The sequence below is a fragment of the Burkholderia sp. Bp8992 genome (assembly GCF_003853705.1).
In the GTDB taxonomy this organism is placed as follows: domain Bacteria; phylum Pseudomonadota; class Gammaproteobacteria; order Burkholderiales; family Burkholderiaceae; genus Burkholderia.
In genome coordinates this window covers 223,187-278,381 of the sequence record NZ_QTQI01000004.1, presented here as the reverse complement: position 1 = coordinate 278,381, position 55,195 = coordinate 223,187, and the positions used below count along the sequence as shown (strand labels likewise).

Annotated in this window: 54 protein-coding genes, 1 tRNA gene and 1 riboswitch (2 of these 56 cut by a window edge); of the genes, 27 read left to right on the top strand and 28 right to left on the bottom strand. The window is 67.8% G+C overall.

The genetic code is table 11. The features are described 5' to 3' along the window. The 3 genes in view from DIE03_RS08530 to DIE03_RS08520 are tightly spaced (each overlapping or abutting the next) and all read left to right on the top strand, a layout consistent with a single transcriptional unit that may run on beyond the window. Window positions 1–399: the 3' end of a hypothetical protein gene (locus DIE03_RS08530; protein WP_124449299.1), read on the top strand. It extends 759 nt beyond the left edge of the window; only the last 399 of its 1,158 coding nucleotides appear in the window; its start codon lies beyond the left edge, outside the window; it ends in the stop codon at window positions 397–399. Continuing rightward, window positions 396–1,013, top strand: coding sequence for a phosphatase PAP2 family protein (locus DIE03_RS08525; RefSeq protein ID WP_124449513.1), 618 nt, complete (start codon window positions 396–398; stop codon window positions 1,011–1,013). The genes DIE03_RS08530 and DIE03_RS08525 overlap by 4 nt, the downstream gene beginning before the upstream one ends. After that, the gene (locus tag DIE03_RS08520) at window positions 1,010–1,957 is read left to right on the top strand and encodes a fatty acid desaturase family protein (RefSeq protein ID WP_260434829.1); all 948 of its coding nucleotides are present in this window, start codon (window positions 1,010–1,012) and stop codon (window positions 1,955–1,957) included. The genes DIE03_RS08525 and DIE03_RS08520 overlap by 4 nt, the downstream gene beginning before the upstream one ends. 131 nt (window positions 1,958–2,088) lie before the next feature. On the opposite strand, the gene DIE03_RS08515 is transcribed toward DIE03_RS08520, so the two are convergent. From DIE03_RS08515 to DIE03_RS08475, 9 genes are all read right to left on the bottom strand, one after another. Beyond that, window positions 2,089–2,165, bottom strand: a tRNA-Lys gene (locus DIE03_RS08515). 108 nt (window positions 2,166–2,273) lie between these two features. Beyond that, window positions 2,274–3,023 (bottom strand): tol-pal system protein YbgF, encoded by a 750-nt coding sequence (gene ybgF, locus DIE03_RS08510; RefSeq protein ID WP_124449297.1) that lies wholly within the window; start codon window positions 3,021–3,023, stop codon window positions 2,274–2,276. Between the two features lie 19 nt (window positions 3,024–3,042). Continuing rightward, a complete protein-coding gene (gene pal, locus DIE03_RS08505; RefSeq protein WP_011351072.1) occupies window positions 3,043–3,555 on the bottom strand; it encodes a peptidoglycan-associated lipoprotein Pal in 513 nt (170 codons plus the stop codon). Window positions 3,556–3,572: 17 nt separating this feature from the next. Further along, window positions 3,573–4,868, bottom strand: a complete 1,296-nt coding sequence (gene tolB, locus DIE03_RS08500; RefSeq protein WP_124449295.1) for a Tol-Pal system beta propeller repeat protein TolB — start codon at window positions 4,866–4,868, stop codon at window positions 3,573–3,575. Window positions 4,869–4,977: 109 nt separating this feature from the next. Beyond that, window positions 4,978–6,027 (bottom strand): cell envelope integrity protein TolA, encoded by a 1,050-nt coding sequence (tolA, locus tag DIE03_RS08495; RefSeq protein ID WP_124449293.1) that lies wholly within the window; start codon window positions 6,025–6,027, stop codon window positions 4,978–4,980. Then, entirely contained in the window at window positions 6,024–6,473 is a 450-nt protein-coding gene (tolR, locus tag DIE03_RS08490) for a protein TolR (RefSeq protein ID WP_124449291.1), read from the bottom strand. Before tolR ends, tolA begins: the two co-directional genes overlap by 4 nt. A 10-nt stretch (window positions 6,474–6,483) precedes the next feature. Continuing rightward, complete coding sequence (tolQ, locus tag DIE03_RS08485) at window positions 6,484–7,161, bottom strand: protein TolQ (protein WP_021157170.1); 678 nt, start codon at window positions 7,159–7,161, stop codon at window positions 6,484–6,486. A gap of 130 nt (window positions 7,162–7,291) precedes the next feature. Then, window positions 7,292–7,777, bottom strand: a complete 486-nt coding sequence (ybgC, locus tag DIE03_RS08480) for a tol-pal system-associated acyl-CoA thioesterase (RefSeq protein ID WP_124449289.1) — start codon at window positions 7,775–7,777, stop codon at window positions 7,292–7,294. Between the two features lie 108 nt (window positions 7,778–7,885). Beyond that, window positions 7,886–8,632: an SDR family NAD(P)-dependent oxidoreductase gene (locus DIE03_RS08475; protein ID WP_124449511.1), complete on the bottom strand. Its 747-nt coding sequence runs from the start codon at window positions 8,630–8,632 to the stop codon at window positions 7,886–7,888. A gap of 180 nt (window positions 8,633–8,812) precedes the next feature. Further along, window positions 8,813–8,914, top strand: a riboswitch (ZMP/ZTP riboswitch). Window positions 8,915–9,051: 137 nt separating this feature from the next. Between DIE03_RS08475 and glyA the strand changes: the two genes are divergently transcribed. From glyA to DIE03_RS08435, 7 genes are all read left to right on the top strand, one after another. Then, window positions 9,052–10,299, top strand: coding sequence for a serine hydroxymethyltransferase (gene glyA / locus DIE03_RS08465; protein WP_124449287.1), 1,248 nt, complete (start codon window positions 9,052–9,054; stop codon window positions 10,297–10,299). Window positions 10,300–10,305: 6 nt separating this feature from the next. Further along, window positions 10,306–10,785, top strand: coding sequence for a transcriptional regulator NrdR (nrdR, locus tag DIE03_RS08460; protein ID WP_006476792.1), 480 nt, complete (start codon window positions 10,306–10,308; stop codon window positions 10,783–10,785). A 153-nt stretch (window positions 10,786–10,938) separates the two neighbouring features. Continuing rightward, window positions 10,939–11,502, top strand: a complete 564-nt coding sequence (locus DIE03_RS08455; protein ID WP_124449285.1) for a GspH/FimT family pseudopilin — start codon at window positions 10,939–10,941, stop codon at window positions 11,500–11,502. 5 nt (window positions 11,503–11,507) lie between these two features. Continuing rightward, complete coding sequence (locus tag DIE03_RS08450; RefSeq protein WP_124449283.1) at window positions 11,508–11,909, top strand: hypothetical protein; 402 nt, start codon at window positions 11,508–11,510, stop codon at window positions 11,907–11,909. Further along, window positions 11,893–12,732, top strand: coding sequence for a PilW family protein (locus tag DIE03_RS08445; RefSeq protein ID WP_124449281.1), 840 nt, complete (start codon window positions 11,893–11,895; stop codon window positions 12,730–12,732). Before DIE03_RS08450 ends, DIE03_RS08445 begins: the two co-directional genes overlap by 17 nt. Before the next feature lie 140 nt (window positions 12,733–12,872). Continuing rightward, window positions 12,873–13,397 carry a pilus assembly protein gene (locus DIE03_RS08440; protein WP_260434828.1) on the top strand — a complete coding sequence of 175 codons (525 nt, stop codon included), beginning with the start codon at window positions 12,873–12,875 and terminating at the stop codon, window positions 13,395–13,397. Then, window positions 13,394–13,840 carry a type IV pilin protein gene (locus DIE03_RS08435; protein ID WP_124449279.1) on the top strand — a complete coding sequence of 149 codons (447 nt, stop codon included), beginning with the start codon at window positions 13,394–13,396 and terminating at the stop codon, window positions 13,838–13,840. Before DIE03_RS08440 ends, DIE03_RS08435 begins: the two co-directional genes overlap by 4 nt. 64 nt (window positions 13,841–13,904) lie before the next feature. Here DIE03_RS08435 and DIE03_RS08430 read toward each other — a convergent pair whose 3' ends face one another. The 3 genes from DIE03_RS08430 to DIE03_RS08420 all read right to left on the bottom strand — a co-directional run bounded on the left by DIE03_RS08430 (window position 13,905) and on the right by DIE03_RS08420 (window position 15,205). Further along, on the bottom strand, window positions 13,905–14,348 hold the full coding sequence (locus DIE03_RS08430) for a DUF3318 domain-containing protein (RefSeq protein ID WP_124449277.1): 444 nt from the start codon (window positions 14,346–14,348) through the stop codon (window positions 13,905–13,907). Window positions 14,349–14,391: 43 nt separating this feature from the next. After that, a complete protein-coding gene (locus DIE03_RS08425; RefSeq protein WP_124449275.1) occupies window positions 14,392–14,781 on the bottom strand; it encodes a phage holin family protein in 390 nt (129 codons plus the stop codon). A 121-nt stretch (window positions 14,782–14,902) separates the two neighbouring features. Further along, entirely contained in the window at window positions 14,903–15,205 is a 303-nt protein-coding gene (locus tag DIE03_RS08420; RefSeq protein ID WP_006494044.1) for a YqjD family protein, read from the bottom strand. 317 nt (window positions 15,206–15,522) lie between these two features. Here DIE03_RS08420 and DIE03_RS08415 point away from each other — a divergent pair, with 317 nt between their 5' ends. Next, window positions 15,523–16,161: a peroxiredoxin gene (locus DIE03_RS08415; protein WP_034187217.1), complete on the top strand. Its 639-nt coding sequence runs from the start codon at window positions 15,523–15,525 to the stop codon at window positions 16,159–16,161. Between the two features lie 123 nt (window positions 16,162–16,284). On the opposite strand, the gene DIE03_RS08410 is transcribed toward DIE03_RS08415, so the two are convergent. Beyond that, on the bottom strand, window positions 16,285–17,472 hold the full coding sequence (locus DIE03_RS08410) for an acyl-CoA dehydrogenase (protein ID WP_124449273.1): 1,188 nt from the start codon (window positions 17,470–17,472) through the stop codon (window positions 16,285–16,287). A gap of 115 nt (window positions 17,473–17,587) precedes the next feature. On the opposite strand from DIE03_RS08410, the gene DIE03_RS08405 reads away from it, so the two are divergent. After that, window positions 17,588–18,379 carry an IclR family transcriptional regulator gene (locus tag DIE03_RS08405; RefSeq protein WP_124449271.1) on the top strand — a complete coding sequence of 264 codons (792 nt, stop codon included), beginning with the start codon at window positions 17,588–17,590 and terminating at the stop codon, window positions 18,377–18,379. 214 nt (window positions 18,380–18,593) lie between these two features. On the opposite strand, the gene DIE03_RS08400 is transcribed toward DIE03_RS08405, so the two are convergent. Then, window positions 18,594–19,397, bottom strand: coding sequence for an EAL domain-containing protein (locus tag DIE03_RS08400; protein WP_124449269.1), 804 nt, complete (start codon window positions 19,395–19,397; stop codon window positions 18,594–18,596). Window positions 19,398–19,750: 353 nt separating this feature from the next. Here DIE03_RS08400 and DIE03_RS08390 point away from each other — a divergent pair, with 353 nt between their 5' ends. Genes DIE03_RS08390 through fahA form a run of 5 tightly spaced genes read left to right on the top strand, consistent with a single transcriptional unit; the run spans window position 19,751 to window position 25,680 of the window. Then, a complete protein-coding gene (locus tag DIE03_RS08390) occupies window positions 19,751–21,412 on the top strand; it encodes an FAD-dependent oxidoreductase (protein ID WP_124449267.1) in 1,662 nt (553 codons plus the stop codon). Window positions 21,413–21,440: 28 nt separating this feature from the next. After that, window positions 21,441–21,671: a DUF2783 domain-containing protein gene (locus DIE03_RS08385; protein WP_124449265.1), complete on the top strand. Its 231-nt coding sequence runs from the start codon at window positions 21,441–21,443 to the stop codon at window positions 21,669–21,671. After that, on the top strand, window positions 21,668–23,029 hold the full coding sequence (locus tag DIE03_RS08380) for an MFS transporter (protein ID WP_124449263.1): 1,362 nt from the start codon (window positions 21,668–21,670) through the stop codon (window positions 23,027–23,029). Before DIE03_RS08385 ends, DIE03_RS08380 begins: the two co-directional genes overlap by 4 nt. A gap of 15 nt (window positions 23,030–23,044) precedes the next feature. Then, complete coding sequence (hmgA, locus tag DIE03_RS08375; RefSeq protein WP_124449261.1) at window positions 23,045–24,379, top strand: homogentisate 1,2-dioxygenase; 1,335 nt, start codon at window positions 23,045–23,047, stop codon at window positions 24,377–24,379. Further along, on the top strand, window positions 24,376–25,680 hold the full coding sequence (fahA, locus tag DIE03_RS08370; protein WP_124449259.1) for a fumarylacetoacetase: 1,305 nt from the start codon (window positions 24,376–24,378) through the stop codon (window positions 25,678–25,680). The genes hmgA and fahA overlap by 4 nt, the downstream gene beginning before the upstream one ends. Window positions 25,681–25,758: 78 nt before the next feature. Here fahA and DIE03_RS08365 read toward each other — a convergent pair whose 3' ends face one another. From DIE03_RS08365 to DIE03_RS08345, 5 genes are all read right to left on the bottom strand, one after another. Further along, complete coding sequence (locus DIE03_RS08365; protein WP_124449257.1) at window positions 25,759–26,919, bottom strand: MFS transporter; 1,161 nt, start codon at window positions 26,917–26,919, stop codon at window positions 25,759–25,761. 104 nt (window positions 26,920–27,023) lie between these two features. Beyond that, on the bottom strand, window positions 27,024–28,193 hold the full coding sequence (locus DIE03_RS08360) for an MFS transporter (RefSeq protein WP_124449255.1): 1,170 nt from the start codon (window positions 28,191–28,193) through the stop codon (window positions 27,024–27,026). Window positions 28,194–28,434: 241 nt separating this feature from the next. Beyond that, window positions 28,435–29,184 (bottom strand): 5,6-dimethylbenzimidazole synthase, encoded by a 750-nt coding sequence (bluB, locus tag DIE03_RS08355; protein ID WP_260434827.1) that lies wholly within the window; start codon window positions 29,182–29,184, stop codon window positions 28,435–28,437. A 172-nt stretch (window positions 29,185–29,356) separates the two neighbouring features. After that, window positions 29,357–30,355, bottom strand: a complete 999-nt coding sequence (locus DIE03_RS08350; protein ID WP_124449253.1) for a 2-hydroxyacid dehydrogenase — start codon at window positions 30,353–30,355, stop codon at window positions 29,357–29,359. Between the two features lie 30 nt (window positions 30,356–30,385). Beyond that, window positions 30,386–31,369 (bottom strand): LysR family transcriptional regulator, encoded by a 984-nt coding sequence (locus tag DIE03_RS08345; RefSeq protein ID WP_124449251.1) that lies wholly within the window; start codon window positions 31,367–31,369, stop codon window positions 30,386–30,388. On the opposite strand from DIE03_RS08345, the gene DIE03_RS08340 reads away from it, so the two are divergent. Beyond that, window positions 31,368–31,580, top strand: coding sequence for a hypothetical protein (locus tag DIE03_RS08340; RefSeq protein WP_124449249.1), 213 nt, complete (start codon window positions 31,368–31,370; stop codon window positions 31,578–31,580). The two genes, DIE03_RS08345 and DIE03_RS08340, sit on opposite strands and share 2 nt — an antisense overlap. Before the next feature lie 545 nt (window positions 31,581–32,125). Further along, the gene (locus DIE03_RS08335; protein WP_059235871.1) at window positions 32,126–33,337 is read left to right on the top strand and encodes an alanine--glyoxylate aminotransferase family protein; all 1,212 of its coding nucleotides are present in this window, start codon (window positions 32,126–32,128) and stop codon (window positions 33,335–33,337) included. Window positions 33,338–33,364: 27 nt separating this feature from the next. Here DIE03_RS08335 and DIE03_RS08330 read toward each other — a convergent pair whose 3' ends face one another. Further along, window positions 33,365–34,300: a helix-turn-helix domain-containing protein gene (locus tag DIE03_RS08330; RefSeq protein ID WP_124449247.1), complete on the bottom strand. Its 936-nt coding sequence runs from the start codon at window positions 34,298–34,300 to the stop codon at window positions 33,365–33,367. Between the two features lie 134 nt (window positions 34,301–34,434). On the opposite strand from DIE03_RS08330, the gene DIE03_RS08325 reads away from it, so the two are divergent. Continuing rightward, on the top strand, window positions 34,435–35,328 hold the full coding sequence (locus tag DIE03_RS08325; RefSeq protein WP_124449245.1) for a DMT family transporter: 894 nt from the start codon (window positions 34,435–34,437) through the stop codon (window positions 35,326–35,328). Window positions 35,329–35,443: 115 nt separating this feature from the next. Here DIE03_RS08325 and DIE03_RS08320 read toward each other — a convergent pair whose 3' ends face one another. After that, entirely contained in the window at window positions 35,444–36,658 is a 1,215-nt protein-coding gene (locus tag DIE03_RS08320; RefSeq protein WP_124449243.1) for an MFS transporter, read from the bottom strand. Window positions 36,659–36,997: 339 nt separating this feature from the next. Between DIE03_RS08320 and xdhA the strand changes: the two genes are divergently transcribed. The 4 genes from xdhA (at window position 36,998) to DIE03_RS08300 (ending at window position 42,090) form a co-directional block, all read left to right on the top strand. After that, a complete protein-coding gene (gene xdhA, locus DIE03_RS08315) occupies window positions 36,998–38,560 on the top strand; it encodes a xanthine dehydrogenase small subunit (protein ID WP_124449241.1) in 1,563 nt (520 codons plus the stop codon). Between the two features lie 18 nt (window positions 38,561–38,578). Next, window positions 38,579–40,942 carry a xanthine dehydrogenase molybdopterin binding subunit gene (xdhB, locus tag DIE03_RS08310; RefSeq protein WP_124449239.1) on the top strand — a complete coding sequence of 788 codons (2,364 nt, stop codon included), beginning with the start codon at window positions 38,579–38,581 and terminating at the stop codon, window positions 40,940–40,942. A gap of 1 nt (window position 40,943) precedes the next feature. Beyond that, on the top strand, window positions 40,944–41,612 hold the full coding sequence (gene xdhC, locus DIE03_RS08305) for a xanthine dehydrogenase accessory protein XdhC (protein ID WP_124449236.1): 669 nt from the start codon (window positions 40,944–40,946) through the stop codon (window positions 41,610–41,612). Between the two features lie 76 nt (window positions 41,613–41,688). Next, window positions 41,689–42,090: a nuclear transport factor 2 family protein gene (locus tag DIE03_RS08300; RefSeq protein WP_124449234.1), complete on the top strand. Its 402-nt coding sequence runs from the start codon at window positions 41,689–41,691 to the stop codon at window positions 42,088–42,090. Between the two features lie 27 nt (window positions 42,091–42,117). Here the strand turns inward: DIE03_RS08300 and DIE03_RS08295 are convergent, their stop codons facing one another. The 3 genes from DIE03_RS08295 to DIE03_RS08285 form a co-directional block, all read right to left on the bottom strand. Next, a complete protein-coding gene (locus tag DIE03_RS08295; protein ID WP_124449232.1) occupies window positions 42,118–43,065 on the bottom strand; it encodes a LysR family transcriptional regulator in 948 nt (315 codons plus the stop codon). A gap of 68 nt (window positions 43,066–43,133) precedes the next feature. After that, entirely contained in the window at window positions 43,134–43,772 is a 639-nt protein-coding gene (locus tag DIE03_RS08290; protein WP_124449230.1) for a 2-hydroxychromene-2-carboxylate isomerase, read from the bottom strand. 94 nt (window positions 43,773–43,866) lie between these two features. Then, entirely contained in the window at window positions 43,867–45,309 is a 1,443-nt protein-coding gene (locus DIE03_RS08285) for a TAXI family TRAP transporter solute-binding subunit (RefSeq protein ID WP_124449228.1), read from the bottom strand. Window positions 45,310–45,747: 438 nt separating this feature from the next. Here DIE03_RS08285 and DIE03_RS08280 point away from each other — a divergent pair, with 438 nt between their 5' ends. The 3 genes from DIE03_RS08280 (at window position 45,748) to DIE03_RS08265 (ending at window position 50,789) form a co-directional block, all read left to right on the top strand. After that, complete coding sequence (locus tag DIE03_RS08280) at window positions 45,748–46,113, top strand: BON domain-containing protein (protein WP_089424630.1); 366 nt, start codon at window positions 45,748–45,750, stop codon at window positions 46,111–46,113. Between the two features lie 138 nt (window positions 46,114–46,251). Beyond that, window positions 46,252–48,342 (top strand): D-(-)-3-hydroxybutyrate oligomer hydrolase, encoded by a 2,091-nt coding sequence (locus DIE03_RS08275; RefSeq protein ID WP_124449226.1) that lies wholly within the window; start codon window positions 46,252–46,254, stop codon window positions 48,340–48,342. A 611-nt stretch (window positions 48,343–48,953) separates the two neighbouring features. Next, on the top strand, window positions 48,954–50,789 hold the full coding sequence (locus tag DIE03_RS08265; RefSeq protein WP_124449222.1) for a S10 family peptidase: 1,836 nt from the start codon (window positions 48,954–48,956) through the stop codon (window positions 50,787–50,789). Between the two features lie 294 nt (window positions 50,790–51,083). On the opposite strand, the gene DIE03_RS08260 is transcribed toward DIE03_RS08265, so the two are convergent. The 4 genes from DIE03_RS08260 to DIE03_RS08245 form a co-directional block, all read right to left on the bottom strand. Then, window positions 51,084–51,872: a sulfite exporter TauE/SafE family protein gene (locus DIE03_RS08260; RefSeq protein ID WP_124449220.1), complete on the bottom strand. Its 789-nt coding sequence runs from the start codon at window positions 51,870–51,872 to the stop codon at window positions 51,084–51,086. Between the two features lie 291 nt (window positions 51,873–52,163). Then, entirely contained in the window at window positions 52,164–53,603 is a 1,440-nt protein-coding gene (locus DIE03_RS08255) for a DHA2 family efflux MFS transporter permease subunit (protein ID WP_124449218.1), read from the bottom strand. Between the two features lie 142 nt (window positions 53,604–53,745). After that, a complete protein-coding gene (locus DIE03_RS08250; RefSeq protein ID WP_124449216.1) occupies window positions 53,746–54,477 on the bottom strand; it encodes a DsbA family oxidoreductase in 732 nt (243 codons plus the stop codon). Between the two features lie 174 nt (window positions 54,478–54,651). Further along, window positions 54,652–55,195: the 3' portion of a transcriptional regulator gene (locus tag DIE03_RS08245; protein WP_124449214.1), read on the bottom strand. 251 nt of this gene lie beyond the right edge of the window; only the last 544 of its 795 coding nucleotides appear in the window; its start codon lies off the right edge, out of view — the gene reads right to left on this strand; it ends in the stop codon at window positions 54,652–54,654.

Genomic DNA, 55,195 nt, shown 5'->3' with positions numbered 1-55,195 from the left:
GGTGTCGATGCCGACTGGGTGACGCGCGCCGCGCATGCGCCGCTGATCGTATCGGCGCCCGGCATGGCCGCGCTGTCGATCGCGCGCGTCTATCGCCGCCCGATCCTGCTCGTGCTGACCGATCAGCCCGAGCAGGCGAGCAACGCTGCGCGCGCGGCGCAGCTGCAACTCGTGCACCGCGTCGTCACGTGGCGTGGCGATGCTGCGGCATTCCGGCAGGCGATCAGGCAGGCCGTTGCCGACCTGATGCGCAATCCGGGCACGCCGGCAGGAACGCGCGCCGGACGCGAGCAGGCGCGTGCGCGCGTGGACGCATGGACGTCGCGTATCCTCGCACTGCGGTCGCATGCGTGGCCGGCCGACGCGGAAACCCGATGCGAGGCGCCGGCACCGCGATGAAGACGTTGACGCTTCATGACGATCGCCGGCTCGATGTCCGGCAGATGCTGGCCGCGGCGTTCGGCATGGCTGCCGGCCTCGCGATCTTCTTCGTGCTCGAGCGCGGCGTTACGCCGCGCTACGTGCTGGCCACGGCGATCGATGCGCGGATTCCGTTCCTCGCATGGTCGTGGTTCGTCTATGTCGCGTTCTTTCCGTTCGTGATCGTGCTGGCCGCCTATGCACGGCCGCCCGCGTTTGTTGCGTTCAAGGAGGCCGTGCTGATCGCGTTCGTACTCGGTGTCGTCTGCTTCCTGCTGTTTCCGGAAGCCGTGCCGCGGCCCGACGTCGCGGAGATCGGCAACGCGTTCGTGCGCCATCGTCTCGCGCGCATGTGGCAGCTCGATCTCGCGGCCAACGGATTTCCGAGCCTGCATGTCGCGGTGACGTGCCTTGCGTGCCGGACGCTGGTGGACCGGCGCCGGATCGTGGCAACTGCGGTCGGGCTGCTGATCTGCGTATCGACGCTGACGCTCAAGCAGCACACGGTGGTCGATGTGCTCGGCGGCGTGGTGCTCGCGATGGTCAGTGCGATGTGGGTCGAACGGCGTTCGCTGCGCAGGAGGTTCGCGTGACGGCTGCCGATCTTCGTCAAGGTGTGCCGAATGAGGAGCTTGCGCGGTTCGAGCCCGATCCCGCGTTGTTTCGCGTGGATGCATCGCGTGTCGCGATGGCACTGGCCGGCGACTGGTTGATGATTGCCGCGGCGTTCGCGGTGGCGATCGTATTGCCGCATCCGTTCGTGTACGTGTGTGCGGCGATCGTGATCGCGCGCAGCCAGCTTGCGCTCGCGGTCATGATGCACGAAGGCGCACACGGGTTGCTGGCGAGGAATCGGCGCATCAACGACTTGCTCGGACAACTGTTCGCGGCCGGTCCGTTGTGGCTGTCGCTGCGCACGTACCGTGCGGGTCATCTCAAGCACCATCGCGCGCCGATGCAGCTGGACGATCCCGTCGCGCTGCTGTTCGGCGTGCACGACTATCCGGTGACGCGCGGGCGGTTGGTCGGCCGCCTGCTCGCTTATGCGTGCGGAGTCGGCTACGTGACGAGCATCGTGAAGCTCGCGCGCGGCAAGTTCGCGCATGCGTTGCCGAAAGTGGAAAAATCGCGCGCATATGCAGCATGGGAGATCGTGTCGATGCTGGCCTGCAACGGTTTGCTGTTCGGTGCGCTCGCGTTGGCCGGACATCCGTTGCTGTATGTCGCGTTGTGGATCGTGCCGTCGGTCACGCTGTTGCCGCTTGCCGGGCAGGTGCGGGCGATCTTCGAGCACGCGGGGTTGCCGGCCGGCGAGGACCAGAGCCGCAACGCGCGCACGATCGTCCGGCGTTCGTGGCAGACGTTCCTGTTCGGTCCGCATTCGATTCATTTCCATATCGAACATCACCTGTTCGCGCGGATGCCGTTCCATAGCCTGCCGGTCGTGCACCGGCAACTCGCGCAGCGGCAGTTGCTGCCCGACGGCAATCTGTACGCGGGATATGGGGCGGTGCTGCGGGACGTGAGTGTGCGCTGACTGCGCATCTGGCGCCGCGCGCGACTGGGCGCGTGGCGCGCATCGTCGATGCATCCAGATTCGAACGGCCAGAAGACAGACGCAAAAAAGCCTCCACTTGGGAGGCTTTAATTTGCACTATCAAAGATAGTTGGTAGGGTGGGAGGGACTCGAACCCTCGACTCTCTGATTAAAAGTCAGATACTCTAACCAACTGAGTTACCACCCCACGTTCTTGAAACCTGTCGGGTCGTTGCTTCAACAACTTTGGAAGCGACCCAAAGAGCAAAAGATTATAGCGACGGGTTGTCAGGGTGTCAACAGCCCGCCGCGATAATTATTTGATCGTTTCGAGCTTGCCCTGCGCCGTCTGCGCCGCGTTCGACCCGGCGTACTGCGACACGACCTGCTCGAACGTCTTCTTCGCGGCCGCCTTCTGGCCTTGTTCGAGCTGGTTCGTCCCGATCGCCACGAGGGCATCGGCCGCGCGCGGATGCTGCGGGAACTTGCTGACGATCCCTTGCCACGTCGCGGTCGAGCCGCGGTAGTCGCGCAGCGCGTATTGCGCATTGCCGTACCAGTACTGCGCGGTCGGCTGGTAGGGGCTCTGCGGATACTTCGCGATGAACGCGCGGAACGAAGCCGCGGCCGCCTTGAAGTTGCCGTTGCGGAACTGCTGCTGCGCTGCGCTGAGCGCATCCGTTTCACCCGGCTGCACGGTGCCTTCGACACCATCGATCGTCGTCTGCTGCGGCTCGAACTTCTTGAGCCGCGTGTCGAGATCCTGGTAGTACTCCTTCTGCTGCCGCTCGAGTGTCGTCAGCCGGTTCGTCAGATCCTCGTTTTCGCCGCGCAGCGTCGCGACCTGCTGGTTCAGCTGGTCGAGACGGCCGGATTGATCGAGGATCGTACGCTGGGCGGCCGACAACTGGCTCGCCAGGTTGTCGGTTTTGCTGCGCAGATCGAGCACGGCGCGGCGCGCTTCGTTGTCGTCGAACACGCCGGCGTGCGCCGGCGCGGCCGACCACGCCGCGCCGGCGACGCAGAGAGCTGCGGCTGCACGCAGCCAGGTTACACGGTGCGTCATACGGCGATTCTTCCGTTACTTACTGTTGGTAGACGAGGTCGGCGCGACGGTTCTGCGCCCACGATGCTTCGTCGTGACCTGCTGCCTGCGGCTTTTCCTTGCCGAGGCTCACGGCTTCCATTTGCGAATCGTTCACGCCGAGCAGTGCCATCGCACGACGGACGGCTTCCGCACGCTTCTGGCCCAGCGCGAGGTTGTACTCGCTCGTGCCGCGTTCGTCGGTGTTGCCCTGGATCAGCACGTGACGCTGCGGGTGGCTCTTCAGGTACTGAGCGTGCTGCTGCATCAGCGGCTGGTACTCGTCCTTCACCGAATAGCTGTCGAAGTCGAAGTAGATGCTGCGCTTCGCGAGCGGGCTGTTCGGGTCGTTCAGCGGATCGACGTTCACTTGCGCGACGTTGTCGGCGCTCGGCTGCGTGCTGACTGCGCCCGCGTTGTTCGCCTTGTCGTCGAGCTTCACGCCCGACTTACATGCGGCGAGCGCGCTGATCATCATCACGGCCAGGGCCAGACGAGCTTTATTCGACATCATGGTTACTCTCCTTGTGGTCATTGCATGAAGGGCCCCCACGACGGCTCGCGAACGGAGCCGCCCTGGACGGACAGGATTTGCGGCGGCGCGCTGCCGTCGGAGGGCACTGCAGCCAGGACATTGCGCCCACCCGACTGGGTAGCGTACAGAAGGTACTGGCCGTTTGCCGCGAAGCTCGGCGATTCGTCGTGATTGGTATTCGTGACGGCGTTCGCCGCGCCGGATTGCAGATCCTGAACGTACAGCTTGAAGCCCCCACCCGTGCGGGAGATGTAAGCGAGCAGCTTGCCGTCCGGGCTGATACGCGGACTCGTGTTGTAGCTGCCGGTGAAGGTCACGCGCTGCGCGGCACCGGCGCTTTCACCCTGTGCGGGCATCCGGTAGATCTGCGGCGCACCGCCGCGATCGCTCGTGAAGTAGATCCAGTGGCCGTCCGGCGAGTAGAACGGCTCGGTGTCGATCGAGCTGCTCTGCGTGAGGCGGCGCAGGCCGCCGCCCGTCGAGTTGACCGTATAGATTTGCGTATTGCCCGTCAGCGACAGCGCAACGGCGAGCGTGTTGCTGTCCGGCGACCAGGCCGGTGCACTGTTGTTGCCCTTCTGGTCGGAGACGATGTAGCGGCGGCCGGTCGGCAGGTCGTGGATGTAGACGATCGGCTTCTTGCGCTCGAACGAAACGTACGCAACCTTCGTGCCGCTCGGCGACCACGACGGCGAGATGATCGGTTCGGTGCTCGACAGCGCGATGCGCGCGTTCTGGCCGTCCGAATCCGAGATCTGCAGCTGGTAGCGGTTACCGGTCTTGATCACGTACGACAGGCGCGTGGCGAACACGCCGCGCACGCCGAGCAGCTTCTGGTAGATGTAGTCGGCGATCTTGTGGCCGGCCGTGCGCAGCGTGGTATCGGTGGCCGTCAGCGACAGGCCGCCGAGGCTTTGCTGCTTCACGGTGTCGTACAGGATGAAGTTGACCTTGTACTGGCCGTTCGCTTCGCGGTTCACGCTGCCGGCAACGAACGCATTCGCGCCCTTGGCCTTCCATGCGCCGAGATCGACCGACGCGGTCTCGGGCACGGGCGTGCTGCCTGCGTCGACGTTGGTGAATTTGCCGCTGCGGGCGAGGTCGGCACGGACGATCGACGTGACCTGCTGCGGCAGGCCCGCCTCGTTCGCGAAATTCGCCGTGGCAATGGGGAACTGGGTCGACCCGACACCGGTGATCAGCACGTTGACCTGGGCGTTAGCGGCGCTGCCCGCCGTAATCAGACACGAGGCCACGAGTGCCCTGAAACCTAGCTTTGTCATCAAACTCATGCTTCTTGCTTCCCGTATGGCTTGGATCGCTGCGCAACCGCAGAGACAGTAAAAATACCCGATTCGTTCCCGTCTGACAGCGACGCCGGGAGTGTAAGCGCATTTCCGCTCACTCCGCTGCCTTGAAGGTAATCGTAATGTCCGACGGGGTACGACCGTTAGAATCGGGCGGCAACGGGACCGATGCGTGGATCGCATTCACCACGGCTTGATCCCACCCCGAATTCCCGCTCGAGCGGGAGACCGATGCGCTCAATACGTCACCGGACGGCGTGCACCGAATCTTGACGACGGTGGTCAGGCCTGCTCGCTCGCCGCCCCAAACGATGTTCGGTTTGACGCGGCGGCGCACCTTGTCGGCATAGCCGGGCGTCGCGGCATTGCCGCCGGAACCCGTGCCCGTGCCGCTTTTCGCGAGGCCTTCGCCGCCGCCTTCACCGGCGCCGGACAGGCCCTGCATCTGTGCGAGACGCGCGTTGCGCTCGCGGTCGAGCTTCGCGTTCGCCGCCGCGCTGGCCTTCGCGCGCGCCGTGGCTTCGGCCTTCGCCTTGGCCTGCGCTTCCGCCTTGGCCTTCGCGGCCGCGTCGGCTTTTGCCTTCGCCGCCTGCTGCGCTTCGAGCTGCGCCTGCTTCTGCTGCTGGAGTTTCTGCTGTTCGAGCTTCTGCTGTTCGGCGAGCTGCTGTTGCTTGAGCTTGTCGGCCTGCTTCTGCCTGTCGCGCTCCGCGGCCTTCTGCGCGGCGAGGGCGGCGGCCTGCTGGGCCGCGAGCTGCGCGCGCCGGGCTTCGTCTTCCTCCCGGGCTTTCAGTTGCTGCGCGCGGCGTTGCTGATCGAGCAGCGCTTCGCGCGCGGCCGCTTCCTGCTGCCGCTTCTTCTGCTGCAACGCGATGTCGGCCTGCTCGTCGCGCACCGGGGGAGCGGGCGGCGCGACCTTCGCGGGCGGCGTCACGACGGGCCGCGGCGCGGCGACGTCGGGCACCTCGGTCCACAGCTCGGCTTCGGCGCCGGCCGGCGTGCTGTTCTGCCACTGCACGCCGTGATAGAGGAACAGCGCGAGCAGCACGTGCATCAGCGCGGCGAGCGCGAACGCGCGCCAGGTGCCGCGCTCGCGGGGAGGCTGAGGCGGGTAGGCGGCGCTGCGCGTGGATTGCTGCCGGTTCATTGCGATTTGACGAGGAGGCCGACGCGCTTGACGCCGCGCGCCTTCAGATCCGACATCACGGTCATGACGGCATCGTACTGCACGGTCTTGTCGGCTGCGATCACGACCGGCTGGTCAGGGTGATCGGCCTGCCGGGCCGAGATGAAGCTGTCGAGCTCGGCCTTCGTCATCGTGTCTTCCTGGGTCGAGCCCGAGTCGCCCTTGTACTTGACGCTCATCGTGCGGTCGGCCTTGATGTTCACGACGACGGGCGGCGTCTGCTCCTGCGGCGCGGCATTGCCGACGGTCGGCAGGTTGATGATCGACGGGGCGACGAGCGGTGCGGTGACCATGAAGATCACGAGCAGCACCAGCATCACGTCGATGTACGGCACGACGTTGATGTCGGCCATCGCACGGCGCGAGCGGCCGCCGCGCATGCTGGATCGGATGGGACTTCCTGCCATGGCGCGCTCCTTACTGGGCCTGACGCTGCAGGATGTTCGAGAACTCTTCGATGAAGGTCTCGAAGCGGATCGCGAGGCGGTCGATGTCGTGCGCGTAGCGGTTGTACGCGACCACCGCCGGAATCGCGGCGAACAGGCCGATCGCGGTGGCGACGAGCGCCTCGGCGATGCCCGGCGCGACGTTCGCGAGCGTGGCCTGCTGCACGTTCGCGAGCCCGCGGAACGAGTTCATGATCCCCCAGACCGTGCCGAACAGGCCGATGTACGGGCTGACCGAGCCGACCGACGCGAGGAAGGCGAGGTTCGCTTCGAGCACGTCCATCTCGCGCTGGAACGACGCACGCATCGCGCGGCGGGCACCGTCGAGCACGAGGCCCGGATCGCTGATGCGCTTTTCCTTCGCCTTCAGGAATTCGCGCATCCCCGATTCGAAGATCCGCTCGAGCGCGCCGATCGTGTGGCGATTGTTGGCCGCGCTCTGGTACAGCGCCTGCAGGTCGCCGCCCGACCAGAAATCCTTCTCGAAGCGTTCGGTCTGCGCGCGCGCGCGGCGGATCGCGAACCACTTGCGGAAGATGAAGGTCCACGACATCAGCGACAGCAACAGCAGCAGTCCCATCACGGCCTGGGCCAGCACGCTCGCGTTGAGGACGAGGGAAATGATCGACAGGTCTTGAGAAGTGTTCATAGAGGTTTGAGTAACGGCCCTTCGGGGCGCCCGGTATGCGTGCGGCGCGGCGCGCCGGCCATGCCTGACGCCGAACCTTGCTTAGTATCGAATCAGAACGGCAAGTTCATAGGCTTTGACTAAACGGCGCTCATGCGCGCTTCGTTGACACTGGAGTGTGCCCGGCGTCGATGACGGGCCCGCGTTGCAGCGCGTCGAGCACGGCCGGCGGGATGGCCGCGGGCCGGATACCGTTACGGTCGACGCAGCCGAGGCGAATGTGCCCGGCTACGAGCAGCGTGTCGCCACACCAGGCTTCCTGCGTGAATTCCACCGAGGCGCGGCCGATGCGTCCGGGCCGGCTCGTGATCGTCAGCGTGTCGTCGAGTCGCGCCGGCGCGCGGTAGTCGAGCGACGTACTGCGGACGATGAAGATCGCGCCGGTATCGTCGGCGAGCTGACGCTGGTCGATACCGCACGCGCGTAACCACTCGGTGCGGGCGCGCTCGAAGTACTTCAGGTAGTTGGCATAGAAGACGATGCCGCCTGCGTCGGTATCCTCGTAGTACACACGCACCGGCCAGGTGAAGCCGGAAGGCGCTTCCGGGGAGCGGGTAGGCTGAGTCATGGCGCGCATTCTACCGGAAGGCAGGAAGCCGATTCGTAACCGATTCGTAACGGAATGTAGTATGCCGTAGCACACCGCGGGCCGGCCGGAGGCGGGCCCGCGGCTGCGGGCGGTGCGTCAGCCGCGATGGATCGTGAGGCCGGCCGGGGCTTGCGCGACCGGCATCATTTCGATCGTATTGATGTTGACGTGCGCGGGGCGCGTGGCGATCCAGTAGATCGTGTCCGCGATGTCCTCGGCCGTGAGCGGCTGGACGTTCTGGTAGACGTTCGCCGCCTTTGCATCGTCGCCGCGGAAGCGGACGTTCGAGAACTCGGTACCACCGCACAGGCCCGGCTCGATGTCGGTTACGCGCAACGGCGTGCCGATCAGGTCGGCGCGCAGGTTCAGGCTGAATTGTCTGACGAAAGCCTTGGTCGCGCCGTATACGTTCCCGCCCGGATACGGATAGGTGCCGGCCACCGAGCCCAGATTGAAGATATGGCCGCGACCGCGCGCGATCATGCCGGGCAGCAATGCGTGCGTGACGGTCACGAGGCCCGAGCAGTTCGTGTCGATCATGGTTTGCCACTCGTCGAGGCTCGCCTTGTGGGCCGGTTCGACCCCGAGCGCGAGGCCGGCGTTGTTGACGAGCACGTCGAGCGCCGCGAATTCGGCGGGGAGGGCGGCCGGCACGGCCTCGACGGCCGCGCGGTCGCGCACGTCGAGTTCGAACGGCAGAAGGGCGTCGCCGAGTTCGGCGGCGAGCGCGTCGAGACGGTCCTTGCGGCGCGCGGTCGCGACGACGCGGTGGCCGCCGTTGACGAAGGCACGGGCGATGGCGGCGCCGAAGCCGGCGGACGCGCCTGTGACGAACACGATCATTGCTGCTCCTGGTCGATGACAAAATAGCGAGTAGTATCCCGCAAGCCTACTGAGATTGCCGCACCGCGGCAAGGCGGCAAAGCGTTTCGGCACGGGCACGTAGAGTCTGGCCCCAATTGCATCCGGCGCACTGCCGTGCGGTTGCCTATTCATGACGCATCCAATACACTAACGCGCTCATCACCCCTGCGTGACTGGCGATAGAACCCGTTCGGGTTCAAGGTGGAGCATCCCACCGTGAAGCGCGGGGCGCCGTTTTTGCCGTTCGCCTGGGCAGCCGTTGTGCGCCGTCGCGTGCATTGCCGGTGGCTGTCCTGCCTCGCGTCATTCGGATTCTTCCGCCACGTCGAGCTGGTCCCGCCAGCAGCGCACCGTACTCGGCCACTCCGGTCAACCTGTACACACTTAACGGAAACCGTATGTTTGACAGAGCCCAAAGCACCATCGCGAACGTCGATCCCGAAGTCTTTGCAGCGATCGAGCAGGAAAACCGCCGCCAGGAAGATCACATCGAGCTGATCGCGTCGGAAAACTACACGAGTCCGGCCGTAATGGCCGCCCAAGGCTCGCAGCTCACGAACAAGTACGCGGAAGGGTATCCGGGCAAGCGCTACTACGGCGGCTGCGAGTACGTCGACGTGGTCGAGCAGCTCGCGATCGACCGCGTGAAGCAACTGTTCGGCGCGGAAGCCGCGAACGTGCAGCCGAACTCGGGTTCGCAGGCGAACCAGGGCGTGTTCTTCGCGATGCTCAAGCCGGGCGACACGATCATGGGCATGAGCCTCGCGCACGGTGGTCACCTGACGCACGGCTCGCCGGTCAACATGTCGGGCAAGTGGTTCAACGTCGTGAGCTATGGCCTGAACGAAAACGAAGACATCGACTACGAAGCGGCCGAGAAGCTCGCGCAGGAACACAAGCCGAAGCTGATCGTCGCGGGCGCGTCGGCGTTCTCGCTGAAGATCGATTTCGAGCGCCTCGCGAAGATCGCGAAGTCGGTGGGCGCGTACCTGATGGTCGACATGGCGCACTACGCAGGCCTGATCGCGGCCGGCGTGTACCCGAACCCGGTGCCGCACGCGGACTTCGTGACGACGACGACGCACAAGAGCCTGCGCGGCCCGCGCGGCGGCGTGATCCTGATGAAGGCGGAGTACGAGAAGCCGATCAACTCGGCGATCTTCCCGGGGATCCAGGGCGGCCCGCTGATGCACGTGATCGCGGCGAAGGCGGTGGCGTTCAAGGAAGCGCTGTCGCCGGAGTTCAAGTCGTACCAGGAAAAGGTGGTCGAAAACGCGCGCGTGCTGGCTGAAACGCTGGTGAAGCGCGGCCTGCGGATCGTGTCGGGCCGCACCGAAAGCCACGTGATGCTGGTGGACCTGCGCGCGAAGAACATCACGGGCAAGGCAGCGGAAGCAGCACTCGGTGCGGCACACATCACGGTGAACAAGAACGCGATCCCGAACGATCCGGAAAAGCCGTTCGTGACGAGCGGCGTGCGCCTGGGTTCGCCGGCGATGACGACGCGCGGGTTCGGCCCGGCGGAAGCGGAGCAGGTGGGCAACCTGATCGCCGACGTGCTGGAGAACCCGGAAGATGCCGCGACGATCGAGCGCGTGCGTGCGCAGGTCGCCGAGCTGACCAAGCGTTTCCCGGTCTATCGCTGATCGCCGATGCGCTGCCCGTTCTGCCGGCATGACGACACGCAGGTCGTAGACTCGCGCGTGTCCGAAGATGGCGCCGCGATTCGCCGGCGCCGTCGTTGCTCGGCTTGCGACAAGCGCTTCACGACGTACGAGCGGGTCGAGCTGTCCCTGCCGTTCGTCGTGAAGAAGGACGGCAGCCGCACGGAATTCGACCGTCGCAAGATCGTCGCCAGCATGCAACTCGCGCTGCGCAAGCGGCCGGTTGCTGCCGACGCGATCGACGCGGCGGTCGCCCGCATCGAATATCAACTGCTCGCGACAGGCGAGCGTGAAGTGCGTAGCGAGAAGCTCGGCGAGCTCGTGATGAACGAGTTGCGCGGCCTCGATACGATCGCTTATGTCCGCTTCGCATCGGTGTATCGCCGGTTCGAGGACGTTTCCGAATTTGCCGACGTGATCGAAGAGTTCCGTCGCGCCTCTCCCGCCAAGACCCCGCGTAAGCGCTGACGCGCTGCGTTCGTTCATCGTCTTCTCCGTTGGTTCAGTTCGCGCCGATTGTGTCGGTCGCGACCGGATGTCGCCAGTCGGCCGTTCGGCAAATGGCGCGAGTCCGCACGCATCGCTACAGTCGTCTCCTCACTCTGGTGGAGGACGATGGCGATGGGGCTGCACGCTCAACCTTTGAAAAATCCATTGTCAGGCTCGGGCGGGTTCACGCTCGTCGAGCTGATGGTTGCGCTCGCGCTGGCGGCCGGGCTCGCGCTCTACGCGGCGCCCGCGTTCGACCAGTGGCGCATGCGTGAGCGTGTGGATGCACGCTCGCGTGCGTTGCTCGGCGCGCTTTCGTTTGCGCGTACCGAGGCGACGCGTCTTGGCACGCGTGTCACGCTGTGCCGGGCCGGGAACGGCGGCACCTGTCTGCGTGCCGGCGAGCGGTGCGATGCGGCCGAATGGTCGTGCGACTGGATCGTCAGCGGGCAGGTCGACGGGCAATCGCGCGTACTGCGACGCTATCCGCGCGATGCCGAAGTGGCCGTCGCGGGCGCCGCGCACGATCTGGCTTTTGCGCCGCCGGCCGGCCAGGCGATCGGCGGAATCCGGCGGTTCGAATTGCGTCCGCGGCGCGGCGTGTCCGACGCGGAAGACGCACGCGTGTCGCGTTGCGTGAGGATTGCGGCGGGCGGCCGGGCGCGGGTGGTCGCCGGCCGCTGCGGCTCGGCGTGATCGCGATGCGCAACGCCATGCGCGGCACGTCGCTGATCGAGGCGACGCTGGCCATCGCGCTGCTCGCGACCGTGATGCTGGCCGTGGCCGGCAGCCAGCTTGCGATGGCGCGCGCCCAGCGGGCGACGATCTGGCGCGAGCGTGCGCTGTGGCTGGCCGACGCGCGTATCGAGCGCCTGTACGCAGGTGCCGGGACAGACGATGGCCTTGCGGCGCTGGCGGCTGCGTCGCTGCCCGGCGGTGCGATGACGCTCGACGACGGGCCGGGCGGCGTCCGCTACGCGGTCGTCGGCTGGCGTAGCGGCAACGCGGCTGCGTCGCCGCGATGCGAAGCCGCGGGTGTATCGGGGCAGCCGCCCACGTGCGTCCGGATTCCGTTTCGGGAGACCGATGCCGATGCACGCTGATCGTCGTATGCGTGCACACACGCTGCTCGAGGTGCTGATTGCGATGACCGTCGGTCTCCTCGTGCTCGCAGCGGCAGGCGCGCTCCATCACGCGCAGCGCATTGCGCAACGGCGTGCGGAAGATGCATTCCGGATGCGCGATGCGGCAGGCACCGCGCTGATGTTGGTCGGCCAGCAGATCCAGATGGCGGGGTTCCGGCCGCTCGATATGGAAGGCGCGTCATCGTTGCCGCCGGTGTTCGGCTGTTCGACGGCGCGCGTGCGGGGCGATGGCGCACAGGTGCGGTGCGAGTCGGTGCGCGCTGCGTCGGATGCGCTACTGGTCCGGTACGTCGGTGATGCGGTGTCGACGTGGTCGACGGTGAGCGGCCAGGCGTCGGATTGCCTCGGGCAAGGTGTCGGCGCGCCTGGCGAACGGCCGTTGGTGGAGAACCGCTTCGATGCGCACGTCAGTCCGTCGACGGGGGAGCCCGAGCTGTATTGCGAAGGGAGCGGCCGTCCGGGCACGCCGCAGCCCGTCGTATCGGGCATCGATCAGTTGCGCGTGCGCTATTTGCGTCGCGGCGGCGCTCAATTTGTCGACGCCGATGCGATGCGTGTCGAAGACTGGCGCGATGTCGTGGCCGTGCATGTCTGCGTGCGGGCGCGCGGCGAACCGATGCGCGAGCCGTCCAGCCATGTCGACTGCAACGGTCTTGCCGCCGTTGCACAGGACGGACGTGCACGTTTGACGCTCGATCGCATCATCGCGCTGAGAAATTCAGCGCCCGGCTTCGACGCTACGTTGCCTGATGCAGCGCGCACGCAAGAGGTGGTGCGATGAGCGGAGCAGGTCGGTCCGTGTGGGCGAGATCGCGATGGGTTGCAGCAGGCAACGCGCATGGGCTCATCGCCGCGAGCGGCGACGAACCGCAACAGGCTGCGTGCACGAGCGCCCTGGCGACGAACCCGTGTGAACCGCGCATGCGCTTCCGGTCGGCACCCCGCGCCTGGCGGCGCGACGCAGGGCTCGCATTGCCGGCAGTCATCGCGGTCGGTGCGGCCATTGCAGCGCTGACAGGCACGTGGTTCGAAGCCGCGCTGACGGAATCGCGTCGCACGCGAGCACTGTCCGATCGGCTGATTGCATTCCACGCAGCCGATGCCGCGCTGGCAGCATGCACCGCGCGATTGCTCCGTGGCGCGGTGCCCTATGTGAGCGAGCGCGAATCGTACGTGGAGCCCGACACCTGGCGGCGCATGCCGCCGCTGGCGGCCGCCGAAGCATTCACGCCGTTCGCCGGATGGCCGATGGCCGCGCAGCCGCCGCGATGCCTGATCGAGGCGTGGCGCGGGGCAGGGCCGCCCGGTAGCCGTGCTTATCTCGTCACCGCACGTGGCGTCGGTGCGCATGCATCGAGTGCAGTCTGGCTGCAGCACCAGGTCGCGATACGCGGCGAGCGCGTCGTCGCGCTGCGCTGGCGTCGCGTCGCGGCGGTGCTTCAGTGAACGGCCGTCCTTCCGTATTCCGATCGACGGGATTCACGCTGATCGAGTTGATGATCGTGCTCGCGATCGTCGCGGTGCTGGCCGGATGGGGCATCCCGTCGTATCGCGAGCATGTCGCGCGCGTTCATCGCGCGTCGGCGGTGTCCGCGCTGTATCGCGCGGCCCAGTATCTCGAAACGCTGGATGGTTCGTTGCCTTCGGCGTTGCCGGACGCGCTCGTGCGGGCGCCGCCGGACGGGCGTGCCGTCTATCGCCTGACGCTGCGGCGGCTGGGTGGCGACGATTCGCCGGTGAGCTACGAACTGGACGCAAGCCCGCTCGACACGGGCCCGATGCACGACGATCCATGCGGGTCCTTCACGCTGGATTCCGGCGGGACGAAAGGCAATGTGCGGCGCGATGGCGCCGACGAGCCGGGCACGGCCTGCTGGGGCGCGCGTTGAGTTTGCAAGCGTCTGCAAAAAAGGCGCGCAACGGCGCATGGCCGTGCGCGCGTGAGGTCGGCGGTCAGTCGCCGTGCGGGTCGAGCTCGCGCTCGTCGCGGGATTGCTTCCAGATCCGGTAGACCTCCCATGCGGCGAAGCCGAGCGTGCCCCACTTCAGCGCGGGGCCCGCGCTCGCGCGCAGCAGCGAGCGAACGGGTTTCGCCAGCACGAGCGACGCGAGCGAACTCAGCATCGGATACTGGTTGACGAGATTGCCGAGGCTCGCGTTCAGGTTCCTGGCGGACTGGCTGAACTTGTTGGTGGAAAGGCCGGGGATGAAAACCTTGAGCCAGCTGAAGCGCGTGACGGCCTGGCGCATCTCGCCGGCGGCTTCCGCGAGCTCGAGCCGCTCGACTTCGGATCGCAGGATCAGCAGTTCCTTGCGGAGCGCGCGATGCTGCGATGCGCTCCAGTTCGATCGCGACGAATGGGAGCGGGGTGAATTGCCCGTAACGTTCTGGCTCATGGCGCGTCGACGAAGTAGGTGGGAGGGGTGAACGCGATGGCGATCACGGCTTGCCGCGGAACAGTTCGCGGTCCTTCTCGAGTTCGGCGAGCGTCGCCTCGAATACGGTCGGTGCGTCGCGCAGGCCCGAGCGGGCTTTCAGCGCGCACACGATGCCGGCGGCGGCATACAGTGCGGTGATTACCGCGAGCGACTGCCAGCGATAGGTATCCCAGAACGCGATCGCGACGAGCACGGTCAGGCTGATGAGTGCCATCGTCGCGAGCATCATCGCGGCGAGCCCGAGGAACAGCACGCCCATCAGGCGTTCCTTCTCCTCGGCAAGCTCGATGCCCACCAGTTCGAGGCGTGTCTGCAGAAGCCCGATCGCGGAGCCGACGAGGCGGCGCAGCGGTCCTTGGCCGGACGGCTGCGAGGTGGTGTCTGTCGTCATGGATGAGGTGCGTGCGCGCAGTGAGCAGCTAGGACAAAGCCGGCCGGCGGAAACCGCCGACTGGCTTCGACGCCCGCGGGCCGCGCGACGCGGCCCGCGGGACGAAACGGCGCAGAGCGCGTTACTTGCGGTTGATCAGCAGGCCGATCAGCACGCCGACGCCGGCGGCCACGCCGATCGACGTCCACGGGTGCTCGTGCACGTAATCGTCGGTCGCGCGTGCGGCCTTCTTGCCTTTCTCGACCACCACGACCTGGACGTCGGCAGCCTTTTCCTTGGCCTGCTTCAGGCGCGACATCGCCTTCTCGCGCAGCTCGGCCGCACGGTCGCCCGTGCTGCTCGCTGCTTGCTTGAGCAGGTCTTCGGCGTCCGAGAGAACGGTTTTGATATCCGACATCAGTTTCTCCTTGTTGATTTCCGACATTGCAACTCCCTTCGTGCTGTCATGCTGCAGGTTCACATCGTAGCGAAACCCCTGCCTGCTGGCGAGCCGGGAACACACACGGCGGCAGTGCAAGACTGCATGGTAAACGACTTGTAATCATGAACAGAGCGGCAAAGGATTGAAAAGTTTCCCTCGTGGTCGCCCGTCCCGTCCCGGCGCCGGGTAAAAATGACAAAAAAGTATGAATATCAAACGGAATAATCGTTCGCACGGCCCATTGCTTCCCGTAAGCTGATGGACTGTCCCGCGCTGTCCAGCGCGCGGTTTCAACCAGCATCGTTCGAGGAGGGAACATCATGAGTCTGCGTCTTGGCGACATCGCACCGGATTTCGAGCAGGAATCGAGCCTGGGCACCATCAAGTTTCACGACTGGCTCGGCAACAGCTGGGGCGTCCTGTTCTCCCATCCGGCCGACTACACGCCGGTGTGCACGACGGAACTCGGGCTGACCTCGAAACTGAAGGGCGAATTCGAGAAACGCAACGTGAAGGTGATCGCGCTGTCGGTCGACGGCGTCGAATCGCACAAGGGCTGGATCAACGACATCAACGAAACGCAATCGACGGTCGTCGGCTTTCCGATCATCGCCGATGCGGACCGCAAGGTTTCGCAGCTGTACGACATGATCCACCCGAACGCGAACGAAACGCTGACGGTGCGCTCGCTGTTCGTGATCGACCCGAACAAGAAGGTGCGGCTCACGATCACCTATCCGGCCAGCACGGGGCGCAATTTCGACGAAGTGCTGCGCGTGATCGACTCGCTGCAACTGACCGACAACTACAAGGTCGCGACGCCCGGCAACTGGAAGGACGGCGACGACGTCGTGATCGTGCCGTCGCTGCAGGATCCGGAAGAGCTGAAGAAGCGCTTCCCGAAGGGCTTCAACGCAGTGCGTCCGTATCTGCGCCTGACGCCGCAGCCGAACAAGTAAGCAGCGGCGGCCCGGAACCGCGGTTCCGATGAACAACGGCCCGCCCGGCAGTGATGCCGGGCGGGCCGTTTGCTTGGCGCTGCGCCACGCGGCATCGCGGCCGCGTGCGTCACGTCCGGATGTTCAGAAGAATGCCTGGATGCCCGTCTGCGCGCGGCCGAGGATCAGCGCGTGGATGTCGTGCGTGCCTTCGTACGTGTTGACCACTTCGAGGTTCACGAGGTGGCGCGCGACGCCGAATTCGTCGGAGATGCCGTTGCCGCCGAGCATGTCGCGCGCGAGGCGCGCGATGTCGAGCGCCTTGCCGCACGAGTTGCGCTTCATGATCGACGTGATCTCGACGGCCGCCGTGCCTTCGTCCTTCATCCGGCCGAGGCGCAGTACGCCTTGCAGGCCGAGCGTGATTTCGGTCTGCATGTCGGCGAGCTTCTTCTGGATCAGCTGGTTCGCGGCGAGCGGCCGGCCGAACTGCTGGCGGTCGAGCACGTACTGGCGCGAGGTGTGCCAGCAGGACTCGGCAGCGCCGAGCGCGCCCCATGCGATCCCGTAGCGCGCCGAGTTCAGGCACGTGAACGGGCCGCGCAGGCCGCTCACGTTCGGCATCAGGTTCTCTTCCGGCACGAACACTTCGTCGAGGACGATCTCGCCGGTGATCGACGCGCGCAGCCCGACCTTGCCGTGGATCGCCGGCGCCGACAGGCCCTTCCAGCCTTTCTCCAGGATGAAGCCGCGGATCGCGTCCTTGCCGTTCTCTTCGAGCTTCGCCCACACGACGAACACGTCGGCGATCGGCGAGTTCGTGATCCACATCTTCGCGCCGGACAGCGAGTAGCCGCCGGGCACCTTCTTCGCGCGCGTGACCATGCTGCCCGGATCGGAGCCGTGGTTCGGCTCGGTCAGCCCGAAGCAGCCGATCCATTCGCCGGTCGCGAGCTTCGGCAGGTATTTCTGCTTCTGCGCGTCGGAGCCGAATTCGAAGATCGGCACCATCACGAGCGACGACTGCACGGACATCATCGACCGGTAGCCCGAATCGACGCGCTCGACTTCGCGCGCGATCAGTCCGTAGCTGACGTAGTTGAGGCCGGGGCCGCCGTATTCCTCGGGAATCGTCGGGCCGAGCAGACCGACTTCGCCCATCTCGCGGAAGATGGCGGCGTCGGTGCGCTCGTGGCGGAACGCTTCAGTGACGCGCGGCGCGAGCTTGTCCTGTGCGTACGCCTGCGCGGCATCGCGCACCATCCGCTCTTCTTCAGTCAGTTGCTGGTCGAGCAGCAGCGGATCGTCCCAATGAAAAGTTGCAGCGGTCATCGTCTCATCTCCAGTTGGTCCGGTCTTCCAGCCGGGCCCCATGCCAAAAGTTCGCTTGACTGTAGTTCCGCTGTGCGGAACAATGTTTTGCAAATCGAACCCAGTGTAGCACCAGATGACACTTTCAACCATCGACGAAACCACGATCGACGAACGCAAGTTCGTCGTCGCGCTCGCGCGCGGGCTCGACCTGCTGCGCGCCTTCCGGCCCGGCGAGACGATGCTCGGCAACCGCGACTTCGCGGAGCGCACGGGGCTGCCGAAGGCGACCGTGAACCGGCTTGCCTATACGCTGACCGTGCTCGGTTACCTGCGCTACGACGAGACGCTTGGAAAGTATGCGCTCGACGCCGGCGTGCTGTCGCTCGGCTACGCGCTGCTGTCGGGTTCGGGGACGATCGATCTCGCGCGGCCGCACATGCAGGCGCTCGCGCGCGAAATCGGCGCGGCCGTGTCGCTGGGCTGCCGGGACGGACTCGACATGATCTACCTGGAGACGATCCGCAGCGAGACGGCGCTGACGCTCGGGCTCGCGCCCGGTTCGCGGCTGTCGATGCTGACGAGCTCGATGGGGCGTGCGTACCTGGCCGTGCAGCCGGAGGATGTGCGCCGCGCGCTCTATACGGAACTGCACCGCGCGGCAGGCGGCGCGGCGGACGCCGATGCGCTCGTCGCCGCCGCGCAGCTTGCGGTGGCCGAGTTCTCGGCAGGCGGGTGCTGCTACTCGTTCCGCGCGTGGCACATGGACGTGAACGCGGCGGCCGTGCCGTTTCGCGAGCCGCGCGAGGGGCGCTGGCTGATCCTGAGCTGCAGCGGTCCCGCGTCGTCGATGGACGAGGACGTGTTCCGGACGCAGATCGGGCCGAAGCTGAAAGGGCTCGCGCAACGGCTCGGGCAGACGGCCTGAGCCATGCGGTGCGCGACGGCCATGCCGTCGTCGCCGGTGTCGGCGGGAACCGCGGAGGGCGGCGGCGCCTTCCGGTTGCGCCGGCCATGCAAGACATCCGGTCACGAACCGGCCGGCATCGGGCACGGATGACGCAAGCCGAACGGATTCCGCGAACGGCGCGTCGCCCAACGCTCGCAACCGGCACACCGCGCGTGCCGGTCACGCCCTCCGCTCAGGCCGTCACGACCTTCGCAAACACGGGGCCCTGCATGAACCGCACGTCGTGCTGGCGCAGCAGTTCGCACTGCGTCTCGTCGACGACGCCGTCGAAGATCAGCGGAATCCGCACGCGCTGCGCATAGGCGACGAGCGCCTTGACCATCCCGTCGCGCAACGCGATGCCCGCATCCATCTTGATGAAGTCGGGCCGCGCCATGTCCGATTCGACCGCGAGGATGCGGCCCGGGTCGGGCAGTTTGTCCGCGACCTTGAAGCCGTGATGCTGGTAGCTGCGCGTCAGGTAGCCGAGGAAGGTCTTGTGCGCGACCGCGACCGCCGGCAGCTCGATCACGACCCGCTCGGGCGGCAGCCCGAAGCGCTGCAGCACCGACGAGAAATGCTTGCCGTGGTCGTACTTCACGCTCTTCAGCAGCCGTTCGTGCACGCGCAGGAACAGCAACCCGTGGCGCTGCGCGCCGAAAAAGTTGATCGCATGCAGCGCGCGCGACAGGCGGTCGATCGCGACCAGCGTCTGGTCGTCGACGGCCGAGTCGACCGGATCGTGCGGCGCGCCCGTGACGACCGTGACGGCCTGGAAGCCGAGCTCGTCGCCGTAGCGCTCGATCGCGTCGGCAAATGAGGTCGATTGCGGCGCGCCGGGCATCGTCACGTCGTAGATCGGTTCGTAGGCGCTGCCGAGCGTGCGCTCGGGCAGATTCGCGCTCGCGGTGCCGCCTTCGGCCAGCGCGAGGTGATCCCGCAGATACGGCAGTTGCCCGGCACGGGCGACCAGCTCGGGAATGGTGGGCGGAATCATCGGCGTAAGAAGGAAAAACGGCGGCCGAACGGGCCGCCTCGTATCTCGATATTAGCAGCGCGCGCCAAGCTCGGCTTGGCGTTTCGCTCATATGGTTATCCCGTCCGGACACGTTCGCCTAGGGTTTACGTTGATTTCACTATTCGTAATTGGTTTTACTATTCGTAAATCCAAGGATTTGTCGCCGATCAAGAAATGCGGCATGCGGGCGCCGCGAGACGGCGCCGTTCACGAATCAACAGGAAGCAAGGAGCGAGACGTGGCGGTTGACAGGACAGCCGGGCAGGCGCGCCGGCAGGAGACGAAGGGCACGACGGGCGCGCCGGTGCGCGCGCGGCAGGGTTGAGGCGCGGATGGCGACCATGAGCATCGATTACCAGACGCTGAAGTTCGAGTACCGCGCTCGCGCGCATGACGCGGCCGTCCACCCGGTCATCGTCGTCGGTGCGGGCCCGGTGGGCCTCGCGGCCGCGATCGACCTCGCGCAGCAGGGCGTGCCGGTCGTGCTGCTCGACGACGACGACACGTTGTCGACCGGATCGCGCGCGATTTGCTTCGCGAAACGCACGCTCGAGATCTTCGACCGGCTCGGCTGCGGCGAGCGCTTCGTCGACAAGGGCGTGAGCTGGCACGTCGGCAAGGTGTTCCTGCAGGACGAGCAGCTGTACGCGTTCGACCTGCTGCCCGAGGAAGGGCACGCGCGCCCCGCATTCATCAACCTGCAGCAGTACTACGTCGAAGGCTATCTGGCCGACCGTGCGTTCGAGCTGCCGAACCTCGACATCCGCTGGAAGCACAAGGTGACGGGCATCGAGCAGTCGGCCGAACACGCGGTGCTGACGATCGAGACGCCGGACGGCATCGCGACGCTGCACGCGCGGTACGTGATCGCGGCCGACGGCTCGCGCAGCCCGATGCGCACGATGATGGGCCTCGAAAGCCATGGCCGCACGTTCAAGGACCGCTTCCTGATCGCCGACGTGAAGATGAAGGCGGAGTTTCCGACCGAGCGCTGGTTCTGGTTCGATCCGCCGTTCCACCGCAACCAGTCGGTGCTGCTGCATCGCCAGCCCGATAACGTATGGCGCATTGACTTCCAGCTTGGCTGGGATGCCGACCCTGTCGCCGAGAAGCAGCCGGAGCGCGTGATCCCGCGCGTGCGCGCGCTGCTCGGGCCGGACGTCGAGTTCGAGCTCGAATGGGTGAGCGTCTATACGTTCCGCTGCCAGCGGATGGATACGTTCCGCCACGGCCGCGTGCTGTTCGCGGGCGATTCCGCGCACGGCGTGTCGCCGTTCGGCGCGCGCGGCGCGAACAGCGGCGTGCAGGACGCGGACAACCTCGCATGGAAGCTGAAGCTCGTGCTCGACGGCCGCTCGGACGACCGCCTGCTCGACACGTATGCGAGCGAGCGCGAATTCGCGGCCGACGAGAACATCCGCAACTCGACGCGCTCGACCGACTTCATCACGCCGAAGAGCGCGGTGTCGCGCGTGTTCCGCGACGCGACGCTGAAGCTCGCGCGCGACTGCGAGTTCGCGCGCAAGCTCGTGAACAGCGGCCGCCTGTCGGTGCCGGCGGTACTGGCCGATTCGCCGCTGAACACGCCCGATCGCAACGGCGACGCATTTGCCTGCGCGATGCGGCCGGGCGCGGCGGCGGCCGATGCGCCGGTGCGCGTGCAGGACGCGTCGGGCTGGCTGCTGCAGCGTCTGCGCGACGGCTTCACCGGCGTGCTGTTCGGCTTGCCGGGCGATGCGGCCGCGCTCGCCAGGGCCGTCGACGGCCTCGCGCTGCCGGTGCGTCCGGTGCTCGTCGTGCCGGCCGGCCATGCGCAGCCGGTGGCCGGCGTCGACGTCGTGGAGGACGTCGACGGTTTTGCCGCGCAACGCTACGACGCGCAGCCGGGCACGTTCTACCTGCTGCGCCCCGATCAGCACGTCTGCGCGCGCATGCGCACGCTCGACCGTCAGGCGATCGCCGACGCACTGGCGCGCGCGACCTGCGCACGCTGAATACGATAAAAACACCGGAGACACCGTCATGCCCGCACTCGATACCCGCCCGCGCCTGGCCGACCCCGACGCGTTCTACGAAGCGCTGATCGACATGCATCGCGACCTGTCCGACAGCGACAGCCAGCTCGTCAACGCGAAGCTGATCCTGCTGCTCGCGAACCAGGTCGGCGACGCCGACGTGCTGCGCGAAGCGATGGCGCTCGCGCGCCAGGGCGTGACGCCGCCCGTGCATCCGGCCGCCGAGGTGGCGCAATGAGCGCGGCGCCGGCCGACGCACGCGTGCTCGAGGTCGAGCGCGTGATCGACGAGACCCATCGCCCGGGCTTTCACTGGATGCTGCTGATGCTGTGCGGGCTGTGCCTCGTGATCGACGGGTTCGATGCGCAGGCGATGGGCTACGTCGCGCCGAGCGTGATCGCCGAATGGGGCGTGCCGAAGCAGGCGCTCGGGCCCGTGTTCAGCGCGAGCCTGTTCGGGATGCTGCTCGGCGCGCTCGGGCTGTCGGTGCTGGCCGACCGGATCGGGCGGCGCCCGGTGCTGATCGGCTCGACGCTGTTCTTCGCAGTGACGATGCTCGCGACGCCGTTCGCCGGTTCGATTCCCGTGCTGATGGCGCTGCGCTTCGTCACGGGCCTCGGCCTCGGCTGCATCATGCCGAACGCGATGGCGCTGGTCGGCGAGTTCAGCCCGGCCGCGCATCGCGTGAAGCGGATGATGATCGTGTCGTGCGGCTTCACGCTCGGCGCGGCGCTCGGCGGCTTCATCAGCGCCGCGCTGATTCCCGCATTCGGCTGGCGTTCGGTGTTCTTCGTCGGCGGCGCGGTGCCGCTCGTGCTGACGATCGCGATGCTCGCGCGGCTGCCGGAGTCGCTGCAGTTCCTGGTGCTGAAAGGCCGCGTCGCGCAGGCGCGCGACTGGCTCGCGCGATTCGCGCCGCAGGCCGGTATCGATGCGAACACGCGCATCGTCGTGCGCGAGCGTGCCGCGAGCGGTGCGCCGGTCGCCGAACTGTTCAGCCATGGCCGCCTGCCGGTCACGCTGCTGCTGTGGGCGATCAGCTTCATGAACCTGATCGATCTGTATTTCCTGTCGAACTGGCTGCCGACCGTGATGCGCGACGCCGGCTATTCGCCGGGCACGGCAGTGATCGTCGGCACGGTGCTGCAGACGGGCGGCGTGATCGGCACGCTGTCGCTCGGCTGGTTCATCGAACGTTACGGCTTCGTGCGCGTGCTGTTCGTGTGCTTCGCGTGCGCGGCCGTGTCGGTGGGGCTGATCGGCTCGGTCGCGCATGCGCTGCCGTGGCTGCTGGTCGTCGTGTTCGCGGGCGGGTTCTGCGTGGTCGGCGGGCAGCCGGCCGTGAACGCGCTCGCGGGCCAGTATTACCCGACGTCGCTGCGCTCGACGGGCATCGGCTGGAGCCTCGGCATCGGCCGGATCGGCTCGGTACTCGGACCGCTCGTCGGCGGACAACTGATTGCGCTCAACTGGTCGAACGGCGCGCTGTTCCACGCGGCCGCGGTGCCCGTGCTGTGCTCGGCGCTGTTCGTTCTCGGCCTGGCGGGCGTGACGCGGCGCAACGGCGTGCAGGCGCCGAACGCCGCCATGAATTGAGGGAGAAAGGAAACGATGACGCTTGACCTGTCGAAATCGGCAACCGCCGGCTACCTGAGCGGTTTCGCGAACGAATTCGCGACCGAGGCACTGCCCGGCGCGCTGCCGCACGGCCGCAACTCGCCGCAGCGTGCGCCGTACGGGCTGTACGCGGAGCAGTTGTCGGGCACCGCGTTTACCGCGCCGCGCGGCCACAATCGCCGCTCGTGGCTGTACCGCATTCGCCCGGCCGCCGTGCACCGGCCGTTCGAGCCGTACGCGGGCACGCAGCGGCTCGTGTCGGAATTCGGCGATTCGGTCGACGTGCCGCCGACGCCGCCGAACCAGCTGCGCTGGGATCCGCTGCCGATGCCGGTCGAGCCGACCGATTTCGTCGACGGGCTCGTGACGATGGCCGGCAACGGCTCGGCCGCCGCGATGAACGGTTGCGCGATCCACCTGTACGCGGCGAACCGCTCGATGCAGGACCGCTTCTTCTACAGCGCGGACGGCGAACTGCTGATCGTGCCGCAACAGGGGCGCCTGTTCATCGCGACCGAATTCGGCCGCGTCGACGTCGAGCCGTTCGAGATCGCGGTGATCCCGCGCGGTGTGCGCTTTACCGTCACGCTGCCGGACGGCGACGCGCGCGGCTATCTCTGCGAAAACTTCGGCGCGCAGCTGCGCCTGCCGGATCTCGGCCCGATCGGCTCGAACGGGCTCGCGAACCCGCGCGACTTCCTGACGCCGCAAGCCGCGTACGAAGACCGCGAAGGCGCATTCGAACTGATCGCGAAGCTGAACGGCCGCCTGTGGCGCGCGGACATCGGCCATTCGCCGCTCGACGTCGTCGCGTGGCACGGCAACTACGCGCCGTACAAATACGACCTGCGCCTGTTCAACACGATCGGCTCGATCAGCTTCGACCATCCCGATCCGTCGATCTTCCTCGTGCTGCAGGCGCAGAGCGACACGCCGGGCGTCGACACGATCGACTTCGTGATCTTCCCGCCGCGCTGGCTCGCGGCCGAGGATACATTCCGCCCGCCGTGGTTCCACCGCAACGTCGCGAGCGAATTCATGGGGCTCGTGCACGGCGCATACGACGCGAAGGCCGAAGGCTTCGTGCCGGGCGGCGCGAGCCTGCACAACTGCATGTCGGGCCACGGGCCCGATGCGGATACGTTCGAGAAGGCGTCCGCGAGCGACACGACGAAGCCGCACAAGGTCGACGCGACGATGGCGTTCATGTTCGAGACCCGCACGCTGATCCGGCCGACGCGCTATGCGCTCGACACCGCGCAGCTGCAGGCCGACTACTTCGAATGCTGGCAAGGCATCAGGAAACACTTCAATCCGGAGCAACGATGAGCGATACCCAAGACTGGCGCGCGACGCTCGACCCGGCTCGCAAGAGCTGGATCGACACCGCGAACGAGCCCGCCTGCGATTTCCCGATCCAGAACCTGCCGTTCGGGATCTTCAGCGATGCGAAGCAGGCGGCGCATCGTGCGGGCGTGGCGCTGGGCGACCAGATCGTCGATCTCGCGGCGCTCGCGCGCGCGGGCCTCGTGACGCTGCCGGCCGGCGCCGATGCGTTCGCCGCGCCGACGCTCAATGCGTTCATCGCGCTCGGCCGCGACGCATGGCGCAGCGTGCGCGTGCAGCTGTCCGACCTGTTCTCGCGCGACAACGCGACGCTGCGTGACGACGCGGCGCTGCGCGCGCAAGTGCTCGTCGCGCAGCGCGACGCGACGCTGCATCTGCCGGTCGAGATTCCCGGCTATACGGATTTCTATTCGTCGAAGGAACACGCGACCAACGTCGGCTCGATGTTCCGCGATCCGAAGAACGCGCTGTTGCCGAACTGGTCGGAGATGCCGATCGGCTACAACGGCCGTGCGTCGTCGGTGGTCGTGAGCGGCACGCCGGTGCGGCGGCCGAACGGGCAACTGAAGCTGCCCGACCAGGAGCGTCCCGTGTTCGGCGCGTGCCGCAAGCTCGACATCGAACTCGAGACGGGCTTCATCGTCGGGAAGGGCAACGCGCTCGGCGAGCCGATCGCGTGCGAGGACGCGGAAGCGCATATCTTCGGGATGGTGCTGCTGAACGACTGGAGCGCGCGCGACATCCAGCAGTGGGAATACGTGCCGCTCGGCCCGTTCAACTCGAAGGGCTTCGCGACGACGATCTCGCCGTGGATCGTCACGCTCGACGCGCTCGAACCGTTCCGCGTCGCGCAGCCCGAGCAGTCGCCGCAGCCGCTCGCGTATCTGCGGCACGCCGGCAAGCATGCGTTCGACATCGCGCTCGAAGTGACGCTGCGTGCCGAAGGCGCGGCCGAAGCGACGTCGATCTGCCGCACGAACTTCAGGCACATGTACTGGACGATGGCGCAGCAGCTCGCGCATCACACGGTCGCGGGCTGCAACACGCGCGTGGGCGACCTGATGGGTTCGGGCACGATCAGCGGGCCGACGAAGGATTCGTTCGGCAGCCTGCTCGAACTGACGTGGAACGGCAAGGAGCCGATCGCGCTGAACGGCGGCGGCAGCCGTGCGTTCATCGAGGACGGCGACGAGCTCACGCTCGCCGGGTGGTGCCAGGGCGACGGCTATCGCGTCGGCTTCGGCACGTGTGCGGGGAAGATCCTGCCGGCGCGGAAGGTGTAACGAGTAGTACGGCAGGACTGAACGGCCCGCGTCATGCGGGCCGTTGCCGATTCGTCGAGGTGGTTTCGTCGATACGAATCAGATCGCGCGTTGCAACGCGGCGCGGCGCTCCCACAGCGCGGCCGCGACGAACGCCGCGACGCAGGCGACCAGCACGCCGACCAGCGCGTTGCTGCCCAGTTGCTCCATCAAAGCACCGGCCACCAGCGGGCCGCCGAAGCTCGCGGCGCTCCACGATGCCGATACGAGCGAGCTTGCGGTGACGAGCGCCGCGCCTCGGAAGCGTTCGCCGCACGCGACCAGCGACAGCGTATAGATGCTGCCGGCCGCCGCGCCGAGCACGAACAGCAGCGGCCAGCACAGCCACGGATTCGCGATGACGAACGGCAGCAGCGGCAGGCCGGTCAGCACGATCCAGCCGGCGCCGAGGTGCACGCGTTCGCGGCCGAGCTTGTCCGCGAGCCAGCCGATCGGGAACTGCATCGCGGTATCGCCGAACAGCATGATCGACGCGAGCAGCACGGCGGTCGCGCTTGCGACGCCGTGATCCATCGCGTAGAGCGGCAGCAGCGACAGCGCGAGCGTATCGAACAGCGCGAAGAAGCCGGTGCCGATGATCAGCGCGGGCATGCGGGGCAGCACCGCGAACCAGCTGTCGTGTGCTTCGTGATGCGCGTCGTCGCCGGCGAGCGGCGCGCGCCGGATCGTCGCGAGCGTCGGCAGCGCGAGCAGGAACAGTGCGCCGCACAGCGCGAAGCGGATGTGCGTCGCGCCCGCGATCTGGCTGACGAGCACGGGGCCGGCCATCTGGAACAGCGTGAAATTGGTCGCGTAGATCGCGACGACGCGGCCGCGCGTCGAATCGTCGGCGAGCTGGTTGACCCACGCTTCGCCGATCGTGAACAGCAGCATCAGCGCGGCGCCGCACAGCACGCGCAGCGCGCCCCACAGGATCAGGTTCGACGTGAACTGCATCAGCGCGGTGGCGGCCGCGAGCAGCACGACCGACACGACGATCGCGCGGCGCGAGCCGATATGCCGCGCGAGCGCGGTGACGAACGGGACGATCGCGAGGCCGCCGAGCGCCTGCGCGGCCGTCAGCATGCCGACCACGTTGGTGCCGTGTCCGGCTTCGGTCAGCGCGAGTGCGGTGAGCGGCAACGTGGCGCCGGTCCCGAGGCCGACGACCGCGACGCTCAGGATCAGCGCGAGGAAATCGCGATTGAGAATGGCTTTCATCGGCCGGGATGCTACACCGCGGCCCTTGAAAGGTCCATGAAGGCCATCAGGATCGAGTGGGGTTGTGTCCGCAACGATTGCAGCAGGATCGCAGCAGGGTTGCGTCACACGTACTCGGTCGGCACGCCCATCGGGCGGCGTTCGAGCGACGCCGACCACAGCGTGAGCGCGAGCGCCGCGACGGCCATCGCGACGCCGACCCACGGCAGGCTCACGAGCGATACGCCGGAGCCGATCGCCATCCCGCCGAGCCATGCGCCGGTCGCGTTGCCGAGGTTGAACGCACCCTGGTTCAGCGTCGACGCGAGGTTCGGCGCATCGCTGGCGCGATCGACGATCATGATCTGCAGCGGCGGCACGATCGCGAACGCGAGGATGCCCCACACGAAGATCGTCGCGAGCGCGGCGAACGGCACGTGCATCGTGCCCGCGAACAGCGCGAGGACGATACCGATCAACGCGAGCGTCGCGATCAGCGACGGCATCCGGCGCCAGTCGGCGAGCTTGCCGCCGAGCGTGCCGCCGACCGTCAGCCCGAGGCCGAACAGCAGCAGCACGTAGGTGACCTGATGCGGCGAGAAGCCCGTCACGTCCTCGAGGATCGGCGTGATGTACGTGAACACGCTGAACAGGCTCGCGGACGCGAGCACGCTGATGCCGAGCACCATCAGCACCTGCGGGTGCTTCAGCACGCTGAATTCGCGCGTGATGCTGGTGTCGGGCATCGCGAGGTGCTTCGGCAGGCACACCGCGAGCGCGGCGGCCGCGGCGATGCCGATGCCGGTGACGGCCCAGAACGTCGCGCGCCAGCCGAATGCCTGGCCGAGCGCGGTGCCGAGCGGCACGCCGAGCACGTTCGCGAGCGTGAGGCCGGTGAACATCAGCGCGATCGCCTGCGCGCGGCGGTTCGGCGCGACGAGGTTGCTGGCGACGACCGAGCCGATCCCGAAGAACGCGCCATGACAGAACGCCGTGACGACACGCGCGGCCATCAGCACCGCATAGCCCGGTGCGATCGCGCAGAACAGGTTGCCGGCGATGAACAGCCCGATCAGGCCCATCATCGCGCGCTTGCGCGGCATCTTCGCGGTGACGATCGCGAGGATCGGCGCGCCGATCGTCACGCCGAGCGCGTAGCCCGACACGAGCATGCCCGCGGCCGGAATCGACACGCCGAGATCGCGCGCGACATTGGGCAGCAGCCCCATGATCACGAATTCGGTGGTACCGATTCCAAATGCGGCGACGGCAAGGGCGAAAAGAGGCAGGGGCATCGCGGTAGGCTCGGGAAAAATGCCGCACGAGCCAGGCGCGGGAGGCGCGGGACGGGCGGTGGGTCAGTCGAATGACAGCCGCGATTCTACTTCAGTGAAAACCCTTACGCTTGGGGCCAAAATGGCTGTTGCCGGCGTGCGACGCGCCGGCAGGCGGGAAGCTCACAGTGTGGGATTTTGCGGCGATTTCCCGCGTCGGGCCGTATCGGGGCCGTAACGACGGGCGTGGCTGGGTCGACCGTCACGCGATGCGTGCGGGCGATCCGCCGGGGGCGGCGTCCGGCACGGTCGTCACGTCGGCTTCCGGCTCCGTGTCGGCACGCGAAGCGGCCGTGCCGACGCCGTCGATCGCCGCCGGGTCGTCCCAGCCGTTCTCGAACAGGCAAGCCTCGATCGGCATCCGCGCGGCCCAGCGCTCCTGTTCGAGCATCGGCTTCGCATAGAACGCGTCGACGTGCCCGATGCACAGCACGGCGATCGGCTTCGCGCCGTCGGGCATCCGCAGCAGCGTGCGCAGCGCGTCGACGTCGAACAGCGACACCCAGCCCATCCCGAGTCCTTCCGCGCGCGCCGCGAGCCACATGTTCTGGATCGCGCACGCGGCGGATGCCAGATCCATCTCCGGCAGCGTGCGGCGGCCGAACACGTGGCGCTCGCGGCCGTCGGCGAGCGCGACGACCAGCAGCTCGCCGCATTCGCGCACGCCTTCGACCTTCAGCCGCATGAATTCGTCCTGCCGCTCGCCGAGCGCATCGGCGGTCGCGCGGCGCTCGGCCTCGACCAGCGCGTGGATCGCGGTGCGCAGCGCGGGATCGGTGATGCGGATGAAGCGCCACGGCTGCATGAAGCCGACGCTCGGCGCATGGTGCGCCGCGCGCAGCAAGCGCGCGAGCACGACCGGGTCGACGGGCGCCGGCGTGAAGTGGCGCATGTCGCGCCGTTCGAAGATGGCGCGGTAGACCGCGGCGATGTCGGAGTCGTCGAAACGCATGAGCGGCAAAAGCAGGGGAGGACGTCGGCGCAACGATAGCAGACGGCGCGCCCGAAACGTTGCTTCATCCGAAACAAAGCGCGGAATTGTTGATGAAGACGAGTGCGGCGCGCGGTAGCGTGCAAAAGCAAACGATTGCGAGTGCGCTGCCGGCCGTCAAATGGGCCTTTTCTCAGCGGTTTGCCGCCACGACGTTCTGCGGCGTGCCGGCGTGCCACGCTTCGATGTTCAGCAGCGTCGTATGCGCGATCTCGGCCAGCGCCTCGCGCGTGAAGAACGCCTGATGCGACGTGACGATCACGTTCGGGAACGTCAGCAGGCGCGCGAGCACGTCGTCCTGCAGCGGCAGGTCGGAGTGATCCTCGAAGAACAGCCCGCTTTCCTCTTCGTACACGTCGAGCCCGAGGTGGCCGAGCTGGCCGCTCTTGAGCGCGTCGACCAGCGCCTGCGCATCGACGAGGCCGCCGCGCCCGGTGTTGATCAGCATCGCGCCGTGCTTCATCCGTGCGAGCGTCCGCTCGTTGATCAGATGGTGCGTCGACGGCAGCAGCGGGCAGTGCAGGCTGACGATGTCGGCGTGGTGCAGCAGTTCGTCGAGCTCGACGTAGCGCGCGCCGAACGCGATCAGCTCGTCGTTGTACGGCGGCACGGAGTGCGCGAGCACGTGCATCCCGAAGCCCATCATGATCTTCGCGAACACGCTGCCGATGATGCCGGTGCCGATCACGCCGACGGTCTTGCCGTGCAGGTCGAAACCGAGCAGGCCGTTCAGCGAGAAATCGCCTTCGCGGGTGCGTGCGACCGCGCGCGGCAGCCGGCGGTTGAGTGCGAGGATCAGCGCGACCGCGTGCTCGGCGACCGCATGCGGCGAATACGCGGGCACGCGCACGACCGTGATGCCGAGCCGCTCGGCGGCCGTGAGGTCGACATGGTTGAAGCCGGCCGAGCGCAGCGCGATCAGCCGCGTGCCGCCGTCGGCGAGCCGTTCGAGCACGGCCGCGTCGACGGTGTCGTTGACGAACGGGCACACGACTTCATAGCCGTGCGCGAGGATCGCGGTTTCCGCGTCGAGGTGCGACGGCTGGAAGTGCAGCCGATAGCCGAACTGCCGGTTGGCGGCGGTAAACGAATCGTCGTCGTACTGCCGGCTGCTGAACAGGATCACGCGCACGCTGCACCTCCGATGGCTGACGCGCGCAGTTTACTGCAGCCCCGTGACGATGTCGGACCGTTCGGGCCCGCGCGACGGCCGCAGGAAGCCGTAGTCCGTCCGGTCGCGAGCCGTCTGTGCGCTGAAGTGGTCGAGCGCGTGCTCGACGAAGCTGCGCGTGCGGGCCGGCACGTACTGGCGGTTCGGGTAGACGAGCGACAGCTGCGCGTCGGGATCGTCGATCCGGTAGCCGGCCAGCAGCCGCACGAGCGTGCCGCTGTTGAGCGCGTCGGCGACGCACGGCTCGGGCAGCACGGCGATGCCGGCCCCGGCCACGGCAGCGGCGTGGACCAGCGCGAGCTGGTTGACCGTGCACGCCGGGCGCACCGTGACCGAATGCGCGACGCCGTCGTGGCCGACGAGCTGCCACGTCGGCGCATGCTGGTGCGGCGCGAGCGTGACCCAGTCGTGGCCGGGCAGGTCGTCGGGTGCGCGCGGCTCGCCGCGCCGGTCGAGATAGGCCGGCGCCGCGCAGGCGACGAACGGATTCGGCGCGAGCGCGTGGCCGATCAGCGTCGGGTTGCCGTCGAGCCGGTTGCCCGTGACGATGCCGACGTCGTAGCCCGAATCGAGCACGTCGAGCGGCCCTTCGGAGACGGTCAGCTGTACGCGCAGTTCGGGGTAGCGGTGCCGGAAGCTGCTGACGAGCGGCGTCAGCGCCAGCGGCGACAGCAGCCCCGATGCGACGACGCGCAGCGTGCCGGCCGGCTCGCGCACGGCATGCGCGACGGACGACTCGAGGTGATCGAATTCCTCGAGCAGCGCACGGCAGCCGTCGAGGTAGCGCACGCCGGCCTCGGTGAGCGACAGGTTGCGCGTGGTGCGGTGGATCAGCCGTGTGTTCAGGTGGCCCTCGAGCATCGCGATCGAACGCGTGACGAGTGCATTGGACACGCCGAGATGGTGCGCCGCGCGCCGGAAGCTCTGCTGCTCGGCGACGCAGACGAATACACGCATGGTCTGAATCTGGTTCATGGCTTGCGTATTTCTGGCCCGGTTGATTGATTATGTTGTGATTTTTCGCCGCGCAACCAAAAAAGCGCATCGCGCGGCACCCAGTTCTCCCTCGTATCGAAAAAATCGCTTTTTTTCGATTCCGCAGACGATTGTTAAATACCGGACCGATATCCGTCAACCTGAGAAAATGGGCGGCTTGCGAAAAATCGAAATCGCGGGTAACGGTTAAACGCTGCAGTGCAGCACATGCGCGACGTGCAAAACTGACGCGGTATTGGAATATGCGCTGATTCGTCGAATAATATTTATGTTAATCAATGATTTGCGGATGATTCGGGTGGCGTGGCTTCGTTAATCTGCGGAGTCGTTCCCCAATGCGGGGCGCGATAATGGATGTTTTCGGACATGCGCCGGTATTGCGTATCGCATTGCGCGCGGCGGTTTTTATCGGGTAGTCGGTCTATTCCGTTCGATGCGAAAGTTGTCGTAAGCCGTCGGCGTCGTCGAATCACGATGTTATTGGCGGAGAAAATCACGTGCACGGAAGCCGAATGGAACCGTTTCGCAACCGGCCGGCAGTCCCTTTTCAATCGCGATGGCCATCGTGCAATACGCACGCGGCCGGCTGGCCCGGTCCGGCGACCGGGCCACCGTCGCGCTGTCCGGCCGCGTGTGCCTCTTGCGCGAGGTCACGGAACGCGGAATCATCGATCAGTTCGCCATGCCGTGCGGCGAGCGTCCGTGCATTTTCTTTCCTCACCTCTTGCCAGCCCCATGTCCATCGATTACTCGCCGATTCCCTGTCCCGTCGTCGTGCCGCTCGACGCGATCCTGCCCGAAGAACCGCTGCTGATGATGGGAGCCGGCCCGGTTCCGATCCCGGCCGCCGTCGCGAAGGCGAACACGATCGTGATCAACCACCTCGGCGCGACGATGGCGAAGATCATCGAGCAGGTGAAGGAGATGGCGCGCTACGTGTTCCAGACCCGCACGAAGTGGGTGCTCGGCGTCGCGGGCCCCGGCTCGGCCGCGATGGAGATGGCGATCTCGAACCTCGCCTGGCGCGGCACGCGCGTGCTGTCGATCCGCAACGGCTTCTTCAGCGCACGGATGGCCGAGATGGCCACGCGCGTCGGCGCCGACGTCGCGACGCTCGAAGTGGCCGACCGCGCGGTCGCGAGCCTCGACGAGATCGCGGATGCGATCGCCCGCGAGCGGCCCGAGATCGTCACGATCGTGCAGGGCGAAACGTCGAACACCGTGTGGAACCGCGACCTGCGCGACATCGCGGCGCTCGCGAAGGCGGCCGGCGCACTGGTCGTCGTCGATGCGGTGTGCACGCTGTCGACGATGCCGCTCGAAATGGACGCGTGGGGCATCGACGCGGTGATCACCGGCGGCCAGAAGGGGCTGTCGTCGATCCCGGGCGTATCGCTGATCGCCTTCTCCGATGCCGCGTGGGAGCGCATGAAGCATCGCACCGAGCCGAACGCGCACTGGTGCCTCGACATGGCGCTCGCGGAAAACTTCTGGCACAACGCCGGCTATCACTACACGGCGCCCGTGTCCGGCGTGCTCGCGCTGCACGAGGCGCTGCGGCTCGTCTGCGCGGAGACGCTCGAAAGCCGCTTCGCCCGCCATCTGCGCTGCTCGCTCGCGCTGCAGGCGGGCGTCGAGTCGATGGGGCTCAAGCTCTATGCGCCGAAGGACTGCCGGCTCAATTCGGTGGTCGGGATCGAGACGCCGGAAGGGCTGACGCCCGGGATGGTCTGCGGCCACATCTCGAAGCAATACCAGGTCGAGATCTCGGGCTCGTTCGGCTTGCCGATCGTCCGGATCGGGCAGATGGGCGAGCAGTGCCGCGAACACAACCTGTTCCGCACGCTGCATGCGTTCGGCCGCACGATGGTCGACCTGAAGGTGCCGGTCGACCTGCCGGCCGGCGTCGCGGCGCTCGAACAGGAATTGTCCCGGCGCGGCGCGTAAGCGGGAAAGCGAGGGAAGGGGCCGCGCTCAGCGGTCCTGCATCGCGCGCCGGTACGTATTCGGCGTCGTGCCGTGCGCGTCGCGAAAGCGGTGGCTGAAGTGGCCGGCGTTCGCGTAGCCGCAGTCGGCTGCAACTTGCGCGAGCGGCAGCGCCGTCGTGCGCAGCAGTTCGCGCGCCCGAGCGAGGCGCTGCTCGGCCACCCACGCGTGCGGCGCGCGTCCGAACGACAGCCGGAACATCCGCGAGAAGTGGTATTCGGACAGCGCGGCGACCTCGGCCAGTTCGCCGAGCGTCAGCGGCTGCGTGAGATATGTGTCGATGTAGTCGCGCACGCGGCGGCGCACGGCCGGCGCGAGCCCGCCACGGAACGTCGTGTCGGTGCGTGTCGTGCTTTGCCCGCGCAGCAGCAGGCTCAGCACCTCGTGCGCGGTTTCGTTCACGCGCAGCCGCTCGTCGGCATCGTCCCAGCCGTCCAGCGCGAGCGAGCGCAGCAGCGCGGCGACGCGCGCATCCTCGAAATAGGTACGATCGGCGAGCTTCAGCTCGCGCGGCTCGCGGTCGAGCTCGCGGATCGCGCGCTGCGTGAAGTGCTCGGGCAGGAAATACAGGTGGATGAAGTGCATCTCGCCGCGTACCCACCAGCGCGACTCATGGTCGCCCGGCAGCGCGCACAGCAGGCTCGGCGCGCCGTAGCGCGGCACGCGCTGGCGCTCGGTCCGGTAGCCGCCGTCGAGGTAGCACGACAGCGTGTGGTGGCCGGGCTGCTCGTAGACCGTTTCGCTTTCGTCGGTGATCCGCGTCCATTCGGCGATCGCCAGGTGGTCGCCGAGCCACGCGAAGCGCTCGAGCGTCGCGTTCGCATCGGCGAGCGTGCGGCAGACCGACTGCAGGCCGAACGGTAGATCGCCGCCGGCCAGGGCGGCGGCGTGGTCGACGGGCGGGGCGGAGAGGGAGAGGCTCATGATGCGCCGAGTATAAGCGGGCGTGCGGCAGCGCGTGCGGCGCCCCGAAAAAGACCGCAATTCCGGACAATCGGCCCGCGCCGCGCGGCGGCATATTCGGGATCCCGATTCACCCGATTTTCCGGATTGCCGTCATGAACCTGTCGCTTTATTTCGTCACCGTGCTGATCTGGGGCACCACCTGGATTGCGATCAAGTGGCAGCTCGGCTCGGTGCCGCCGCCCGTTTCGATCGCATGGCGCTTCTGGCTCGCGGCCGTCGTGCTGTTCGCGCTGCTGCGCGTGATGCGTCGGCCGGTGCGCCCGCCGCGCGACGCGTGGCGCTTTCTCGTCGCGCAGGGCTTCGCGCTGTTCTGCGTGAACTTCCTGTGCTTCTACTACGCGGAGCAGGTCGTGCCGAGCGGCCTCGTCGCGGTGATCTTCTCGACCGCGCCGCTCCTGAACTCGATCAACGGCCGGCTGTTCATGGGCCGCCCGCTGCGGCCATCGGCGATCGCCGGCGCATTGCTCGGGCTGACTGGCATCGCGTGCCTGTTCTGGCAGCAGATGGCCGGCCATCTGGACGATCACGCGACCTGGACGGGGCTTGCAATCGCGTTCGCGGGCACGATGTGCTTTTCGATCGGCAACCTGCTGTCGAGCCGGATGCAGTCGATGGGGCTGCATCCGCTCGTGACCAACGGCTGGGCGATGCTGATCGGCGCGGCGATCCTGACCGTCGGCAGCGTGGCGGCCGGGATGCCGTTCACGCTCGACACGAGCCCGCGCTATCTCGGTGCGCTCGTCTATCTCGCGGTGCCGGGCTCGGTGATCGGCTTCACCGCGTACCTGACGCTCGTCGGCCGGATCGGGCCGGAGCGCGCCGCCTACTGCACGGTGCTGTTCCCGATCGTCGCGCTGGCCGTGTCGACGGTGTTCGAGGGCTACCAGTGGTCGCCGCTCGCGGTGGTCGGGCTGCTGCTGGTGGTGGCCGGCAACCTCGTCGCGTTCGACCTGACGCGCCGGCTGTTTTTGCGGACGGCGGCCTGAGCTTGCGCATGGCCTTCCGGCCAACGAACAACAAAACGCCCGCGCGATGCGGGCGTTTTCTTTCGGGGCGGCGGTGCGCGGTGCGTGACGGGGCGTCCTGCGATGCGCGGTGGCGTCACGCCGCCGCGCCGCTCCCCGCCACGCGCGCCTGCCGCTGGTACAGCACCATCGACAGCGCGACGCCCGCAGCCGCCGCCAGCGCCGCGAACAGGAACACCTGCGGATAGCCGAATGCGCCCGCGACATAACCGGCGAGCGGGCCCGTGATGCCGAGCGACAGGTCGAGGAACACCGAGTACGCGGACAGCGCCGCGCCACGGCTCGCGGGCGGCACGAGCGCGACGGCCTCGACGCCGAGTGCCGGGAAGATCAGCGCGAAGCCGAAACCGGTCAGCGCGGCGCCGACGAGCGCGATGTGCGGCACGGGCGCGAGCCACAGCAGCAACAGGCCCGAGCATTCGAATGCGAACGACACGATCGCGACGCGGAAGCCGCCGTAGGTCTTGATCGTGTTCGCGAACAGCAGGCGCGCGCCGATGAACAGCGTGCCGAACACGGTCAGCGACAGCGCGGCGTTCGGCCAGTGGCGCGCCGCGTAGTACAGCGTGACGAAGGTCGCGATCGAGCCGAAGCCGGCCGAGCCGAGCGCCAGGCCGAGGCCGTGCGGCAGCACGCGCGTGAACACGCTCGCGTACGACATCCGTTCGCCGTGCACGAGCGGTACCGACGCGATCAGGCGCGCGAGGTAGAAGCCGGCCGCGGCCAGCGCGATCACGATCACGCCGATCAGCGCCGGGTTCAGCGTATTCGCGATCGCGACGCCGACCGGCGCGCCGAGCGCGAGCGCGCCGTAGGTCGCGATGCCGTTCCACGAGATCACCTTCGCGTTGTGCGTGACGCCGACGCGGCCGATGCCCCACAGGATGGCGCCGGTGCCGCACAGGCTTTCGCCGACGCCGAGCACGAGCCGGCTCGCGACCAGCAGCACGAGGCTCGCGACCGGCCAGTGCGCGAGCAGCAGCGCGACGAGCAGCAGCACGCCCGACACACCGCACCCAATCAGCCCGCGCAGCACCGTCTGCTTCGGGCCGAGCGTGTCGGCCAAGCGCCCGGCGAGCGGCCGCGACGCGAGCGTCGCGAAGTACTGGACGCTGATTGCGCCGCCCGCGACGATCGCGGAAAAGCCCAGGTCGTCATGGACGAAGCCCGGCAGCACCGCGAGCGGCAGGCCGATGGTCAGGTAGCAGATGAACGTGAAGCAGACGACGGACACGATTTGCAGCGTGACCGCGAACCCGCTGCGCGGCGGTGTGGCGGAATCGGTTGACATGGGGTCGGAACGAATGAACGAAGCAAACGGAAGACGGCGAAAAAGGGAATCGGGATTTTCCCATGGAACCGGTTTTCACGCAGGTACCATTTAGTTAATCGCGACCTCATTTCGGCGACGGCGGACGGTGGCGGGGGGCGTCGGGAACGGGCGCGGAGCCCCGTGCGGAAAGGATGCCGGGCCGCCGCCGGCGTCCATATCGCGGCAGTTATATGGGCCCCATGCGTGATGGGCTATGGGTTGCGGAATTTGACGGTGATAGCGTGCAAACTGTCAGATAAACGTCGGTCAGGCGCTCCGCGCAGGCCGCCTTGCCCCCATTTGAAGAAACATCGAGACATGAGTGAGCCGATTCGCTTCTACCATCGTCACGCGCTCCGCGAAGTCAGCGGCGCGGACGTCACCCGCACCGTGCTGCAATACCTACGCGAAGACGCGCATTGCACCGGCACCAAGGAAGGCTGCGCGGAAGGCGACTGCGGCGCATGCACGGTCGTCGTCGGCGAGCTGACCGACGCCGGCACGGTCGAGTTCAAGGCCGTCAACGCGTGCATCCAGTTCCTGCCGACGCTCGACGGCAAGGCGCTGCTGACGGTCGAGGACCTGCGCCAGCCGGACGGTGCGCTGCACCCGGTGCAGCAGGCGATGGTCGATTGCCACGGTTCGCAATGCGGGTTCTGCACGCCCGGCTTCGTGATGTCGATGTGGGCGCTGTACGAGAAGCACGGCCATGAAGGCTGCGCCGCCGCGTGCACGAAGGCGAAGGACATGCCGACGCGCACCGAGATCGCCGACGCGCTGACCGGCAACCTGTGCCGCTGCACCGGCTACCGGCCGATCGTCGATGCGGCCGTGCAGATGTTCGACGCGGCCGGCGAAGGTGCGCCGGCGCCGGTCGACACGGCCGCGCTGGCCCGCACGCTCGCGTCCCTCAAGCGCGACGACACGTTCGACTACACGACGCTCGACGGCGCGCGCTTCGCGGCGCCGCGCACGCTCGACGCGCTGGCCGCGCTGAAGGCCGAGCGTCCCGACGCGCGCCTTCTCGCGGGCAGCACCGACATCGGCCTGTGGGTGACCAAGCAGATGCGCCGCCTCGACGACCTGATCTACGTTGGTCAGATCGCCGAATTGCAGCGGGTCGTGCACGGCGATGACTGGATCGAGATCGGCGCGGGCGTGACGGTCGAGAAGGGCTATGCGGCACTGGCCGGCACGTATCCGGAACTGACCGAGATGTGGAAACGCTTCGCGTCGCTGCCGATCCGCAACGCCGGCACGATCGGCGGCAACGTCGCGAACGGCTCGCCGATCGGCGATTCGATGCCGGGCCTGATCGCGCTCGGCGCGCGCGTCGTGCTGCGCGGCGGCGATACGGTGCGCGAGCTGCCGCTCGAGGCGCTGTACACGGGCTACCAGCAGAAGGACATGGCGCCGCACGAATTCGTCGTCGGCCTGAAAGTGCCGACCCGCACCGGTGCGCGCGCGAAGCTGCAGTTCCGCACGTACAAGCTGTCGAAGCGGTTCGACTCCGACATCTCGGCCGTGTGCGCGGCGTTCGCGTTCATCGCGGACGGCGACACGATCCGCGAGCCGCGCATCGCGTTCGGCGGGATGGCCGCGACGCCGAAGCGAGCGACCCAGACGGAAGCCGTGCTCGACGGCGCGCAGTGGCACGAAGCCACCGCGCAGGCCGCGATGCAGGCGCTCGAGCGCGACTACCAGCCGCTGTCCGACATGCGCGCGACGAGCACGTATCGACTCGATACCGCGAAGAACCTGATCTATCGCTTCTGGCTGGAGACGCGTCCGCACGACCCGCTGCCGCCGCAGGCGCTGAACGTGCGCGAAGTGGCCGCCGAAGTCGCCGCTGAAGTGGCCAACGACGCGGCGCGCGTCTGAAGACGGAGAACACCGGACATGAACCAGCAAGCAGAACCGTTCCTGAGCACCCTCGACCCGCAAGCCGACGCCGCGCAGGTCCACGTGTCGCGCGCGCACGAATCCGCGCACCTGCACGTCAGCGGGCGTGCCACCTACACCGACGACATTCCGGTCGTCGCGGGCACGCTGCACGCGGCGCTCGGCCTGTCGGCGAAGCCGCACGCGAAGATCGTGTCGATGAACTTCGACGCGGTGCGCGCGACGCCGGGCGTGGTCGCCGTGTTCACGGCCGACGACATCCCGGGCGTCAACGATTGCGGCCCGATCATCCACGACGACCCGGTGCTCGCGAAGGGCATCGTGCAGTTCGTCGGCCAGCCGATGTTCATCGTCGTCGCGACGTCGCACGAAACCGCGCGGCTCGCCGCGCGCCGCGCGCAAGTCGACTACGAAGAGCTGCCGGCGATCCTCACCGCGCAGGAAGCGCGTGCAGCCGAAACCTACGTGATCCCGCCGCTGAAGCTCGCACGCGGCGACGCGGCCGCGCGGCTCGCCGTCGCGCCGCACCGCGAGTCGGGCGAGATGCTGCTCGGCGGCCAGGAGCAGTTCTACCTGGAAGGCCAGATCGCGTATGCGGTGCCGAAGGACGACGACGGGATGCACGTGTACTGCTCGACGCAGCACCCGAGCGAGATGCAGCATCTCGTCGCGCACGTGCTCGGCGTCGCGTCGCACAACGTGCTGGTCGAGTGCCGCCGGATGGGCGGCGGCTTCGGCGGCAAGGAATCGCAGTCGGGCCTGTTCGCGTGCTGCGCGGCACTCGCCGCGTGGAAGCTGCTGTGCCCGGTGAAGCTGCGTCCGGACCGCGACGACGACATGATGATCACCGGCAAGCGGCACGACTTCCATTACTGCTTCGACGTCGGCTACGACGACGACGGCCGCATCGACGGCGTGGCGCTCGACATGACGTCGCGCTGCGGCTTCTCGGCCGACCTGTCGGGCCCGGTGATGACGCGCGCGGTGTGCCACTTCGACAATGCGTACTGGCTCGGCGACGTCGACATCGCCGGCTACTGCGGCAAGACCAATACGCAGTCGAACACCGCGTTCCGCGGCTTCGGCGGCCCGCAGGGCGCATTCGCGATCGAGTACATCCTCGACGACATCGCGCGTTCGCTCGGCCGCGATCCGCTCGACGTCCGCTACGCGAACCTGTACGGCAAGACCGAACGCAACGTGACGCCGTACGGGCAGACGATCGAGGACAACGTGCTGCAGGAACTGCTCGGCGAACTCGAGATGACGAGCGACTACCGTGCCCGGCGCGCCGGCGTGCGCGCATTCAACGCGCGCAACACGGTGCTGAAGAAGGGCATCGCGATCACGCCGGTGAAGTTCGGCATCGCGTTCAACGTCACGCACTTCAACCAGGCCGGCGCGCTGGTGCACATCTACACCGACGGCTCGGTGCTCGTGAACCACGGCGGCACGGAGATGGGGCAGGGGCTCAACACGAAGGTCGCGCAGGTCGTCGCGCACGAACTCGGCGTCCGCTTCGGCCGGATCCGCGTGACGGCGACCGACACGAGCAAGGTCGCGAACACGTCGGCGACGGCCGCGTCGACGGGCTCGGACCTGAACGGCAAGGCCGCGCAGGATGCGGCGCGCCAGTTGCGCGAGCGGCTCGCGGTGTTCGCGGCGAAGCAGTTCGGCGACGGCAAGGTCGACGCGGCCGATGTGAAGTTCGGCAACGACTTCGTGTCGGTCGGCGGCCACAGCGTGCCGTTCGGCGAAGTGATCGCGAAGGCGTACCTCGCGCGCGTGCAGCTGTGGTCCGACGGCTTCTACGCGACACCTAAGCTGTACTGGGATCAGTCGAAGCTGCAGGGCCGGCCGTTCTACTACTACTCGTACGGCGCGGCCGTGTCGGAAGTCGTGATCGACACGCTGACGGGCGAGATGCGCACGCTGCGCGTCGACGCGCTGCACGACGTGGGCGCATCGCTGAACCCGGCGCTCGACATCGGCCAGGTCGAAGGTGCGTTCATCCAGGGGATGGGCTGGCTGACGACCGAGGAGCTGTGGTGGAACAAGGGCGGCAAGCTGATGACGCACGCGCCGTCGACGTACAAGATCCCGACGGTGAACGACACGCCGCCGGAGTTCAACGTGCGGCTGTTCCAGAACCGCAACGTCGAGGACAGCATCCACCGTTCGAAGGCCGTCGGCGAGCCGCCGCTGCTGTTGCCGTTCTCGGTGTTCTTCGCGGTGCGCGACGCGGTCGCCGCGGTCGGCGACTACCGGGTGAACCCGCCGCTCGACGCGCCAGCCACCGGCGAGTCGATCCTGCGCGCCGTGCAGGCGGTACGGGCGGCCAGCGCCGCGCGGGCAGGCTGACGTGAACGGGCCCGCTCGTCCACCGCGTCCCGCGTCCTGCGCACCCGTCGCGGGGTGCGAAGGCGCGTGCCGCACCGCGCCGTCGTCGATGCAGCCGTTCGCACCCGGCACCGGCCAGCGCAACCGCGCGACCGGCACGCCGGCGCCGATGCACATCGTGCTGTTCGGCGCGGGGCACGTCGGCCACGCGCTCGTCACGCTGCTCGGCGCGCTGCCGTGCGTCGTGCAGTGGGTCGATACGCGCGACGAGCTGTTCCCGGACGAATGTCCGCCGAACGTGCAGCCGGAGCCGACCGACACGCCGGAGGCCGTCGTCGATGCGGCGCCGCCCGGTGCGTATTTCCTCGTGATGACGCACAACCACGCGCTCGACTTCTCGCTCGCCGCGCAGATCATGCGGCGGCGCGACTACGCGTACTTCGGGATGATCGGCTCGCGCACCAAGCGCGTGAAGTTCGAGCGCCGGCTTGCCGCGCGCGGCGTCGATCCGGCGCGGCTCGTGGAGATGGTGTGCCCGATCGGTGTCGCGGGCATCGTCGACAAGGCGCCGGGCGCGATCGCGGTGGCCGTGTGCGCGGAATTGCTGCAGGTGCGCTCGGGCATGCCGGTGGCCGATGCGAAGGCGGCAGCGGCCGGCCGCGCACGCGACGAGGCGTCCTGCTCGCGATAGCGCCGCGCGGTCGCGCGTTTTTGCATACACTGCACGGCAACGCGCGGCATCGGGCCGCGCCTTACCGTGCACGCCCATGTCCGATCACCCGATCTATCTCGACACGCTCGATGCGAGCCTCGTCGCCATCGAGCGCTGGCTGTCCGGCGTCGATACCGCGCCCGCGGCACTCGACGCGCTGCTCGCCGCGTTTTCCCCAGGCTTCACGATGATCCTGACCGACGGCCGCGTCGTCGACCATGACGGTACGCGCGCGCTGTTCGCGAAGCTCGCCGGCGCGAAGCCGGGGCTGCGCATCACGTTGTCGGACATTCGCGTGCTCGCGACCGGCGCATCGCATGCGGTGATCACCTATCTCGAGGCGCAGCACGCGGCATCGGGCGAACTGCCCGCGCGCCGTGCGACGGCCGTGTTCGAACGCGACGCGGCGGGCGTCGTGCGCTGGACCCATCTGCAGGAAACCTTCTGCACGGCCTGAGCGGCCGCGTGGCGTGCCGGCCGCGCGTCAGCGCTTGCGCGTGCGGGCGACCGTCAGCTCGTCGGACACGCTCTGCATCAGCGCGCACAGCCACGCGATGTCGGTCGGCCGGTCGGGCTGCGGATGCGTGAGCAGGTAGCTCTTGATGCGCGGAAAGGGCACGGGCGGCGTGACGACGACGAGCGGCAGCAACTGCGCATAGTGCGTCGCGAAGCGGCGCGTCGTCGTGAAGATCAGGTCCGACTGCAGCAGCACCTGCGGCACGATGCCGAAGTACGGCAGCGTCGTCACGATGCGCCGCGTGAGGCGCGCGCGTGCGAGGCCGATTTCGATCGCGTTGCGCTTGTCGCCGGTGTACGGAGTCGGTGCGACGTGCGCCGCCGACGCGTACGCTTCGCGCGTGAGCGGCACGCGAGCGAGCGGATGTGCGTCGCGCATCAGGCACACGATCGTGTCGGAGAACAGGTCCTGGCGCGCGAACTGCGGGTCGGGCTTCGGCCAGTTGCCGATCACGAGATCGAGCGCGCCTGATTCGAGCGCGCCCGCGTGGTCGAGCGCGGGATTCAGCGAATCGATTTCCAGGTGCGCATGCGGCGCCGCGTCGCGAAAGCGCTCGATCAGCGTCGGCATGAAGAAATCGTTCAGATAGTCGGGCGCTGCGACGCGGAACGTGCGTCGCGCGGACGACGGATCGAAGTCGCCGTGCGGCGTCGCGATGAAGTCGACCTCACGCAGCGCGCGCTGCGCGGCCTCGAGCAGCGATGCACCGTATTCGGTCGGCACCATGCCGGATTTGCCGCGCACGAGGATCGGGTCGTTCAGCGTCTCGCGCAGCTTGCGCAGCGCGGTGCTGATCGCGGGCTGGGTCTGGTTCAGCCGCAGCGCGGCCTGCGTGACGCTGCGCTCGAGCAGCAGCGTGCGCAAGACGCGCACGAGCCAGATGTCGAGCGAGGCGGTACGGTCGTCGTCTTCCATCGGTTGGGGGTGTTCGGGTGACGCGTAACCTTACCGCAGCCGCGCGTTGGCGTGCGTGATACCGGCCATCACGCACGGCCCTTCGGCAGCGTGCTGATCCGCTTGACCTCGCGCGATTCGAGCCAGTTCGGCGTGCGTGCGCAGTACAGCACCATCGGCAGCGCGTCCTCGCCCCAGAACAGCTGCTGGTTCATCCAGAACGTCGGCACGCCGAACACGCCGAGCGCGATCGCGTCGGCATTGTTGCGGACCAGTTGCGCGGTGGTTTCCTCGAATTCGATCAGCTCGTCGCCGTGACCGACGCCGACGCGCTCGCACAGCGCCGCGAAGCCTTCCGGCGTCGACGGATCGTTGCCGTCGCGCCAGATGAAGCGGAACATTTCCAGCACGGTCGCGATATCGGCGCGCAGCGCGATCGCGAGGCGCAGCAGCTTGTCGGAATCGAACGGGTGCGCGGGCGGCATCTTGAAGCGGATGCCGAGCTGTTCCGCGCGAAACAGCGCGTGACGGTACGTGAACACGCGCTTGGCCGGCACGTCGGCGGTCGCGCGCTGGCCCCAGTGGCGCTGCAGGTCGGCCAGCGACACGGCCACGGGTTCGAACGGCACGTCCGGCCATTTGTCATGCTGCTCGAGCAGCAGATACGAGAACGGCGACACGAAGTCGAAGAACCAGGCGGGTTGGGCGGTGTCGAGGCCGGTTGTCATGTCGTTCTCCAGAGGGTGGGGCGTGCGGCGCCTGGCGGCGGCCTCCATGTTACGCGGCGGCACGCGCATGCAGCAATGATCGCGGATCGTCCGCTCACGCGGAACCGGGAGTCGCCCGAGGGGGCGTGCCGCCCGGCGGCGCGGCCTCGGCGCGCGCATTCGGCGGGCCGCTGGCGCCCGGCGTGCCCGCCGGCGTGTCATGGTCGTGCGCGGTGAGCCGTTCGCGCACGAAGCCGATGTGCTCGCGCAGCACGTAGAACTGCCCGGCGTAGGCCAGCGGCATCTTCATCCGGTTCACGGCTTCCTCGATGTCGTCCAGCTCGTCGAGCAACTGCACGCGCTCCTCGGCCGTGTGCTCGCCGAGCGCGCGGCGCTCGAGCGCGATCAGCGCGCCGTACCAGCGGTAGATGCGCGAGCGCACGCGCCAGCCGTACAGCGACGGCACGAGCCGCAGCCCGGGGATCAGCACGACGATCAGCGGCACGACCACGACCAGCAGCCGGTCGACCAGGCTCGCGACCCAGAACGGCAGCCGCCGGTACAGGAGGGTCTTGCCCGACTTGTAGTAGCGCGCGGCGTCGTCGGACAGCGGGAACCCGCGCGTGACGGGCGACGGGAATTCGCCCGCGTGCTGCAGGATCGTCGCGTGGCCGTGCACCTCGCGCGCGGCCTCGATCAGCAGGTCGGACAGCGCGGGGTGCAGCGAGTCGCGTGCGACGAGTTCGATGGTCGGCGCGACCGTGTGGATGTCGGCGGGCGGCAGGTTGTGGCCGAGATCGTAGACGCCCATCGGCAGCGTGATCGCGGTCAGGTACGGAAAGCGCCGCGCGTAGGCCTCGGCCTGCGTGAACGAATACACGTGCACGCCCGGCGCGCGGAACAGTTTCGCCATCACCGGGATCTGCGTCGAATCGCCGGACAGGAACGCCGCGTCGATCTTGCCGTCGAGCAGCGCGGTTGCCGCGTCCTCGCCGGCGGTCGGCAGCAGCTCGGTCGGGCCGCCGGGCACGATGCCGTTCATCTTCAGCAGCGCGAGGCTCAGCTCGCGCGCGCCGCTGCCTTCCGCGCCGAGCGCGAGCCGCTTGCCCTTGAAGTCGGACAGGCGTGCGACGACCGGGCCGCGGTACATGATCGCGAGCGGCACGTAGCCGATGCTGCCGAGCGACACGAGGTGTTCGTCGCGCTCCTTCGGGCCGACGCCGCTCTGCACGAAACCGACGTCGACCGGCGCGTTCGGGTTCGACAGCCGCGCGAGGTTCTGCGCGGACCCTTCAGACGATTGGACGTCGAGCGTGACGCCGTTCTTCGCGAGGATCGCCTTGTACTTCTGCGCGGCGTTCCAGTACGTGCTGCCGGGCGGGCCGGACGAGATCACGAGCGTGGACGGCGGCGCCGGCTGGATCAGCTTGACCGCGAGCCAGACGGCCGCGGCGGCGAGCAGCACGGTCGGGCCGATCGACAGCGCGAGGTCGCGCCACGACACCGCGACGAAGCGGGCGAGGATGCGGCGGGGCGGGCGAGGGCGGGCAGGCTTCATGGGGTCGGCGGATGACGCTGGCATGACGCATCGGTGACGGTCGGGCGGTTGTCACGGGCGATGTGGATTCTCGCGGCGATGGTACCCGGTTTCACCGCGCATGCGCGAGTCGGGCGCCCGGCGCGGCGCGCCGGCGACAGCGGCGGGCGGCCGCGCGTCAAAAGCTTTGCGCTTCGGCGGGCGCTGGATTACATTGTGCGACGCAGCCGCGCCCGATTCGCGCGCGACCCGGCACGCAATGAGACCGGGCGCGTCCGGCCGGCGGCTGCCCGGCCCGGCCGGCCCGCTTTCAGCGAGCGCCGGCCGCCGGCCCGTGACGCCTCTCTCGTATCGCCGTGGAAAACACCGGCTGTCCCGCCCGTTCGCGCGCGGGCCGGCTGTTTTTGGGGGTATTCGGCCGTACTGTGCACGGCCGTTCCGGAGTGATAAGGAGATAGCATGAAGTCGATCGTGTTGAGAGCGTTGGGTGTCGCCGCCGTGGCGGCCTGTCTGTCGGGCAGCGTATATGCGCAGTCGAGCGACGCAGCGGCAACGGAAGCGCCGGCGGCCGCGACGAGCGCGCCGAAGGCCGCCGCGAAAACCGCGAAGAAGGCGAACCGCAAGCTCGGCTACGCGGTGCGCAAGGCCATTACGAAGGCAGGCGGCATCGACGTGGCGAACATCGTCGTGCGTTCGAAGGGCGGCGCGATCACGCTGGAGGGCACGGTGCCCGACCAGGCTCAGATCGACAAGGCGGAAGAGGCGGCGAAGGGCGTGAGCGGCGTGACGTCGGTCTCGAACAAGCTGACGGTTCAGCAGCAGTAACGCCGGGCGGCGGCGCGCGAGCGTCGCGCGCGCCCGTTTCCAGGCGGGCCCCGGCATGCCGGGGCCCGTTTGCGCTTCAAAGGCCGACAGCCGCGCGCGGCGCGGCGGCGGACCGATAACGATATCGAGGGGGCGGCGATGACGAAACTCGGGTGGGGCAGGCGGGTGGTGTGGGGTGCGGCGCTGGCCGCGGTCGCGATGCTCGGCGCCTGCAACGGCGACGATTCGGCCGAGCGCAACCGGTTGCCCGGCTTCGTGTCCGGCAGCGTGCGCACGACGGCCTACGACGGCGCGAGCGACGACCTGCTGACGGCCGGCCTCGGCAAGACGGGCCTCGGCACGGCCACCGCGCCCGGCTTCGCGAACGCGTCGCGGCCGACGAGCGCCGAACTGCGCCGCCTGGCCATCTGGTCGAACTACCGCGCGCTCGTCGACATGAGCGTGAATGGCGGCTATGGCCGCTTCTGGGGGCCGAACGTCGATCTCGACGGCAACGACACGCTCGGCGAAGGCAAGATCGCCGGCACCGAATATCTCGCGTATTCCGATGACGGCAGCGGCACCAAAAACGTGACGCTGCTCGTGCAGGTTCCCGCCAGCTTCGATCCGGCACAGCCCTGCATCGTCACCGCGACGTCGTCGGGCTCGCGCGGCGTGTACGGCGCGATCTCCGCGGCCGGCGAGTGGGCGCTCAAGCGCGGCTGCGCGGTCGCCTACAACGACAAGGGCGGCGGCAACGGCGCGCACGAGCTCGGCTCCGACACCGTGACGCTGATCGACGGCACGCTCGCGAACGCCGTGCTGGCCGGCACCGCGAGCCTGTTCACCGCGAACGTGACGAGCGGCGACCTCGCCGCGTTCAACAGCCGCTTCCCGAACCGCTACGCATTCAAGCACGCGCATTCGCAGCAGAATCCCGAGCAGGACTGGGGGCGCGTGACGCTGCAGTCGGTCGAGTTCGCGTACTGGGCACTCAACGAGCAGTTCGGACCGCTGATCGACGGCTCGCATCACGGCGTGCGCTATCGCGCGGGCGACATCACGACGATTGCCGCGTCGGTCAGCAACGGCGGCGGCGCGTCGCTCGCGGCGGCCGAGCAGGACAACCGCGGCTGGATTACCGCGGTGGTGGTCGGCGAGCCGCAGGTCAACGTGCGGATGGCGCCGAATGCGGTCGTGCGCACGGGCGGCCAGCCGGTGCCGTCGTTCGGCCGGCCGCTGGCCGACTACGCGACGCTCGCGAACCTGCTGCAGCCGTGCGCGGCCGCGTCGGCGTCGCTCGCCGGCGCGCCGTACCTGAGCGCGCTGCCGGCCGCGACCACGCAGTCGATCCGCACGCAGCGCTGCGCGACGCTCGCCGCGGCCGGGCTGGTGGCGGGCGCCGACACGCAGAGCCAGGCGGCCGACGCGCTCGCGCAGCTCCACGCGGCCGGCTATCTGGCCGATTCCGACCTGCTGCAGGCGCCGATGTGGGATTCGCAGGCGATTCCGGCGATCGCGGTCACCTATGCGAACGCGTACACGCGCTCGCGCGTTACCGACAACCTGTGCAACTTCAGCTTCGCGACGATCAATCCGGCGACCGGTGCGGTCGCGGCGCCTGCCACGTCGCCGATGCCGGCCGTGTTCGGCGTCGGCAACGGCGTGCCGCCGACGGCCGGCATCGACCTCGTGTTCAACAACGGCGCAGGTGTCGACCACCGGCTCGCGACGCCCGATGCGAGCTTCGCGGGCGCGGCGTGCCTGCGCCAGCTGTGGACGAACGGGATGCTCGGGATGCCCGCGAACGTCGATGCGGTGCGCGTGAACGCGAACCTGCAGGGCAAGCCGGCGATCATCGTGCAGGGCCGCAGCGACGCGCTCGTGCCGGTGAACCACGCATCGCGTGCGTATGTCGCGCAGAACGGCATCAGCGAAGCCGGGCGCAGCCGGCTCGTGTTCTACGAGGTGACGAACGGCCAGCACTTCGACGCGTTCCTGCCGGTTGCGGGCTTCGACACGCGCTTCGTGCCGGTCCACTACTACAACCTGCAGGCGCTGAACCTGATGTGGAAGCACCTGAAGAGCGACGCGCCGCTGCCGCCATCGCAGGTGATCCGCACGGTGCCGCGCGGCGGCACGCCGGGTGCCGCGCCGGCGCTGACGAGCGCGAACCTGCCGCCGATCTCGGCCGCGCCGGGCGCGAACGCGATCACGACGGGCGCAGGCACGATCGACGTGCCGCTCTGACGGCACCCGCAGCATCGCCCCGCGAAGCCGGACAGTCGTCCGGCTTTTTTCTTTTTGCGGCATGGAATCGGTCCCGAACGGCCATTTATCCGAATGGCGAGCGCCGTAACAAATTGTTACTTTACGGCATTAAATCCGGAACTTAATATGCGCCGGTATTTTCACTTAATTTAATAAATTCCAGATACGAGATATTTCTTTCCATTTAATTAATCGACCCTTTCGATTTTATTAAATCGGCTCGAGCTGCGATTGATCGCCGTTTCGCGATTAATCGGCATCTCGCCGAGGGGGATTGTTCGTCTGTTCGAAGCGGAGCGGCCTTGCCGGGCGGGCTTTGCAGGGCACGCTTTTGCTGTCGATTTTGTGCGTATGCAAATGCGCGAAATGGATTCGTATTGCTGCGGATTATTGAATTGTCGTTTGCAATGGAATTGATTCCATTGTGCGGTTGCAAGAACATGGGTGGGGTAAATCATGCCGGTCGGTATTCGCCGATTCGGTAAAAAACTCGGAATGCGTCGCATAACGAATGCATTCCCGGTGCGGAGCGCCGGCGCAAATGATCCTTTGCGACCGGCGGTATTTATCGTTCTGTTCGAGAGGCAATAATGACGACACGGAAGTCCTTGAAAGACGGTTTCGCGCTATTCGGAACGACCTTGAGCGTGCCGCTCGCCGCAGCAGCGGCCGCGGCGCTGCTCGTCACGGGATGCGGCGGCGACGACGGGCCGAGCCCGGCTGCATCGGCCGCCGCGGCGGCCGCGACGTCCAGCGGCAGCACGCAGGCCACCACCAACGCAACGGCCGCCGCCGCGGCCGACCAGCCCTACGTCGATACCGACGTGTACGGCACCGGGCCGAACGACGCGGTCACGGATTCGACCGAAGGCGCCGCGGTCGTGCACCGCCAGGTCACGATCGGCGGCAAGACGATCAAGTACACGGCCACCACGGGGCACCTGACGACGATCGATCCGGTCACGTCGGCACCGAACGCGAAGATGTTCTACGTCGCGTACACGCAGGACAATCCGGACCCGTCGAAGCCGCGCCCGGTCACGTTCTTCTACAACGGCGGCCCCGGCTCGTCGTCGGTCTACCTGCTGCTCGGCTCGTACGGGCCGAAGCGCCTGCAGTCGTCGTTCCCGAACTTCACGCCGCCCGCGCCGTACAAGCTGCTCGACAACCCGGACAGCCTGCTCGACCGCACCGACCTCGTGTTCATCAACCCGGTCGGCACCGGTTACTCGACGGCGATCGCCCCGGCGAAGAACAAGGACTTCTGGGGCACCGACCAGGATGCGCACTCGATCGACCGCTTCATCCAGCGCTACCTGACCAAGTATTTGCGCTGGAATTCGCCGAAGTTCCTGTACGGCGAGTCGTACGGCACCGCGCGCAGCGCGGTCGTGTCGTGGGTGCTGCATGAGGACGGCATCGACCTGAACGGGATCACGCTGCAGTCGTCGATCCTCGACTACGCGAACGCGCTGTCCGCGCCGGGCACGTTCCCGACGCTCGCGGCCGATGCGTTCTACTGGAAGAAGACGACGCTCAACCCGACGCCGACCGATCTCGACGCATACATGGTCCAGGCCCGCAACTACGCGGACAACACGCTCGCGCCGCTTGCGCAGAAGCCGAACCCGCAGGACGGCGGCTTCGTCAACGTGCGACTGAACCTGAACCTGCAGACCGCGCAGCAGATGGGCGCGTACATCGGCACGGACCCGACGTCGCTGATCCAGACCTTCGGCAACCCGGCCGCGCTCGGCAACGTGCCGTCGTCGGACGACAACCCGCCGTACACGTTCTTCCTGACGCTCGTGCCGGGCACGCAGATCGGCCAGTACGACGGTCGCGCGAACTTCACGGGCAAGGGCATCGCGCCGTACATCCTGCCGAACTCGGGCAGCAACGATCCGTCGATCACGAACGTCGGCGGCGCGTACACGGTGCTGTGGAACAGCTACATCAACACCGACCTCAAGTACACGTCGACGTCGTCGTTCGTGGACCTGAACGACCAGGTCTTCAACAACTGGGACTTTAGCCACACGGACCCGACCGGCGCGAACAAGGGCGGCGGCAATACGCTGTACACGGCCGGCGACCTGGCATCGACGATGAGCGTGAACCCGGACCTGAAGGTGCTGTCGGCGAACGGCTATTTCGACTCCGTCACGCCGTTCCACCAGACGGAGCTGACACTCGCGCAGATGCCGCTCGATCCGACGATCAAGGCGCAGAACCTGACGATCAAGAACTACCCGTCGGGCCACATGATCTACCTGAACGACGCGTCCCGGACCGCGCTGAAGGGCGATCTCGCCAACTTCTACGACGGCATCCTCGCGAACCGTACCGCACTGCAGCGCGTGCTGAAGCTGCAGGCGCGCACGCAGCAGCTCAAGCAGCAGAAACTGCAGCAGCAGGGGCAGTAGGCATTGCGGGCGGCGGGTGCCGCCCGACGTGAAAAGCGCACCTGCTCATGCGTCCCGACGCTTCGAGCGCGTGCGTTGACGATGCCGCAGAAGTGCCTCGCGATGCCCCGGAGTCATGGACTTCCGGGGCATCGTCTCGTCTGACGATGCACGCCGGCGCAAGTCGCGGGTGACGGCGTCGCATCATCCTTAAAAGGGGGATGAACAGCCCTCTATTGAGGATTTTTGTGGGCCTGCAGGTATTCAGACGGTCGGCACGGCGGGCGTTTGCCGTCAAGGGCGGCGAGAAGCGGCTTACGCGAGAATGAGCCGCACGCCGACCGCGACGAGCGTCGAGGCGAGCAGGTTGCGCAGCAGCCGCTCGGGCGCGCGCGCCGACAGCAGGCTGCCGAGCACGATGCCCGGCAGCGAGCCGAGCAGCAGCGACAGCAGCATCGACCAGTCGACCGAGCCGAGCAGCCAGTGGCCCATGCCGGCGACCAGCGTGAGCGGTACGGCGTGCGCGATGTCGGAACCGACGATGCGGGTCGTCGCGAGCATCGGATACAGCAGCAGGAGCACGGTGACGCCGATCGCGCCGGCGCCGACCGACGTCATCGACACGAGCACGCCGAGCACGGCGCCCGTCAGCACGGTCGACCACAGCGTGCGCGCGGGGCTCGGCGCGAGCGGGTTGCGCGCGGCGAACGCGGTGAGTTGCGGCCGGAAGATCAGCGCGAGCGACGTGAGCAGCAGCGCGATGCCGAGCACGAGCTGGATCATCCGCGCGGTGCCCGGCGTGTTCATCCCGTGCGTATGCAGCCACCACAGCGTGACGGCTGCGGCCGGGACGCTGCCCGCCGCGAGCCGGAGCGTGATGCGCCAGTCGATCGATCCCTTCAGGCCGTGGACGAGCGTGCCGGTGGCCTTGGTCGCGGCCGCGTACAGCAGGTCGGTGCCGACCGCCGTCGCAGGGTGCACGCCGAACAGCAGCACGAGGATCGGCGTCATCAACGAACCGCCGCCGACGCCCGTCAGGCCGACGAGAATGCCGACGAACAGGCCGGACAGGGAGTACAGCAGATCGATATGGGGAAGCGACATCGGAACCAGGCGGTTATGCGGTGTTCGGGGCGGCGCGTGGCCGTGGCGCGCGCGTCAAAGTCCGCCATTGTCGCAAAAGTGACGCGTCAACGTACGACTGCGTTAAAAATCGGCCGGGAAGGCCGGCGCGGCGGCCGGCAGGACAACGGCGAAACGGGCGTTTGAATGGCAGTGCGGCCGATGGATGGCCGTCGGACCGGAACGCATGGCGAATCCGCCGCGCGCCGCGCCCGGCAAGCGAAAAAAAGGGCGCGACAGTGCGCGCCCCGGTTCGACCGCTGCTGCCGTCGCTCAGTGCATCGCGGGGCCGACGCTTTCGACGGTTGCCTGCCGCCGGATGCGCAATGCGAGGCCGATCAGCGCGGCCACGGCGGCGAACACCGCGCCGAACGCGAATGCCGCGTGGTAGCCGCCGTTCAGCGCGGCGAGCGGCGCGGCCTGCGCTGCCGCGAGCGCATCGGTGCGGGCGGTCGCGAGGCTCGCGAGCACCGCGAGGCCGAGCGCGCCGCCCATCATGAACGCGGTGTTGACGATCCCCGACGCCAGCCCCGAATCGGCCGGGTCGACGTCGCTCATCGCGGCGAGCAGCACCGGGTTGAACGCGATACCCGCGCCGATGCCGAGCAGCGTCATGCCGGGCAGCACGTGCCACACGAAGCCGCCGTCGACCGGCGCGCGGGAGAACAGCGCGAGGCCGCAGGCCGCGATCAGCAGGCCGGCCGTGATCGGGCCGCGGATGCCGAAGCGCATCACGATCCGCGCCGACAGCCCGAGCGAGAACGCGGCCATGATCAGGTTCGCCGGCAGGAACGCGAGCCCGACCTGCAGCGGCCCGTATTGCAGCACGCGCTGCATGTACAGCGCCGACAGGAAGAACCACGCGAACATCGCGGCTGCCCACAGCACGGCGATCACGTTCGCGAGCGCGACGTTGCGCGCGGCGAACAGCGAGAGCGGCATCAGCGGATGCGCGGTGCGCGCCTCGATCGCGATGAACAGTGCGAGCAGCACGGCGGCCGCGCCGATCAGCGCGACCGTCTGCGCCGACAGCCAGCCGGCCTCGTTGCCGCCGACGATCCCGTAGACGGCCAGCATCAGCGACGCGGTCACGGTGAGCGCACCCGCGACGTCGAGCCGCGCGGTGCCGGCCGGCGCGCGCATGCGCGGCAGCAGCGCCGCGCTCATCGCATAGACCGCGATGCCGATCGGCAGGTTGACGAGGAAGATCCAGTGCCACGACAGCGAACTCGTCAGCAGCCCGCCGAGCAGCACGCCGATGCTGCCGCCGCCCGCGCACACGAAGCCGTACACGCCCATCGCGCGTGCGCGCTCGCGGGGTTCGGTGAAGAGATTCATGATCAGCGACAGCGACACGGCCGACACCACCGCGCCGCCGAGCCCCTGCACCGCGCGCGCGGCGATCAGCATCGTCTGCGATTGCGCGAGGCCGCATGCGAGCGACGCGAGCGTGAACACGACGAGGCCCGCGAGAAACATGCGCCGCTGGCCGTACAGGTCGCCGAGCCGGCCGCCGAGCAGCAGGCAGCCGCCGAACGTCAGCAGGTACGCGTTGACGACCCACACGAGGGCCGTTTCGGTGAAATGGAGGTCGGTGCTGATCGACGGCAGCGCAACGTTCACGATCGTGCTGTCGAGCACGATCATCAGTACGCCGAGGCAGAGGACGATCAGCGCGTACCAGCGCTTCCCGCTGTGGATCCCGTGGGTCATGGGGCTGCAACCTTCTGATGGTTGTTCGAAGGATGCATTGTAGAGGTCAAGGACGCGGGCTTCCTGCCGGTTTGTGGCAGGAGCGGCGCGTAGTGGCAAGCCCGCGGAAAGGCGCGCCGCAAGCTTGGGAAGGCGTTGCGCGTTACGGGCGCGCCGGCAGTTCGCAGCCGTCGGGGCCGCAGGCCGCGGCGTCGGCGCCGTCCAGTTCGACGATGCCGTCGCGCCACGCCTGGTCGAGCGCCTGCGCGAATGCGTCGGCCGGCTGGGCGCCCGACACCGCATAGCGGCCGCCGAACACGAACAGCGGCACGCCGCGCCCGCCGATCTGCGCGGCGCGCGCGATGTCGGCTTCGACTTCGTCGCGGTATGCATCGCTGCGCAGCACGGCTTCAACGGCCGTGCGCTCGAGCCCGGCTTCGACCGCGAATTCGGTCAGCTCCGCGTGATCGAACAGCGAGCCGTGTTCGCAGAAATACGCGCGGTACAGCCGTTCGGTCAGCGCGTGCGCTCGGCCCGTCGCTTCCGCGAGCTTCACGAGACGGTGGCCGTCGAGCGTGTCGCCGACGAGCGTGCCGGGCAGGTCGTAGCGCAGCCCGACGCTCGCGGCCGCATCGGTCACCTGGCGCAGCATCTGGTCGACCTGTGCGGGCGACATCCGGTATTTGCCTGCGAGCATCGCCTCGACCGGCTCGACGGGTTGGCCGGGCATCAGCCGGTATGCGCGCAGCGCGACGTCGACGCGGTCGGCGTGCGCGAACGCGGCCAGCGCCTCGTCGAAGCGGCGCTTGCCGATCCAGCACCACGGGCAGATCAGGTCGGACCAGATTTCGATGGTCAGGGTCGGGCGGGCAGTCGGGGCGGGAGCGGTCGTCATGGGCGGTCCAGGGCGGCAAAAAAGTGTAACCGGGACTATATCACTTTATGCATCGACGCTTGGTCGCAGCCGTGCCCGCGCGGCGGGGTCCGGCCCGACGTATCACGAAGCATAGGCACGGAAACCGCGGCGCGGTAGCGATGACCGGCGCCGGCCGTCGTCGCGATCGGCCGCTTACGCGTCGCCTTGCGTTTCCTTCAGGTGCTTGAGGTGCTTGTAGACGGTCGCGCGCCCCATCCCGAGCACGTTCGCGACGTAGTTCGCCGCGCTCTTGCCGCGGAACGCGCCTTCCGCGTACAGCGCCTCGACGAGTTCGCGCCGGTGTTCGCGCGTGAGCCCGTTCAGTCCGACCTGCCGCTCGCGCAGCCAGCCGTGCAGGAACGTGTTGATGCGCTCCTGCCAGTCGTCGCGGAACAGTTCGTCGGGCTGGGCGACGACGCCCGCGCCCTTGATGAACAGGTCGAGCGTCGTACGGACCTCGTCGAACACCGCGATGTTGAAGTTGATGCACATCATCCCGGCCGGGTGGCCTTCGTCGTCGAACAGCACGTTGCTGACGCAGCGCATCCGCCGGCCGTCCCAGTTCAGCTTCTCGTACGGGCCGATCACGCGCTCGCGTGCGGAATGATCGATCTCCTCGAGCGCGGAATCGTCGCCGACCTCGCGCTTCGACAGGTTGTTCGCGAGATACAGCACGGTCTGGTCGTGCAGGTCGTGG

What these genes read in the sequence shown, in the direction of transcription:
- bluB (WP_260434827.1), bottom strand. Translation starts at nt 29,184, where the DNA reads ATGCGTTTCGACGACTCCGACATCGCCGCGGTCTACCGCGCCATCTTC.
- tolR (WP_124449291.1), bottom strand. Translation starts at nt 6,473, where the DNA reads ATGGCAGGAAGTCCCATCCGATCCAGCATGCGCGGCGGCCGCTCGCGC.
- DIE03_RS08420 (WP_006494044.1), bottom strand. Translation starts at nt 15,205, where the DNA reads ATGTCGGAAATCAACAAGGAGAAACTGATGTCGGATATCAAAACCGTT.
- DIE03_RS08285 (WP_124449228.1), bottom strand. Translation starts at nt 45,309, where the DNA reads ATGAAGCCTGCCCGCCCTCGCCCGCCCCGCCGCATCCTCGCCCGCTTC.
- DIE03_RS08385 (WP_124449265.1), top strand. Translation starts at nt 21,441, where the DNA reads ATGCCCGCACTCGATACCCGCCCGCGCCTGGCCGACCCCGACGCGTTC.
- DIE03_RS08380 (WP_124449263.1), top strand. Translation starts at nt 21,668, where the DNA reads ATGAGCGCGGCGCCGGCCGACGCACGCGTGCTCGAGGTCGAGCGCGTG.
- DIE03_RS08290 (WP_124449230.1), bottom strand. Translation starts at nt 43,772, where the DNA reads ATGACAACCGGCCTCGACACCGCCCAACCCGCCTGGTTCTTCGACTTC.
- DIE03_RS08330 (WP_124449247.1), bottom strand. Translation starts at nt 34,300, where the DNA reads ATGAGCCTCTCCCTCTCCGCCCCGCCCGTCGACCACGCCGCCGCCCTG.
- nrdR (WP_006476792.1), top strand. Translation starts at nt 10,306, where the DNA reads ATGCGCTGCCCGTTCTGCCGGCATGACGACACGCAGGTCGTAGACTCG.
- xdhB (WP_124449239.1), top strand. Translation starts at nt 38,579, where the DNA reads ATGAACCAGCAAGCAGAACCGTTCCTGAGCACCCTCGACCCGCAAGCC.
- DIE03_RS08260 (WP_124449220.1), bottom strand. Translation starts at nt 51,872, where the DNA reads ATGTCGCTTCCCCATATCGATCTGCTGTACTCCCTGTCCGGCCTGTTC.
- ybgF (WP_124449297.1), bottom strand. Translation starts at nt 3,023, where the DNA reads ATGACGCACCGTGTAACCTGGCTGCGTGCAGCCGCAGCTCTCTGCGTC.
- fahA (WP_124449259.1), top strand. Translation starts at nt 24,376, where the DNA reads ATGAGCGATACCCAAGACTGGCGCGCGACGCTCGACCCGGCTCGCAAG.
- DIE03_RS08410 (WP_124449273.1), bottom strand. Translation starts at nt 17,472, where the DNA reads ATGACCGCTGCAACTTTTCATTGGGACGATCCGCTGCTGCTCGACCAG.
- tolB (WP_124449295.1), bottom strand. Translation starts at nt 4,868, where the DNA reads ATGAGTTTGATGACAAAGCTAGGTTTCAGGGCACTCGTGGCCTCGTGT.
- DIE03_RS08255 (WP_124449218.1), bottom strand. Translation starts at nt 53,603, where the DNA reads ATGACCCACGGGATCCACAGCGGGAAGCGCTGGTACGCGCTGATCGTC.
- DIE03_RS08400 (WP_124449269.1), bottom strand. Translation starts at nt 19,397, where the DNA reads ATGATTCCGCCCACCATTCCCGAGCTGGTCGCCCGTGCCGGGCAACTG.
- DIE03_RS08275 (WP_124449226.1), top strand. Translation starts at nt 46,252, where the DNA reads ATGACGAAACTCGGGTGGGGCAGGCGGGTGGTGTGGGGTGCGGCGCTG.
- DIE03_RS08360 (WP_124449255.1), bottom strand. Translation starts at nt 28,193, where the DNA reads ATGCCCCTGCCTCTTTTCGCCCTTGCCGTCGCCGCATTTGGAATCGGT.
- DIE03_RS08250 (WP_124449216.1), bottom strand. Translation starts at nt 54,477, where the DNA reads ATGACGACCGCTCCCGCCCCGACTGCCCGCCCGACCCTGACCATCGAA.
- DIE03_RS08300 (WP_124449234.1), top strand. Translation starts at nt 41,689, where the DNA reads ATGTCCGATCACCCGATCTATCTCGACACGCTCGATGCGAGCCTCGTC.
- ybgC (WP_124449289.1), bottom strand. Translation starts at nt 7,777, where the DNA reads ATGCGCGCCATGACTCAGCCTACCCGCTCCCCGGAAGCGCCTTCCGGC.
- DIE03_RS08345 (WP_124449251.1), bottom strand. Translation starts at nt 31,369, where the DNA reads ATGAACCAGATTCAGACCATGCGTGTATTCGTCTGCGTCGCCGAGCAG.
- DIE03_RS08265 (WP_124449222.1), top strand. Translation starts at nt 48,954, where the DNA reads ATGACGACACGGAAGTCCTTGAAAGACGGTTTCGCGCTATTCGGAACG.
- DIE03_RS08390 (WP_124449267.1), top strand. Translation starts at nt 19,751, where the DNA reads ATGGCGACCATGAGCATCGATTACCAGACGCTGAAGTTCGAGTACCGC.
- DIE03_RS08455 (WP_124449285.1), top strand. Translation starts at nt 10,939, where the DNA reads ATGGGGCTGCACGCTCAACCTTTGAAAAATCCATTGTCAGGCTCGGGC.
- DIE03_RS08425 (WP_124449275.1), bottom strand. Translation starts at nt 14,781, where the DNA reads ATGACGACAGACACCACCTCGCAGCCGTCCGGCCAAGGACCGCTGCGC.
- tolA (WP_124449293.1), bottom strand. Translation starts at nt 6,027, where the DNA reads ATGAACCGGCAGCAATCCACGCGCAGCGCCGCCTACCCGCCTCAGCCT.
- DIE03_RS08365 (WP_124449257.1), bottom strand. Translation starts at nt 26,919, where the DNA reads ATGAAAGCCATTCTCAATCGCGATTTCCTCGCGCTGATCCTGAGCGTC.
- pal (WP_011351072.1), bottom strand. Translation starts at nt 3,555, where the DNA reads ATGATGTCGAATAAAGCTCGTCTGGCCCTGGCCGTGATGATGATCAGC.
- DIE03_RS08415 (WP_034187217.1), top strand. Translation starts at nt 15,523, where the DNA reads ATGAGTCTGCGTCTTGGCGACATCGCACCGGATTTCGAGCAGGAATCG.
- xdhA (WP_124449241.1), top strand. Translation starts at nt 36,998, where the DNA reads ATGAGTGAGCCGATTCGCTTCTACCATCGTCACGCGCTCCGCGAAGTC.
- DIE03_RS08280 (WP_089424630.1), top strand. Translation starts at nt 45,748, where the DNA reads ATGAAGTCGATCGTGTTGAGAGCGTTGGGTGTCGCCGCCGTGGCGGCC.
- hmgA (WP_124449261.1), top strand. Translation starts at nt 23,045, where the DNA reads ATGACGCTTGACCTGTCGAAATCGGCAACCGCCGGCTACCTGAGCGGT.
- DIE03_RS08525 (WP_124449513.1), top strand. Translation starts at nt 396, where the DNA reads ATGAAGACGTTGACGCTTCATGACGATCGCCGGCTCGATGTCCGGCAG.
- DIE03_RS08335 (WP_059235871.1), top strand. Translation starts at nt 32,126, where the DNA reads ATGTCCATCGATTACTCGCCGATTCCCTGTCCCGTCGTCGTGCCGCTC.
- DIE03_RS08450 (WP_124449283.1), top strand. Translation starts at nt 11,508, where the DNA reads ATGCGCAACGCCATGCGCGGCACGTCGCTGATCGAGGCGACGCTGGCC.
- DIE03_RS08475 (WP_124449511.1), bottom strand. Translation starts at nt 8,632, where the DNA reads ATGATCGTGTTCGTCACAGGCGCGTCCGCCGGCTTCGGCGCCGCCATC.
- DIE03_RS08430 (WP_124449277.1), bottom strand. Translation starts at nt 14,348, where the DNA reads ATGAGCCAGAACGTTACGGGCAATTCACCCCGCTCCCATTCGTCGCGA.
- glyA (WP_124449287.1), top strand. Translation starts at nt 9,052, where the DNA reads ATGTTTGACAGAGCCCAAAGCACCATCGCGAACGTCGATCCCGAAGTC.
- DIE03_RS08440 (WP_260434828.1), top strand. Translation starts at nt 12,873, where the DNA reads ATGCGCTTCCGGTCGGCACCCCGCGCCTGGCGGCGCGACGCAGGGCTC.
- DIE03_RS08325 (WP_124449245.1), top strand. Translation starts at nt 34,435, where the DNA reads ATGAACCTGTCGCTTTATTTCGTCACCGTGCTGATCTGGGGCACCACC.
- tolQ (WP_021157170.1), bottom strand. Translation starts at nt 7,161, where the DNA reads ATGAACACTTCTCAAGACCTGTCGATCATTTCCCTCGTCCTCAACGCG.
- DIE03_RS08295 (WP_124449232.1), bottom strand. Translation starts at nt 43,065, where the DNA reads ATGGAAGACGACGACCGTACCGCCTCGCTCGACATCTGGCTCGTGCGC.
- DIE03_RS08320 (WP_124449243.1), bottom strand. Translation starts at nt 36,658, where the DNA reads ATGTCAACCGATTCCGCCACACCGCCGCGCAGCGGGTTCGCGGTCACG.
- DIE03_RS08405 (WP_124449271.1), top strand. Translation starts at nt 17,588, where the DNA reads ATGACACTTTCAACCATCGACGAAACCACGATCGACGAACGCAAGTTC.
- DIE03_RS08445 (WP_124449281.1), top strand. Translation starts at nt 11,893, where the DNA reads ATGCCGATGCACGCTGATCGTCGTATGCGTGCACACACGCTGCTCGAG.
- DIE03_RS08340 (WP_124449249.1), top strand. Translation starts at nt 31,368, where the DNA reads ATGGCTTGCGTATTTCTGGCCCGGTTGATTGATTATGTTGTGATTTTT.